Consider the following 57,671-nt stretch of genomic DNA (forward strand, 5'->3'; position numbering starts at 1 on the left):
ATTTTATATTTAACTCGTAAACTATATCATCCGAAAAAATAATTATCACGTCCTTTTTTATAAATATACGCTTACTCAACTGTTGTATACAAGTATCAGACAATTATATTATCAGAAAACAGGTTTTATCACAATGCTTTTCTTAAGAAATGTATCTGCTAATCAACTAACTAATATTTTATGAGTTTATGTTTAAGATTAAATATACTGCTGTTTACTTCCAAAAACATTCCCTGTTAATATACATAGATAGAGTTTCAGCCCGATTCTTCCAGGTATGAATAATTCTCGATTTTTGGAATCCCGCCTCCGCTATATCCGCGGCCTTATCTGGGTTACCTAATAAATCTCCGGTAATGGCAGGAAGCTTATCCATTGATGCTAATGAATACAATACAATATCACTTTCCTCTGTAAATTGCTCCGTTATATAGGTACTGCCGTCACTTAAGCTGACCGATTTACTCAACATGGTATTAAAGATTCGGTCATGGGCACCGGCCTTAAACCAGGGCATAACATTAAGGGAAATCCGGGAATCCAGCATATTTAAAATGCATTCATGGGACTCGATTCCTCCATGTATGACCAGGTTATTTTTATTTCTGCACTCAAGCAAATCCCATCCTTTTCCAAACACATCAACTCTGAAACCGTTATCTACAAGTGTTTGAACTGCCAAAGCCCTAAAATAAAATCTGACATAGAGATCAATAAAAATCATAGAAGCCATAGCATTTTTTAAATCTTCTTCCGTTAAATCGTTAATCTCAAGTCTGGTTTGGTATTCAATTGCTTCTTCTATCGTTTTATCCGGATTATTAATTAAATTATCAATTATGTTATGATAGAATAAGGAATAATCGTCATCAATACGGTTAATGTATTTATCAAATGTATGAGGAGGTGTATAATTGCCGGTAAATATGATATCATATTTTCTTTCTTCATATGATATGAATCGATCTGTCAGCTGCGTACCGGCAAGCGGTAAAAAGAATACATTTTTTAGGTCAGGAAAAAACCGCTTCATATAATTTACATGATTTTGATCAACGCAAAATAAAATATATCTTAATGGGGGTTTCTTAAAAAATTCATGATAATAAAATGGATGATCCACAATAATATTTACACATAAAATCTCACGTTGATTCCAAAAAAACTCTCCGTTTTCCATTAAGAAAATATCTTCATTGTTAAGACCTATGAAATTGAATGTAATCATTACTGTATTCTCTTTTTCACAAAACCAGATAAGATCATTTATTCCCTGATAATCATTGTTAAAATCAAACAAATATACTTCATATCCCTTCTCTGCAAATGCCTTAGCAAGCTGTTCCGAGAAGTATCCAAGGGTTTCGATTTGACCTTTAAATAGAATTATTTTTTTTACTTTTTGAATTTTTGACATTTTATGGTGCCTTCTTTAAGTTAGTATATAGTACTAAACTATTTTATCGGATTTTTTATTAAATAAATAATAACAGGTGCAAGAAAGTGAATTATAAACTTAAAAAAGCTATTTCTGTCTATAAACATTGAAAGGAGCTGTTGCAAACTCGATAAATTCATTATTTTGCAACAGCCCCAACCTCTAATAGTTGCCTTTGCTTCCCATGGTTATAGCTGTTTTAAAATATCCTTACGATAATCCGTTTAATCTAATATAGGGGCAATATCTCTTGTCCTTTATACATTTAATAAGCAGATACGGCTTTTCATTCTTGCCATAATCCGCTTACTAAAGTATAAATGTCCGTGAAATATTACCCCTATATATACTCCTGTAATTCGATATTAAAATATTTGCAACAGTCCCAATATAATTTTTTGCAACCTGTTTAAGCGGAAATGTTACTTTTGATTCTTAATTAAGCGGGCGGCATCTTCTTCGTTGGAGCAATCAACCGTTCACTACATTCTGCAGATGTCCGTCCATAAATGCCCTTAAATTTTCAACCGCCACATCCATAAGCCTTTGCCAGGATTCTTTTGGTGCCCACGCAATATGTAGCGTTATAATCATATTTTTTGCACAAAGCAGTGGATTATCTGCACTGATTGGTTCTTCCGAAGCCACATCTGCCGCTGCTCCCGCTACCTTTCCGTCATTTAAGGCATCCGCCAAATCCTGTTCCTTAATAAGCGGGCCTCTGGAGGTATTAATAATCATAACACCTCTTTTCATCCAGTCTATGGTATCCTTATTAATAATTCCCTGCGTATTTGGAAACAGTGGACAATGCAGACAGCATATAGGATTCTGAAACTTGAAAAAATCCCTCTTCCTTTAAAATATGAAAGAAATCAACCAGCTGCTCCACGTCATTTGCACTGTCGGGGAAGCCAAATCTCGGATGTTGATCCCCATAAGCTTCATAACCTTTTTGACGACAGCATTTCCGATATGAAAGTGTGTTATGTATGGGCGTAAGATTTGAACAACGAATTTACTTGTCTCATAAGTAGTTGGGAAATGTGACAGGTCAACCATCAAGCCAAAATTATTATTAGTCATCCGTATATCCGCGGCAAATCTGGCGGCATAGGGCGCCGGCCCGATTAACGAGACTTTTTCCATATCATAATCAAAGACTTCCAGCTCTACCATCATATTTTTACTTTTTGCAGGTTCTTTTCTTAAATAATACAGCTATAAAAACCAATATAACCAATCTATATTTTCAATTGTACCATTGTATTTTAGTACAAGCAATCGGTTTTCCTTGTTGTAATAAATTATATTTGCATTTCGTCAATATTTTTTATTGTATGTTATTATTTTTCAGCATTTTTTTACATACAACATTTTCTTGTTATAGACTCCCGAACATTTTGAACAATAATATTGTAAATAATCTCGAATCGTAGTAGTATTTGTATACAATTATTTATATATTTAATCAAAATAAGGAGTGAAGTATAAATGCTTAACAGAAAATTGCTAAAATTAAATTATAATTCAATCCAGTTTAAATTTCTTTTCATCTGCCTGGTTATTGCTTTTTGCACTATACTCATTTCTCTTTTCACTTCTTTCTATGCAGAAATAAATACAATTAAAAATACCGCTGCTAATTATATGAAACAATATTTGTCATATGCAGACAACGGCCTTGGTGAAATGATCAATGATGCTAAAAAAACCAGCCTGTCTATAGCAATTGAACATGAAATTGTGTATCCGACCTTACTGGACCCCTCTTCCGAAGCTTCTTACGACTGGTACCAGAAAAAGAAAAAAGTAGAGAGTTATCTATCCGGATTGAAAACCAATAAAGATTATATTAAATCCATCGCCATCGTTACGAAAAATCAGCAGATATACCAGACCGGATATGACTTTTTATTAAAAAAAGATTTAAATAAAAAGTGGTTAACAGATGCCATGAAACAGGATAAACTGCAAATTATCTATAATCCAGACGGCAAACCTGATATTTTGCTCTGCCGTCCGATTCAGTACTCAAAGCAGGCGAAAGCCTTGTGTATTATTGAAATGAATTATGAATATCTAATAAGTGTATATAACACAGAACCTTTGGAGACCGTAAAGGTATTTATATATACCCCCGATCAGAATCTGTTCTTAAGTAATATTGAAGATACAGAAAATAAAACGGATAGGGAAGCCATCAGGGCACTTGCCGGAGGGGAGAATACTTCCGGATTCATTAAACTCGACGGAGAAAAACAGTTTTTTATCCGTTATACTTCCGATATCAGCTCTTTGACTACCGTAAGTCTCGTGCCTTATCGTATTCTGATTAAAGATGCGGTAAATTTAAAATCTAAGTTTATAATCATTGGTATATTAGCTGTTTTTCTGGCTTTGATCGCTTCGTTAATCCTGTCCTCTAAAATATGCCAAAACCTGCAGATTCTGACGAAAAGCATGGAGGATATCAAAGGGGGCAATCTGGATGTCCGTGCCCGGATCGGATCTCAGGATGAAATCGGCAAACTGGCGGATACCTTTAATAATATGATGCTCCGGATAAAAGTTCTTATGGAAGAAGTGAAAGCAAAAGAAAAATTAAAACGTGAAGCTGAACAAAGTGTTCTGGCTGCCCAGATTCAGCCCCATTTTATATACAATACCTTAAACACCATACAGTATATGGCTCATATGAATCATGAAATGCAAATTGAAAATGTTACCAATGCATTAGCGGAGCTTCTTCGCAGCGTTCTCGGCAACCGGGATGAATTCATTACGTTATGGGAAGAGCGGGAATACATAGAAAACTATATCACAATTGAACGGTTTAAATACCAGAACAACTTTTCCCTGATATGGGATGTGGATGAAACTCTGTGGTCTTTCTCTATTCCAAAGCTGCTTCTGCAGCCAATTGTAGAAAACGCTTTAATTCATGGTATTGCTGATATAGCAGATGGGGGTGTAATAAACATAAAGATATATAAAAACGGCAATGAAATCATATTTAAAATTACGGATAACGGTAAAGGTATGCAAACTGAAATTATAGAGAAACTTTTAAATGAGACCCAAAAAGAGGATGGTAACCGGTTCCGCCGGGTTGGTATTGCTAACGTATTAGATCGGATCAATTTGATTTATGGTAAACAATATGGAGGCACCATATACAGTTATCCTGATATGTTTACCTGCGTGGAACTGCACATTCCTTATCTTAACCTTAGGAGGAAGGAGGATTCATGAGTTTAAATATACTTCTTGTAGATGATGATACGGTTTTCAGAGAATATGTAAAGGAAATGCCTATCTGGGAGAAAAGTGAATTTGTATTAAAGGGAGAAGTTAAAAATGCCAGGGAAGCTTTGGCATTTTTATTACGGCATACTGTTGATATTGTTCTTTTGGATGTATCAATGCCGGAAATAAACGGAGTAGAACTTTCCTCCGTCATTGCCGATAAATATCCGGCAGTTGCCATGGTCGCAATCAGCAGTTATGACGACTATGATTTTGTACGTGAAATATTAAAAAATGGGGCTTGTGATTATATATTAAAGCACAGACTTACGCCGGATTTATTGTCGGCAATTTTAGACAGCATCCGCACACGGTTAAAAAATACTTCTTCCTGGGATGCAAAAAAGAAACTCAGACAAAAAACAGACTTCTGGTTAGAAAATGGCGGAAGCAGCCCATTTTTTCAGAATAACTGCAGAAAAGCCGTCACAATTGCTGAGTTTTCCCAGATGGACTCTTTTACGGAAAGCATAAAAGATGCTTTTATTGAAGGAATTCTGCGGATTTTCGAAGCTAATTCCGATGATGAAACAGATGTGCTGGCCCTATTTCGGCCGCCCAACCGCTTTATTGTCATAACCTGCTTTTATTCTGCTATTTCGGAAGCTTTTATACAAAAAAAGACAGATTACAATAATCTGTTATGCAGTAACAATATAAATCGCATTTACCATTTGTCTTTTAAGGTACATAATTGTCCGCTGTTGCTTAGTGATAATGCCATTCGCTCCTATATAAATCACCGGATAAAAGAGGACACCTCTAAAAAACAGGATAATACCCTTGCTTTATCTTTAACAATAAACCAGCAGAAAAAGCTCTTTTCAGCCATTGAATCAAGAAACAATAATGCCGCTGCACTTTTAATACAGGAAATTTTTGAAAAGATACCGCCCTCCAATTACGGTCTGCAGATGATGGTTACAAAAGAGCTTTTGGACCTGATTGATAAGGTATCCGTTGAATACCGGCTATCTCTGGATTTTTTACCGAAAGGGAACCGGTTATTTGAATATACAAAAGCCAAAAACCCCGGGGAGTTGGGGAATATTATTTCCGGCTTGTATACCCAGGTTTTTCGTGAAATTACCAGTAACGAAAAGGACCATAAAAAATATTCGGAAGCAGTTAAAATGGCAATGAATTACCTGCAGCAAAATTACTGTGACCCTATCGGCTTAGATAAAACCGCAAAGGCAGTAGGGCTTAACAGTTCCTATTTAAGCCGTGTATTTCACAAAGAGACTGGGGTCACGGTTGTCGATTATCTGAATCAAATCCGGATAGAAGCTGTGAAAGGGTTTCTTGAGACCAATATGCCCTTAAAAGAAATTGCTAGTCGCTGTGGCTTTCAAAATTATACTTACTTTTTGAAAACATTTAAAAAATATACCGGTAAAACGCCGAAAGAATATCTGTCAATGTAAAATTTAAAAAGTAAAAAATGTGCATAAACAGGTAAAAAAATATAAGTAATTTAGCAATTCTATACCAAATTCCTATTATATACTGAATGTATCAAATAAACAGGAGGTATTTTAATGAAACGAAAAAGATTATTAGCAGTACTATTTATATTTGTTTTATGCATCAGCTCTTTGGGTGCTTGCGGTAAATCTGCTCCAAAAAGCGGTAATAACAATGGAGCCGACACTTCAAAAGGGGAGAACACTTCTACGGGGGCAGAGACGGCAGAAACTCCGTCAAATCTGAATGAAACAGGTTTTCCGATTGTAAAAGATCCGATTACTCTTACGGTATTTGGCTCCAGAGACCAGAACCAGGCGAATTGGGATGAGGTTCTCGTTCTTAAAAAATATAAGGAAATGTCCAATATTAACATGGATTATCAGGAAGTACCGGCAGACGGTTTTGATGAAAGGAAACAGCTTTTATTTGCTTCCAATGAACTACCTGATATCTTGTTAAGATGCGCTTTCACACCAACAGAGATTGCATCTTATGGTGTAGCCAGTAAACAGCTGATGCCTCTTGATGATTTAATTGAAAAATACGCACCTAATTTAAGTGAAATTTATGCCAAAAATCCACTTCTTAAACAAGCTGTTACGGCTCCCGACGGACACATGTATACTATACCGGGGATTGATTTAAGTGCCACCGGCCGTATGGACTTTAAACAGTGGATAAACCAGACATGGCTGAAAGCCGTTGGTAAAGAAGTTCCGACTACGTTAGACGAATTTAAGGATGTATTAATGGCTTTTCGTGATGAAGACCCCAACGGAAACGGTGAAAATGATGAAATTCCTTTAGGAATCCGCGAGCCAAGTTCCATCTACCAATTAGGCAGTGCTTTCGGACTTCAGTATCAGATGCGTGATACCTATAACGTAGATGAAAACGGTAAAATACATAACTGGCTTTGTGATGATGCTTTTAAAGAATACCTCATGTATCTGCATGATTTATATTCAGAAAAACTGTTATGGCAGGATTACTATAAAAACGACCGTTCTCTTTGGAGAAGTAATTTATCCAATGCACTTTTCGGTGCTTTCTATATGCCATATTCCGACGTCTTTTTAAATGTGGAAGATCAGTTTATCGGATATGATCCTTTAATTGGGCCTAATGGAGAGCAGATGTGGGGAGATGCCACTACCGGCGTTGACATAGGTACGTTTGCTCTCAGTAATACCTGCAAAGATCCGGAAGCCGCAATCAGATGGGTCGATTATTTCTTCTCTGAAGAAGGTTCTTTGTTCTTCAGCTTTGGGGTTGAAGGTAAAACCTATCATAAAGATGATAATGGCCAGCCTAAATTTAATGATGATATTCTGAATGCCAAAGAAGGATTTATGACAGCTTTAGGTAAAATCAACCTGATCCCTGGAAAAGGGGTTCCGGTTCTTACCACGGATGTGACCGACGGAACAGTTGCCAGTGCCAAAACAAAAGAAGTTGCAGCCAACCTGGAAAAATTTTTACCTAAAAAAGTATATGCGAAACCTTCCGTAAGTACAGACGATATGGATCGCGTAAATTCCATTGAGCAAGACCTTTTCGCATACCGCGATGAGGCTGTAACCAAATTTATTCTTGGTGAATGGGGATTTGATAAATGGGATGAATACTGTTCTACCATAGATCAGATCGGTATCAAGGACTTGGAAACGATTTATCAAAATGCGTTGGATAATCTGAATTAAATTACTAAACAAACCACACAAAAGAAGCCGTCAGTGCGGATAAAAAAGAATTTGCTTTTGTAAATTCCCGCGCTGACGCGCTGTCACTTTAGTGATAAATTTTCCTGACATTGACGGCTTCAAAAAATAAGGAGGATCATCTTTATGCATGCTAAAAAAAAATCTTCAAACTTCATAAAATCCCTGCATAAAAATGCAGGATTATATATTTTGTTTTTCATTCCTTTAGCATGGTATATACTGTTTCAATATGTACCGATTTACGGTTTACAGATCGCTTTCCGCCGGTTTAATCCATCCCTTGGAATCTCCGGAAGTGAATGGGTAGGGTTAACTTATTTTAAGCAATTTTTCACTTCCTATTATTTTAAGGATGTGGTATGGAATACCATTTCCTTAAGTTTATTTACGATGTTGATTGGTTTTCCCGTACCGATTTTTCTGGCTTTGTTAATCAATGAAATCAGGAATCGCCGTTTTCAGAAAGTAATTCAGAATATTACATATATTCCAAACTTTTTATCCGTAGTTGTTATTGTCAGTATGCTGAATCTGTTTTCTGATCCGTCTTATGGATTATTTAATACGGTGCGGGAATTTTTCGGATTACCGGCAATCGATTTAATAGCAAAACCCGAATATTTCCAGCCAATGTATGTTTTCTCCAATGTGTGGCAGTTTATGGGATTTAATTCGGTCATTTATATTGCCGCTCTCACTTCCATAGATCCCTGCCTGTATGAAGCAGCGTCCATTGACGGAGCTTCCCGGCTTCAGAAAATAATCCGGATATCCCTTCCCTGCATAAAAACCACAATTCTTATTATGCTTATTATGCGTATCGGCAATTTAATGTCCGTGGGATTTGAAAAAGTGTTACTGATGCAGAATCCTGTTAATACAACAGCCAGTGAGATTATTTCTACCTTTATTTATAAGAATGGTATTAAAAAAGGGCAATTCAGCTACAGTGCGGCGGTAGGCATATTTAACTCATTAATAAATTTTTTATTGTTAGTAAGTGCTAATTTTATCAGTAAAAAAGCATCGAAAACAAGTCTTTGGTAAGGAGGATTATATGAAATCAAGAATCATCAGGAAATCAAAAGGTGAGTTTATATTCGATATTTGCATAAATCTAATTGGTCTGCTCGTCATTATTATCGTTCTGGTACCTTTGATTTTTGTTGTTTCGGCCTCCTTTTCCGATCCGGATCTGGTGTTAAAAGGAAAGGTTTTCTTATTTCCAAAAGGAATTACCTTAGAGCCTTATAAAATGGTATTTCAAAATAAAGACATCTGGCAGGGTTACCGCAATACTATTTTTTATACAATTACAGGAACAAGTATCAGCGTTATTCTGACCGTTCTGGCAGCATATCCACTGTCGCGGAAAGAAATGGCCGGCCGCAAGTATTTTATGTTAATAATTCTATTCACTATGTATTTTAACGGCGGTTTAATTCCTACCTATTTGCTGGTCCGTAATCTGGGATTGTACGATAGAGTGTGGGCGCTTCTGATCCCTTCCGCAATCTCTACCTTTAATCTAATAGTGGCCAAAACCTTTTTTGAAAGCAATATTCCGGATGAAATGTATGAATCCGCCAAGTTAGACGGATGCGGTAATATACGTATGCTAATGAGTGTTGTGCTTCCGCTTTCTAAAGCAATCATTGCCATACTGGTGCTTTACTATGCAGTTGATCAATGGAACTCTTACTTTAATGCTTTAATTTACTTAAACAATGAAAAGCTATATCCCCTTCAAATCATCTTAAGGAACATACTGCTTTTAGGGCAGACCGAACAACTTGGCACCAATGCCGTTGGTATGGGAGAAAAAATAAAAATGGCGGAAGGCATTAAATATTCAGTAATTATTATTTCCAGTGTCCCCATTTTAATGGTATATCCCTTCGTCCAAAAATATTTTGTAAAAGGGGTAATGATTGGTTCCATTAAAGGATAATGGGTCGGCCATGTGCAAAAGAGTGCCTTTTCCTCGCTGCACTCAGATAGCCTAAGTAAAATTCTATATAGAAAAAACAAATATTGAGTCAGAATTTTCTAATGACATAAAGAATATCATTTAAAACAGTTTATGGAAGTTATCAGAAGTAAGAAATGTAAGAAAGGAGTAGGGACTGCCATAAAATAGCTTATTAAAACAATTTTACAGCAGCCCTGGATAGAAAAATTATGGAATCACAAAATGCGAAACCTAATATTATTATTGTAATGTCGGATCAACAACGGGCGGACCTACGAAAAAGCAATGGTTACTGTCTGGATACGATGCCCTTTTTAGACAGCTGGAGCTGCGGGGGAGTGGATTTTAACAGGGCATATACACCCAATCCAACCTGTATGCCGGCCAGAGTCAGTATGTTTACCGGCCGCTATGCAGAATGCCACAAAGTTCGTACAAACCATAATGCTATTGATGCATTATATTCAAAAGATCTGTTGGATGTATTTAAGGAAAATGGTTATCAAACAGCCTTGTGCGGGAAGAACCACTCCCATCACGCTCCGGATGACTTTGACTTTCATGAAATGACAGGACATCTGGGATATGAAGGAGAAATTAACACTTCAAAAGAAGAAATAGAATTTGCAGATTTCCTTTTGAATACCAAACATATGGAAACAGATATTCCTTCTCCCGGCGGGTTAGAAGTTCAGCATCCCTACCGCAATGTATCTTCCGCTTTGAAATTCATCGATCAGGCAGATAGGGAAGTCCCCTTTTTTGCCTGGGTATCTTTTGCAGAACCTCATAATCCTTATCAGGTTCCGGAGCCTTATTTTAATATGTTTCCGCCGGAGAGTCTGCCGCCTACAGCAGGAACAGAAAAAAATCTTGACGAAAAGGGAGTGCGCTTTCGCTGGCTCAGGGACAGATGGGAAGATGTGCTGGGAGATAACATTAATGAACGAATTTTACGCTGCCGTTCAAATTACCACGGCATGCTCAGACTGATTGATGATCAGCTGAAACGCTTAATTGAAGGGTTAAGAGAACGTGACCTGGAGAAAAACACCATCGTTATCTATGTCTCAGATCATGGAGACTTTGTGGGAGAATACGGACTGATCCGAAAGGGCGCCGACCTTCCTGATATTTTAACCCACATTCCTTTTGTATGGCGGGGTCCCGATATTGTACCCCAGGGAAAACAGACGAATTCTTTTGTAAGCCTGGTAGATATATTGCCTACTTTATGTGACATAATTGGCGCCAAGATTCCTTTTGGCTGTCAGGGAAAGAGCATTCTCCCGATTCTTACCAACAAAGAGATACCGGATAAGGAATTTGACTGTGCTTATTCCGAAAGCGGTTTTTCAGGTTTGTACTGGAATGAGAAAGATGCTCTTACCTTAGAAGCGGAAGGCGCCTCACAAAATATGGTTACCTTTGACTGTCTGAATACCTGGACCCAGTGCGGTCAGGTAAGAATGCTGCGAAAAGGCGATTACCGGATTCAATTAGATATGATGGGAACAGGATATCTTTATAATGTAAAAGAAGATCCCGGTGAGCTTGTAAACCTTTGGGATAATCCAGATTATTTTAATCTAAAGACCGACATGTTAACCGAATTAACCGCAGCCATACTCAGAGCCTGTGATCCGCTTCCGGTACCGCATAACCGGTACCGCACCAAAATCCATCCGAAAGGTTATTGGTTCCAGCCATATGCCAGTGAGGATATGGGAGTACGGAATACCGGATCTCTTACGAATATGTTAAATCATATGGAACCTAAGAAATCATAGCGTGAAAGCAAATAATAATGAAAGGTATAAAAAATGACCATCTGTATCTGATTGCAGATGGCCTTTTTTATGACGTTACTTATATAGTTGTTTTATTGTTACATACCAAAATGCTGATACCATCTGGCTATAATCGTATCACGATTTGCCCATAAATATTTTTGAATTTTCTTCAAATCAGCTGCCGGAATCTCACTCTTATTCTGGATAAGTTCAATTTCTTCTCTGGTAATCCAAAACTTTGTAGCACTCTCTGTCGGGTTTCCCTTTGAAATATGGACATGAATTGGTTCATTGTTCTCATTCGACCAGAAATAAACTTTATACCCCATAAAGTCCAGCAATGCCTTAGGCAACAGAACCACTCTCCTTTTCTCTTGCGATTTCCCATATAAGGAATGCATTCCGCCTTAAATATTCCTCCAGTTCCATCAATTCATCTTCCGTAAATCCATATGTCTTATAAAACATATTATTTGGTAATTTACCTTCTGCAAAATCAAATCCATCTTTATTAACCCTTTCAAAGCGAACAGAAATTTCTTCAAAACCTTTTATCTGTTCTATATTAGAGAAAGTTAATACGATATCATCTAACGTTGAATAGTAGTTTGCCATACATATGCGCCTCCTTATCCATCAATTAATAATCAGCTTTCTATATCTGTTTACTTCTTTTCTTTACTAATAAAACCTCTAATAATTTATTAAAAGTATATCACAAGGAGTATGGAATTTCCATAATTCATTACAATATAATCAGCTATTGAAAATATACACCAATAAAACTTTTTTTATTCCTCCATAAAATCAAATATACTTTCCTGTTCAAAGGTCTGATGGAATACAGCATGCTCCAATCTTTCGTTTTCTTCCAGCCCATCTTTGTTTTTCCTGATATTTTCGATATGCAATACTTCTTTGTCACTATACATTTTCTGTCGTACACTTAAGGTATAAATTAAGTTGAAACGATTGGTTATGGAGCTTTGACTAAGGTCGGAAAGACAAATCAGTTGAATGTTAAATGTCCTGGCTATATCTATGACTGCTTTAAGTAAATGCTCGGAGGATGTTCTGGCAAATGGATTATCCATTATCATAACCTTTGATTCATGAATGGAGGACTCATTCATTCTTCTGCCCGTTGCTTCCCTGGTATAGGAAATCAACGTGGAAGCCACAGTGAAGAAACATACGAATTTTTCTCCCCCTGAATTTTCTTTCATGGCATCTTCCCAGGCTTTCATACCGCTGTTATTTTCATTTAGCTCAATTTTATAAATGGAAACTGGTATTACCTCTTTACCAATCAGCTGATTTAACAGCTGCCTGGTAGAAACCATACTTCGGATCTTATCCTTATATTTTTTATCCATACCGCTGTTACTGTTATCTTCCTGTTTCAGGTAATCAATTAAAAGCTTCAAGGTGGATTCAATATAGTCTTTCATCCGGTTGATAGAAACGTTATTATCCAGTTCTTTAGGAATTCCCACGGAAAGCATCTGGATCGGCCTGCTTTTTGTACCAAGTTTAATTTTTGACTTTTCGGAAATCGACCGTATTCCCTCATAAATTAGTGTCGCATAGCTGACACACTGCTCGGTTACCTGCCGCTTGGTATCTTCCATCTTAGCCAGCTGCTGCTCATAAAGATCCAGTAATTTTTCAAGACTTTCACGCTTTTTCATCAACTCCTCAAGGTAGAAATATACTTTTTCATAAGAAACCTCTCCATTTATATCCAAAGATAAAAGGGAAATTAAAATGTCCGTTATGGAGACGTGAACATTCTCATAATTTTTTCTGATATTGTCATAGAGTCTTGCAAAGCTTTTCTTTTCTTCCTTACAGCTTTTCTCCGTTTCCTGATACGCTTTCTGTAATTCCTGACACTGCCTGTTTATATCTTCATCTAATTCAAACCGGCTTATAGAATTCTTTTCGATCTCGGGTTTAACCATGTTGCCGATAATACCAGATTTGATTTCACATAACTGACTTCTAATACGTAAAACACTTTCCTTTTCTTTCATTTCTTCTTTCGAAAACCTGATTTTTTTGCGCCGATTAGCATAATCCTGCTTTATTTTCTCCTTAGGCAGGGGGCTTACCAAGCCGATTTTCTGTAATTCCGAAAAAGCTGCGTTCATCTTTGTACGGACTATTGTGACTTCATCATGAACCTTTTGCCAGCTATCACATATCTTTGTATATGTTTGTGAAACCTGTGTCAAATCTTCTTTTATCATTCTTAATTCGGGTTCGTCAAACTTGATATCTTTATAGTCCTCCAAAGTCAGATTCAACTCATTAATTTCGTTTTCATAATTCATAAGAATTTCTTTTTTATCGTTCAGTTCTCTTTCCAGGGCTTTAATTGACTGCTCCAAACCATTCATGATCCTCTTATATTCTTTTTCCAGCATTTCAATGGAACTCTCAATTACCTGCCCTGTTTTTACCTCCTCATAAGGCTGCATCTTTAGCCGGCTGCCCACATTCTCATCTCCGGTCACCTTTGGGGCAATTGCGACTCCCGTAAGAAGATAATCTTTCTTTGCCGTATTATCTAAAATCCATTCCAGTAAAATATAAGCAGGCTGTCTGTTTCTTTTAAAATAAGAGCTCATGGTTCTTTTTTGAAGAGAACAGTCCGGAATCACAGGCTGGAGCATAAGCTGTATCAGGACACTCTTACCGCCGCCGTTTGCCAGGTTAAGAAGAGAATTTTCCCCTCCGAAAAACGAAAAGGTTTCATCGGCAATCTGCCTGATGTCATTGTTATAGTAAAAATTTATAATACGCACCCTGTTTAACTTGGCCAACTATTACACCTCCTTATCAAATATACGTTGTATCTCCTGAACCCGGTCTTCATGGAGATAATAATTTACAAAAATATCATGCAGACGTTTTGTCGGTCGTATTTCCCTGTTATCTTCCACAAGGCGAATCAGCTTTTCCCTTTCCAGCAGTTTTAGGGCTTTCATTACCGTTCCTGCTTTTGTCTTAAGCTTTCCCTCATCATATACCTGCTTATTACTCCAGTACTCCGCAATTTTACCGAAATTAACACCGTATTCCTCCTCATAGGAATCTAATTGGTCCGATTGGTTTAAATAACCGTCAAACCGTTTATCCAGCTCATCAATCAAAACTTTTATCTGAAGAAAATCCCGTTGTACGGGATTATTGTTTTTCCCTCCATAAAATAAATACAAAATTATCATTATAATATAGGTCTGCAGATAAGCATCCGTAAGTGTCGAATTGGAAGAAATGGATTCTCTCAATTCTTTCATACTCATACTTAATACATCATTTTCCAAATTGGGAATCATGTAAATGGTCTGTCCTACCTCCAGTAGTTCAAATCCCAGTTCTTCCTCAAGTTCTGATAAGAGCTCCCTTACCTCTTCTTTTTTATATTCCAAAAACAGTTCACTATCCGATTCACTGCTAAACTGCCCCTCTTTCAATAATCTGGAATAGATCTTAAGAGCACTTTTTATCATATAGATTCACCTTCTTCTCTCATAACAGGTCTAATTATAAAATCATCCATTTCAATAAAATTCATTAAAAGCTCCTCCCCATAATCAGCGGGGACTAATAGCTTTAATCTATCTTTTTCAGCTTTTTCAAATGTTAGTTTACTTACCCCAAAGAAATCCGGATTACGCTGTTCCAAATGATATAGACTATAAGCCAAATCGAATTCTCCGTTAGCCTCTGATACAATCTCCGTCTCATCCCTGTTTACCCACTTTATAATATCGATTTCATGGATTTCATATAACTTTAACATAATTAAAAAAATCCGTTTGTTCTCCGTATATACATTAAGACGTTTTGTTTTTCCTTCCAGGCAGTGGTAAAATTTCCCAAAAGTAAAACTCTCTTTGTGATCTCCTGCATACTTAAATAATCTTTCAACAATACGAAAGTTAATTTCATTCTTTAATTTAATTTCCTCCAGGGTCCGGCTTTCAAGGAGTTCTTCCTCCGGTAATTCCAAATCATCCTGGGACATCTCTTTTAACTTTCCCTGACGCTCATAAATCAGGTTAAGGTTCAGTCTCTTTTTAAGCCGCGGTAAAGACAGCGGCCCTAGAAGTTCTGATAGCAACGGAATAGTTTTCTCATTAATTAGGGTTAGCGGTTCCAGTATTTCTCTATCAAAGTCATACCGTTTAACGATTGAAGCAAAAAAACTGTTCTGAATTGTCTCTTCATAAACCTGGTTCATGGAAAATCTTTTTCCAATCAGATTTCTTTGTTCCGCTATAACAATCTGTATATTCCGTTTAATTTCAAAAAGGCTGTCAAGGGCTTTTACCATCGTGTTATCAAGATAACCGTTCTCTTCCCTTTCAAAATTGATTCTGACCTCATCCTGTTCCACACTGACTCTGATGTCCTGCATACCTTCATATTCTTCATCAATTAATGTATATGTTTCCGATAATATTTTTTCATATTCACTTTTATCAATTTCATGAATATTCTGTCTGATTCGATATATAAACTCTTCCAGATCTTTTTTCTTTTGACGGAGCATAGATATCAAATTTTTACTTTACGCAACTGCATGCTTATAATTTTTCCGTTTCAGAAGTTCCTTTAATTTAAGCTGTTCCAATTTAAAATCCAGTTCCTTGTCCACTTCTTTCGTCCGGAACAAGAAATCATATCCCTGGTCTGTTAACTGGTAAATGATTCTATTATCATTAAGAAGTTTATCGTTTATCAGTCTTACCCTGACCGGCTTAATCTTGTCCGTATAACACATGGCATTATAATTTTTAACAGCTCCCCCGTTCTGAAGGATATCCTTTACCATATACTCCGTCAAAGCTTTCACTTTATCATAACTAAACCGGTAGTTATATAAAGGTAGTACCTGTTCCATAAATGCTGTCATATTTTGAAGAGTACAGTCATCATTCTCGCTTAACGTCTGTTCCATAATAAAAATAAGCAACGTAAAAAAGAGATTATCCAGCTCATTTTCTTTAAACCAACTCTCAATCTCCTGATTTTTATTTTTCCTGTTTACAATGGATTCCACCACTGCAACAAATTCCATCCTTTTTTCAAAACCCTCTAAATAATCGAACATTATATTTCCTCTTTATATCCTATCCGCGAAATCATATGATAGCAATGCTCCACATCGATAATGCGTACTCACTTCGTTTTTCGCTGTCATAAGGTCTGCCGATATTATTTCATAAGTATAAATCATGTTTGTAATCATGCTGCTGTAACTTATGAACAAACCCACCGTTTCATATTCAGCTTTCATTATATCAAAACCCAATATCTTATTCAGGAGCTGATAACAACATATTATCTTACAAGCTTTAAATAATCCCTGTAATTTAATATCTCCTGGGGGATGCGTTTGTTACTATCCAGCACCCGCTTTATAAGCATTTCTTCATTTTCTGTGAAATAATCGAGAAAACATTTATCGTAAATTATTCCCCTGTTATCATCCGTTGGCTCTAAATCCTCATATATTGCTTTCTTTAGCATATGCTTATAGAGCCGTACAAAAGGTTTTATACTGCCCTCCCTGTTATTATTCAAACATCGGTATAACATATCGATTCCTGCAATATCGATATCACCTGCATATAAAATCCGATAAGGCCGGTCGGTAATTTCATCCATAAACTTACCAAGCGCCTCCGGTTTTGTCGCTTTATTTCCCTCTCCATATATGATAATATCTATTTGGACGTCAAATAAAATTTTCTTTTCCGATTGTTTTAAGGATTTACCTAACGAATACCAGGTATCTTTATTTTCTATGACAAGAGCGGTAACTATGGGGGAATTTACATGCAAATCCAGGAAGAAAAAGGATTCCGGCGCATAAAAACAATTCAGATAATCATTATTTAAATGGTTCCAGGAACAAATCTGTTTCCCTGCTGCCGATTCCAAAAATTTTTCATTCCTCCATATATCATAGGAACGTTCCTTTACGGACATGTTATAACTCAATGTTTCCCTGTTATTCCATAGATACTCACTTAATTTTATAATTTTTTCCTTATTTTCTATAAACTGCTTTGGATTCTTTAAATACCTTGTAATATCCATATCCGGGTGAAGCTTTCTGATCTCTTTTTCATATTCCTTATAATCTTCCTTTTTGGTCACTTTCTTATATTCGGAATAGATCCTTGGTATAAAAGAAGTCATACCTCTTTTTTTAACCGGTATGATTTTGTCCTCTGCTATCCATTCTTCAATGATTGCTTTTAACTCAACATAATCACTGATGTGAAATGCTTTCATAACATCAAGATAAGTGAAAAACTTAGATTTTATTTTGTTTATATCCGGCATCCATACTCTCCCCCCTCTATGCTGCAAATGGTTGTTTCATACGGTTATTCTAACATAACACTGAAATTCTGACAACTCCAACCCTATTAATCACGGCAAACACACAGAGTTCTCAAACAAGTTGACATTATAGGCAGGTGCGTATAGAATTACTATAAAGTATACCGGAAGCTAACATGATACCTGGATTATATCACATTTTGTGATGTAACGAAATTGAGCATATCAGAGAGAGAAATAGAATAACTCTGCAGGAATAAATGCATAACGGTGTGATATGTAAGGTGCTTGTGGCCTATCCTAAGACTGCTAATATGCTAATACATGGGTAAAAAGCTTTCGAACCAGGTATAGTAAGTGACTAAGATGATATTTTTGAGAGGAGCAAACGAATTGGATCGACCAAAAGTTTTAATTGTAGATGATGACCGGGAAATCGTGGACTTGATAGAGCTTTATCTAGCAAGCGAAAACTACGAAATCTTAAAAGCGTATGATGGGAAAGAGTGTACGGAATTTTTGCACTATCATGATATTTCTCTTTTAGTGCTGGACATTATGATGCCTGAAATTGATGGTTTGACCATTTGTAAAAACCTGCGTGAGCACTCCAATATACCTATCATTATGGTAACTGCCAAAACAAATCCCATAGACAAAGTGCAAGGCCTGACAATCGGTGCGGATGATTACATCACAAAGCCCTTTCACCCTTTGGAATTGGTTGCCCGAATCAAGGCACAGATGCGCAGATTCACCCAGCTTAATCCTCACAACACAAACCATGGACAGACGATTGTCATTAAGGATTTAATTATCAACACTCTGGAACACACGGTTACGAAAGGGGACATACCCTGCCAACTTACACCCAAGGAGTTTGACATTCTCCTGCTGCTGGTGCAAAACCGGGGACAGGTTTTCAGCTCGGAGGCTATCTTTGAAAGTGTCTGGAAAGAAGCAGCCTATGAACAGGACAATACAATAATGGTGCACATTAGAAAGCTGCGGGAGAAATTAGGAGATGACGCCCGCAAACAGAAATATATCCATACCGTATGGGGAGTGGGGTATAAAATTGAAAAATAGATTTTGGAAATTTACGATAAAAATATTAGTGTACGCTATAATCAGCCTGTTTCTTGGTGGTCTCACAACATTGCTGCTTGCATACGGGTATTATAAACTCTTTGACAATGCCCTTGTGCGCATAGAAGTGCTATGGCTTGTATCGGTTGCAGAAGGCATTTTTTCTCCTGGCTGGTGCCTTGTTTATATCACCGTGACCTTACTGTTTGCAGTTGTCCTTATGTGGGTTTTTACCAGACGGACAACAAAGCGCATGGATGGAATCTTAACTGCCGTTTCGCAAATGCGTGAGGGCAGTTACCGCGTACTGCTGCCAAATGAATATAAGGATAGCTTAGGTCAAATTGAACAGGGTATCAACGCCTTAGCTGTACAGGTGCAGGACAGCCAAGGCGAAAGTAAGGAAGTCGAACAAGCTAAGAACGATTTTATCATAAATATCGCCCATGATTTAAGAACACCTCTCACATCAATTATCGGCTACCTGGCATTTATCAGCGAAAAACAGCTTGATTCAGAACTCTCCGCAAAATATGCGACAATTGCCTTTGAAAAATCAAAGCAGTTAGAAAACCTTGTTGAATCCCTTTTTGACGTTGCCAACTTCGCAATGGACACGATCACGGTGAACAAAAAAGAGATTAACCTCGCGAAATTTCTCTGTCAGAAGCAGGATGAACTGTATCCTCAGCTTAATGATGCGGGCATGGAAATCCGCCTCAATATAGATAAAGCTATTCCCACCATTCAAGCAGATGGGGATTTAATGGCCAGAGCATTTGATAATTTAATTGGCAATGCCATCCGCTATGCAAAGGAAGGGAAATATATCGACATTGAAACAACAAAGGATGATAAGAATATCTATATCTCCTTTATCACTCACGCAAACCCAATCCCTTCCAGTGAACTTGAGAACATCTTTGACAAACTTTACCGGCTTGAAAAATCTCGTGCCAGCAGAACGGGTGGTGCGGGCTTAGGCTTACCTATCAGCCGGCGTATTGTAGAATTGCATGGCGGAACGCTTACCGCACGGCAGACAGCAGACGGTACAGCTTTTGACATTTGTCTGCCAAAGTAAAATTCGAAAGTTAAGAATTTGATAAGATTTACCCTCCTATTTTGTTCAGGTGTCTTTTATATCATAAAGTCAAGAACAAATAAGGAGGGTTTTTTATATGAAAAAAACAATTTTACTGATTCTGCTTTGTATATCTTTACTAGAGTTAACCGCCTGTAAAAAAACACCTAATGTAACGGATATGCCACCTGCTCACGGCAAAGAGGTTACTCCCGGTGAAGCAAACAGTCCCACCATTAACAGATCCGAACCAACCCACATGACAAAAAAACTGTGTGATGGTTTGGAAATTGACGCGGATATTCCAATATCTGATGTTTCCTCCCTGCCTACTTATCAGGCAAACCCTTTAACAATAACTCCAAACGATGCGATTGCCTTGTTTTTATCGGAAGGGAAGAAAAAAATCGGAACACAAACAAAGGACCACTATGACCCCAAAGGATTTCTCCTTACCATGAAAGGTGGTCAGGAAATCTTCCATCGCAGTGGGCAGCTTTCCTTTGATTCGGGAAACTCGGCAAAGGATCAAGACATATTTGATGTGCTTCAAAGATACGGCCGTGTACACCCCCAGAAAGGACCCAGGTCCTTGTCTTTTATGTCCCCAAAGGAAGCAGTAAAACAAGGAGAAGATTTGATTCAAAAATTAGGCCTTATAAGTAATCCTGATATTAAATCCGGGCAAATCGTGGGCCTTAAGGCTGAGGAAATTATGAACTGGCAAAAGGAGCTTCTCAAGGACAGCAGCTATAAGGAAGGCGTAGACATAGGAAAAACAACTATCCTAAATGATCTGGATGCAGACGATGATGCGTACCTTCTCACCTTCTCCCTTCAATATCAGGATATTCCAATCTTTAATCAGGACAATGAGCCGTCCATATCTTCTGCAAGTGATGGTCTTGCTCCTCCATCTGCAAAAGCAGCTATGTTGGTAACAGCAAAAGGCTTGCGGTATTTTTCACTGGAGGGTGGTGTTAGTGCAAACGGAACTGCTTCAAAGCCCCAAGCAATTATTTCTGCGGATAAAGCTCTTAGTAAGCTTGTGGAGAAATACGAAGATACCATTCGATTTGGCAAACAATGCATTACCGAGGTTTGGTTGGAATATATTCCACAATCCGATAACAATACTCAAAAGCCCGGCGCACCAGTTACTTTGACACCCTATTGGTGTTTCCGCCTGGCAAGCTTTGACGAAGCAACCGATAAGCTGGACGAAAGAGAATATGACAGTGCGGAGCGGTTCAATGCCATCACAGGAAAGGACTTAGCTTATGGAGGGTAAGGTTTTTATCCGTATACTCAAAGCGGATGCAAAAAGAGCATTTCGCCTGCCCTTTTTGTTTGCAGTACTTGCTGTGATTGCAGACTTTGTGTTTGATAACTACAGTGCTTTGATAAATGCTCTTTTCATCAATCCTGACATGGCACATGATGCCACCAGTGTGTTTTATTTTTACTTTAACGCGGTAGCTTTCGGCGGCGTATTCACGCGTTATTTGTCTGCCATGATAGCAGCCCTTCCGTTCTCTGCAGGGTATATAACCGAACGGCAATCTGGAATGACACTATATCTCATAAGCCGAACGGGACGGCGGGAATATTGCCTTTCCAAAATAATTATCAGTGCCGCTTCCGGCGGGCTTGCACTTTTTGCAGGCAGCTTGATTTTCTTATTCATCCTTTCAACTCGTTTACAATTGACTATTCCTTCTGACTTAGTGGAAAATCAATGGATTCCTTATTATGAGTTGCTGAAATCCGGCGGCGGCATACCCTATTTTGCAGCAGTGTTGTTTCTGATGTTTCTTACAGGCATGTTGTGGGGAACTTTGGCTTGTGCAATATCCGCATTCGTAACAGATACTTATGTCGTAATCGCTTCACCTTTTTTGCTGTGCTTTTTGCAAATACAGATTTCCCGTTTTCTGCGCTTACCAAACAATTACCGGTTGGAAATGCTGCTTTACGGGCGTGGTCAATGGGGAAGCTACCATATATCATTACTGCTTTTAGGATTATTAATTTTACTGATTATCACGTGTTGTACATTTTTATTTACCCGCAAGGTAATAAGGAGGGGACAAGATGGTCTTAGTTAAATGCCTGCGTGTATTTTCATACCGCTTTCGCTTTTCTTTTTCGTCTGCTCGAATTCCGCTTATTTTTATACTGACAGCAATCTTCGTATATTCCAATATCGAAAATGTTTCTGAAATGTCAGCTTCACTGGGTATTCCATGCCGCCCTTATTTATTTCCACATCTGGTAAATGATTTTATCTGCCAGCTTGTTTTTATGGGCGCAGTCATAGTACTGTTTTGTGATGCACCATTTACTGACGATGTGACCATGTACTTTAAATATCGCTCTGGCCGGTTGTCATGGACAATGGGTCATGCCATATATATTATCGCGCTTTCCTTTCTCTTTATATTGATGATAATGATGGTTAGCACCTTTGCCCTGTTTCCCCATTTGGAGTTTGGAGAAAGCTGGGGCAAGATTATAAATACTTTGGGAAAAACAAATATAGGCAGTCAATACGGTGTTGCTTTTCGGGTCAGTGATTATCTGATTGGAGCCTATCTGCCGCTAAAGGCAATGGTTTACACTTTTCTTTTGGAATGGGTATGTGCAGCATGGCTGGGACTGCTTATTTATTCCGGTAATCTCTTGACTTTAAAGCCGATTGGAACCTTTGCTTCGGCCGGCTTTGTGCTCATGGATATTACTATTGCCAATGAAGGGGCTCTTTCATCCTATAAGTTTTCGCCCCTTACTTTGGCACAGCTTGCTTCATTGACAGGGCTTAATAGACAATTAGGTGGTATTACACTTCATTATTCCATTCGTTTTTTCATCATCACCCTCGGTATTCTGCTGTTTACTTGCGCCTTTGGTGAAAAAATACAGTACCTGGCAGCCCTGGGTCTCCAAAAACTGAAAAGAGGAGGTAATCTTTATGGATAATATCATATCTGTTCAAAGTGTTACAAAGCAATTCAAAACGCAAAAGGTACTAAACAATATCAGTGTAGATTTCCCATCCGGCAGCATTTATGGTCTTGTCGGCCGCAATGGTTCCGGCAAAACCATGCTGATGAAGTGCATTTGTGGTTTTGTTCCACCCACAAGCGGTAAAATATTTGTGCAAGGCAAGCAGGTACGATACGGTTCACAGTTTCCGAAAGGCATTGGCTTTATTATCGAATCTCCTGGCTTCTTACGTACCATATCGGGAATTGCCAATCTAAAACACCTTGCTTCCATCAACAGGCAAATCGGAATAAAGGAAGTAAAGGAAGCAATGATAATGGTTGGACTTGATCCCGACAGTAAAAAGCACGTTGGCCGTTATTCACTTGGTATGCGTCAGCGGCTTGGAATCGCGCAGGCTATTATGGAGCATCCGGATATTCTGATATTGGATGAGCCAATGAATGGATTGGATAATAACGGAGTTGCCGAAATGCGGGAGCTTTTCCTCAAATTGAAAGGTGAGGGCAAGACGTTGATTATCGCCAGTCATAATCACGAGGACATCGAGGTCTTATGTGACAGAGTTTATGAGATGGACAACGGAATTCTAAGGGGATAAAGCGGTATCCCCTAACGAACATCTCCGCCGCACCCAGAAAATTCTAAATATAATCTTTTCATCCTTTTTCTATTAGTATCAATAGTATTTATTACTGTTTGCTCGGAATCCAATTTTTTCTTACTAAACATATTATTGAGACTAAAATAAGCCCAACAGACAACTAATTTCTACTTTTTTATTATTTTATATGCCATATAAATGCCCCCGACTATCGATTGCCTAATTTTTCAGAAAATTTTAATGTTAATAAAATTGTCAATTCCGTCAGAATACGATATAATAGGACTAGTTATATTTATATGATATAGCGGAGGAATTAATATGAGCAGAAATAACTTTTCAAATTTAGGGGACGAAATTAAAGACATCGTCCAGGATGCAGTTAGTACGATGAACTTCCAACAATTAAACAAAGATATAGGTAATACGGTAAATGGTGCTTTAGATGAGGTACGAGGTGCATTGGGTTTAAACAGAGACCGGCAGAACCAGGACATAAACGGCGGCAAAATGGATTGGGATATAACCATAGGTAACCAACGTCGGAACCGGACAGACACAAATGAATGGCGGTCTCGCAGGCAAAATAACCAAAGTGATCCTGCATTTACCCGCCAAAGAACCGAACAGTCACCTTACCGATCTGAAGTTCGTAATTCGTATCGTGTACAACCGAAAGACAAAAACCGATACTGTTATCCCAGAGTTTATGTAGGGAAAGTATCCGGTATCCTTTTTACTGTGTTCGGTAGTATAGGTACAGCCGGAGCAGGAATCGCAGCATTTGTTTTAGCTATCATCGGCCAGTTAACCGGTAACCTGAATTTCTTCGGAACTATCGCTTTAAGTCTCTTACCCATATTTTTTATCAGTGTTTTTATAATGGCAAGAGGTTCCATGCTTCGGAAACGCCTTAGGAGATTCCGCCGCTATTTGGGTGTAATCGAAAACCGCAGTTATTATTCTGTTAAGGAATTATCAGCCAATACCTTATTAAGCCAGAAGTTTGTTCTTAAGGATTTACGGAAAATGATATCCTTAGGTATGTTTCCCGAGGGCCGTATTGATGAGCAGGAAACCTGCATTATGCTTAACCGTGAAAGTTATGCACAATATCTGGAACTCCAAAAGAATATACAAATAAAAAATCTGGAGGAACAGAACAATAAAAGCGCAGCAAGACAGGTTAATGAACAGACGCCATCCGTGAACCCCTCTGCAAAACAAGGTAGTACCAACGCTGAACTAAGAAAAACCATTGAGAACGGAAGAAACTGTATTTATAAGATACGGGAAGCGAATGACGCAATTCCAGGTGAAGAGATCTCCGGTAAGTTAGACCGTTTGGAAGATGTAATCAGTAAAATATTTAAATATGTGGAGCTTCATCCCGAACAGCTTACGGAAATCGAAAAGTTTATGGATTATTATCTTCCTACCACGTTAAAATTAGTCAATGCATACAGGGAATTTGATAACCAGTCCGTACAGGGTGCCAATATTACTTCGGCAAAAAGTGAAATTGAAGCTACCTTGGATACAATTAATCTTGCATTTGAGAAATTATTGGACAGCCTTTTTGAAGATGCAGCAATGGATGTCTCGACCGACATATCCGTGTTAGAGACCATGCTTGCCCAGGAAGGATTGACAAAGGAAGATTTTAAGATGAAATAAAACTATGGATTCATTTAGAATAGAAAATATTAAAAAGAAAGGAATGCCACAATCGATTCTTTCTGCCTTTATTTATGATAATCGAACAATAGAAAACATGTTTTGTCTGAATCTATTAGTATGTGGCGTTAACACGTCCGTAAAATGATGTGTTATAAAATGGGTATAATTATGAATGATGAATTATTGAAAAACGAAGCTCCGACCTTAACCTTTGACCCTTTCGGTGAAGAAACGTCCGAAACTCAATTAGTTAATCAGGAAACGGCAAAACCGGAGGTCGTTGAATTTGATGAAAGTACTCTGTCTCCGGAAGAGCAAAAGATGGTTAATGACTTTGCCGGTAAAATTGATTTAACCCAATCAAGTCTTATCCTGCAGTATGGTGTTGGTGCCCAGAAAAAAATTGCAGATTTTTCCGAGTCTGCCCTTAATAACGTTAAGACAAAAGATTTAGGCGAAATTGGGGAGATGCTTTCCTCCGTCGTATTGGAATTGAAAAGTTTTGATTCCGAAACGGACGAAAAAGGTTTTTTAGGCTTATTTAAGAAAACCTCCAATAAGATTACCGCTATGAAAGCCAAATATGATAAAGCGGAAGTGAATGTTAATAAAATCTGCCAGGTACTGGAGTCACATCAGATGCAATTACTAAAAGATGTAGCCATGTTGGACAAGATGTATGAAATAAATAAAACCTACTTTAAAGAGCTTTCCATGTACATTTTGGCCGGAAAAAAGAAACTGGCCCTGGTTCAAAACGAAGAACTTCCGAGACTGGTTGAAAAGTCAGGCAGAACCGGTCTTCCCGAAGATGCACAGGCTGTAAATGATCTAAATGCTATTATAAACAGGTTTGAAAAGAAAATACATGATCTGGAATTAACCAGAATGATTTCTATTCAGATGGCTCCCCAGATTCGTCTGGTTCAGGGAAATGATACTATGATGGCAGAGAAGATACAATCTACTATTGTAAATACCATACCTCTTTGGAAAAGTCAGATGGTTCTTGCCCTTGGTGTCGCTCATTCCGGCCAGGCTGCAAGAGCGCAGAGGGAAGTAACCGACATGACAAATGAATTACTTAAGAAAAATGCTGCCACTCTCAAGATGGCCACCATTGAGACAGCCAAAGAATCGGAACGCGGTATCGTAGATATTGAAACCCTCAAGACTACCAACGAGTCCTTAATTTCAACTCTGGATGAAGTACTCCGCATCCAGACAGAAGGCCGCCAAAAGAGAAAAGAAGCTGAAGTGGAATTAAACCGTATTGAAAATGAACTGAAACAGAAGCTTTTAAATATGAGAGGGTAAGTTACAGTTATTAATATGCATAAGTATATAATAAAATCTGACTGGTAAACTGAAACCGGTCAGATTTTACTTTTTTGTGGACTTTGTCAGGGCGAAATTACCATTCAACTTTTGACCCTTATTTTCCGCAGCATTTTTTATACTTCTTTCCTGAACCGCAGGGGCAGGGATCGTTAGGGTATTTTTTCTTATCCTTAACTACCGGCTTTTGCACCGGAAAAAAACATAATCCTCGGAATCATCGCTAAAAAGTAATGGATTTTCAAGAAATTTCTTGTGAAAATCTTCTGCCTTATCCCTGTACATTTTGGAATTTTCCGTTTCCTTAATTGTTTCATAAAAAGCAGCGGCTCTGTAAAATAACATCTGATTATCCATATTACATACCATATCTATAGGTATGGCTTCCTCAATCAGCTTTCTCGCTCCGTTTATATCTTCTTCTCCTAACAGAAACCATAGATAGGAATCTATACAGTCAGGATTATCCCTTTCCTCTCCAAACCAATCCTCAAACCACTTTCTGCTTTCTTCTTTCCGTCCCAGCTTCTGCAATGCATCACTGTTTCTTCTACCAGGAGTTTCAATTTACTGTTATAAGCATCTTCATCAAATTTCTTACCGCCACTTAAGATATCATAGATATCACCAAGAACAACAGAAGCTATTTTTTCTTTTGCCTCTCTATCCGTATATCCTTTACCCTTTAGCTGGCGGACTGCCTCCCCTGATAACCAAGGTTTTATATCCCCCAAACTGGCACAATTAAATTCTGGCTGTCAAATGCCGACAACCTGTCTGTCGTACATAATACAGCCCCTGTACCACGCTCCAGACTCGCCTTATCAATTACCCTGAACACGCGAGTGAGCTGGCTTTGAGGTGTAGCCGCTTTCTTAATTTCCATGGGATACAACTTACCGCTGTCCTCCAGCAGAATGTCAATCTCTTTTGTATCCTTATCACGATAATAATAAATAAAGACTTCCCGACCGCAGTTCTGATAGCTCTTGACAATCTCCGATACCGTAAAATTTTCAAGAATCGCACCGCTCATAGCTCCATTCATCAGGGTATCGCTGCTGCTCCATTTGGTTAGGTACGCTACTAAGCCACAGTCATAGAAATAAAGCTTTGGTTTCGTTACCATGCGCTTAAGCATATAGTTGGAATATGGGTGAAGATAAAAAACAATGCCCAGTCTCTCTAAAATCCCAAGCCAGTTTTTTGTGGTAACCTGGTCAATCCCAGCAGCATCAGAGATGGTCTTATAGTTCACCATCTGTCCGCACAAGGCTGCAGCTGATGTGATGAAATTCATAAATTTAAGTGAATCAATGGTACCGGATATCTCTTTTACATCCCGCTCAATATAGGTGCTGATATAACTGGAATAAACCGCCCGGTTTTCTGTGGCTTTCGCTTCGCTACACTCACAAAAACACGTCGCGTTGTTGCCTGTGAACAGTGACAAAATAACTACTTATTATATTATAGCTGATGTTCAACTTGCAGTCAATATAACTTCGGCTATTATATGTATTAGTCTTATTTTAGACGATTTTTTAGCAGAATATACCATACCACTAAAAAAGGAACTCCCGCATTGCCATGCCAAAAGCTCCTTTCGCTATTCCTAATATTTTAAAAGGTAAAACAATTCATAGGGACTGCGGCTTAATAACAGGAGCCTTTTCACCTGCATTTACCATTTCTTCTATTAACTGCTCTGCCAATTTCCTTCTAATTTCTGTATATCTTTTATCATTTACCAGATTATTTAATTCAAATGGATCTTTTCTTAAATCATATAGGAAATCTTCTTCATAATAATCACTGCTTCCCGTTTCCCATCCGTCCATTCCGGGTGCATAAACGCTATACAGAAAATCTTCCGTATGGATGCAGCGGCCCACACGGCTCTCACTGATCTGAGCGAAAACACGGTTAATCCTGCCCAGTATTCTGCCATCCGCCACCATCTTCAGATTCTCTCCTATCATAGCATTTTTAACATCTATCCCTGCTAATGCTAAAAATGTTTTCGGAAGACTGCAGGTGCTGACCAATTCTTTTACCCGTTTTCCGCCCCTGAACCCAGGACCTGCTATGACTAACGGCACTTTTAAACAGGATGAATGGCAGGAACGTTTGTAATCATCACCACCGAGCATATGGGAATCCAGGTTTCTTGTCTTAAAATGCGATCCATGATCCGAACTATAGATTATAATCGTATTATCATAGATCCCTTTTTCTTTCAGCTTATCAATAATTCGTCCTAAATTATCATCTAAACTCTTACAACACCCAAGATAGTCCGGATACATCTCTTTTGCATCACCGCCAAGGGCCTTTAGATCTCCGGGAAGTTCATAATTATGAAAGCACTCTTTCGAACCAATCGGCCCTTCATAACATTTTCTATCATTCTGGTGATGGGGTTCAATATGGGATATTGTCAGAAAAAATGGTTTTTCTCCATCATAATAATCTAGATATTCCAATGCAAAATCAGTGATACAATCCACGCGGTATCCCTTAAAATCACACCGGTTCATATTTTCATCAAAGACAAACCCGTCATATCCATGGGATGTAAACTCCAGAACATCTGCAGCTCTCCAGAATCCCTTATATCCTCCCCTTCTTTCAGGGGGAATGGCTTTTGTTTCATAATCAACAACCGACTTTGCTTCATTACTATCTTTTTGGCTTGCCAGATGCCACTTTCCCACATATGCCGTATCATAACCGGCTTCATTTAAATAATCCGCTACCGTTTTCACATTAAGAGGCAATGCTCTGGCATTACGGTAACACTTTATCTCCGTCGGGTACTTACCTGTCTGGAATATTGCCCTGCAAGGTCCGCAGACAGGCTGGGCGGTGTACGCTTCTTCAAACAGTACTCCATTCTTTGCCAGACGATCTAAATTGGGACTAATCTCTAATTTCTGTCCGTAACAGCCCAATGTATCTGCTCTTTGCTGATCGGTAAAATAAAATAAAATATTGGGTCTTTCCATATTTTACACCAATTGCATATCGCAGGCCTGCCTGCGATACTGCCACATAAAAATAGGTTGAAAGAATCTCCTTGTGGCTTCCTTTCTATGTTTTATATTTTCTTTCAACTTTTCCTTCATGATGCCGCTTCTGCGGCACCAAAAATAATTGGGTAAGAAGCACAGTAATTATTTTTATTTAAGCCCGGATGTAACAATGCCTTGAACAAAATATTTTTGTGAAAACAAAAATAATAGAATCATTGGCAGTACGATTAATACGGCTGCCGCCATCATTTGATTCCACTGTATGTAACTATCCGATTTAAACATGGTAAGTGCCAGTTGTAAGGTTTTCATTTTTTCCGAATTTGTCATAACCAATGGCCATAAATAATCATTCCATACCGATACCCCTTTTAATAATCCCAGTGTCGCAAGTATTGCTTTGGAATTAGGCAGATAGATCTGAAAGTAAGTTTGCCATTTATTAGTCCCATCAATTTCGGCTGCCTCATCCAGAGACCTTGGAAAATTCTCATAAAACTGTTTGCATAAAAATACGCCGAAAGAACCAGATACTAAAGGAATCACAAGTCCGGCATAAGTATTAATCATTCCGGTCCCTCCTACGCCAAAAAGATTATTTCCGCCCATCATGGGAAACTTGGCCATAATCAGGAATGTCGGCAGCATAGTTACCTGGGGCGGCATCATAAGTCCTATTAATAAAAGGGTAAACAAAATTTTTGAACCCGGAAACCGAAGCCTTGCAAATGCATATCCGGCAATAGAATTAAATAATAAGGAAAAAATGACAGCCGCCAGAGTAATGCAGATTGAATTACGGAAATAAACAGTCCAGTCACCGACAGCCATCGCATTAAAATAGTTAACCAGCGAAAAATTTGCTGGAATCAGATGAAATGCCGGAGATTTGATTTCTTCCATTGTTTTAAATGATGTTGTAAACATCATAATAATTGGTATTAACATGATTACCGTTACAACACTCATAACCAAAATCCATATTCCATGAAATACCCTTTTTTTCTTCATAACATTTTCCTCCACTTATGATATATCCACATCCTGCCCATTGCTACCGAACTTAAATACACAAATTGTGATTATAACAGAAAACAAAAGCAATGTTACTGACATAGCACTGGCATAACCCATCTTAAACTCCAAAAAACCTCTTCTGTAAATCTGATGTACTATAGTCGTTGTCCTGTTTAATGGTCCGCCGCCGGTCATTATATTAATCTGCTCAAAAACCGAAAAGCTGTTTACAATTCCGGTCACCAGCAAAAAGAATGTAGTCGGACGCAGCATAGGCCAGGTAATATACAGAAACTTTCTGACAGCATTTGACCCGTCTAGGGATGCGGCTTCATAGAGTGACTCCGGAATAGACGTTAATCCGGATAAGAATATCACCATAGAATAACCGCAGCTTTTCCAAATACTCATAAGAACCACGCAGAACATAGCCATATCAGGATCTTGGAGCCACTGTTTTGCCGAATACCCCAGACTTTTTAATATCACGTTAAACAGTCCAAAGGTAGGATCATAAATCCATAACCATACCATAGACATACACACCATGGACATTACATTGGGCAAGTAAAATGCTGTCCTGAAAATCGGTATTAATATTGATTTTCTGTACAGCATAAGCGCTAATAAAAGTCCTAAAGCCAATTGAGGAAACAAAGTCGCTAATGTATAAACCATAGTATTTTTAATTGCTATGAGAAAATCATTATCCTGAAACAGATTAAGATAATTTTTTAAGCCTACGATATCTGGTTTTGAGTATAAATTAAAATTTGTGATGCTATAATAAATGACAATTACGATTGGAATCAAAATAAAAATTGTAAAGATCAAATATGCTGGTAAAATCATCAAATATGAACATTTGTCGTATTTTTTCCTGGCTTCTCTTAATCGCATAACAGCTGTTGTATCATTCATTGGTTTTCCCCTTCATAACACGGTGGGAAGTTCTCATTTACTCCCCGCCGTATATTTATTGTTTTACTGGTTGTCAACTTCTTCCTGAATGCTTTTTGCTGCAGCATTAAGTACATTTTCCGGTGTATCAACTTCATACATAATTCTTTCCATTGAATCATTAATAATATTATATACGGAGTTGGCATATGCTACTTTGGGTGACCCGGTACCGCAATTGATAGAATCAAAAATTATGGCATTATTTTTCGGATCCGCTGCGACAAATTTATTTTCCAGAGATTTTCTAACAGGAGTGGTTCCAAGATCCTCATACCGGGTCCACATATTCTCCGCATTTGATACATATTCGATAAATTTCCAAACTGCATCTTTCTTTTCTGTTTCACCGCTCATAAACATAAAGCTCATTCCGCAGAAAGTTGCCTGCTTCGTATTTTTAAGCGGTGCTGCCATTGCAATTTTTCCTTTTAATCCACTAGCTTCCCATTTCTTAAAGTCTTGATCCGTTCCTATTGTCATTGCCGCAAGACCTGTTCCAAATGGATTCTGTTCGCCATTGCTGCAATCCCAGGAGATAATTCCAGCATCTTTAATTTGTTTCATAAATTCTGCTGCTTCAATTGCTTCAGGAGTGTTGCAAAGAATCGTATTATCATCTTCATCTACCAGATTTTTAACACCATTTTCCTCCATAAAAATAGAAAAATAATGCTGCATAGAACTGCCGGAAGTAGGCATAGCAAATCCTGTTTGAACTACAGTGTCACCATCTTTCTTAACCAGTTTCTTATGATAATCTAATAATTCATCCCAGGTGGTTGGCGGAGTTTCAGGATCTAAACCCGCTTTCTCAAATAATTCTTTATTGTATATCAAGATCCGGGGATCTGGAAATACAGGAATTCCATAGGTTACTCCATTAATTTTGCCTAAATTCAAAGCATTTTCCATGAAATCTTTTGTACCCTCCCAATCTTTCACATACTCATCCAATGACGCATACTGTCCTAACGGTACCCGGGTTCCCATGGAAGCCATGGTAAAATTTATTATGTCAGGTGCGGTTCCCGATGCAAACCCAACATTCAGTTTTGTTTCAAAATCATCTCCAGTGGGGCTCTCCTGATATTCGATTTCAATATCCGGATTTTCTTTCTGAAATCTTTCTATCATTTTGTTCCAATATGCTTTTTTATCACTTTCTGTTCCATTTCTAAGAAATATTAAATGTGTTTTATTCCCCGGTTCACTCTTACCTGTATTCCCCTCGGACACCAGTTTTTCCGTTCCGTTACCGGAACATCCTGTCAAACCAAATGTGATGACCATCCCCATAATCATGATACATAGTAATGCTAGTTTTCTTTTCATATGTTTCCTCCATTTATTAAGATATCTTAATTATAAAAAAAACAGAGTGAAAGCACTATGTCTTCTGTTAACATATCTTTGCACTCTGTTTGTTTATTTTACTAAATTTAGTATAGGAAACCACATTTTATTATTATAATTCCTTTTTAATTGGACATTTTTTATATTTCTTGTATTATTTTATCTTCAACCTTCTATATTCGACAGGAGTCAGGGCATATTTTTCTTTAAATACCCTTGAAAAATATGCCGCATCAAAAAAGCCGGATTGTTCTGCTATTTCCTGAATTGGTAAACGGGTCTTGGTTAAAAGCCTGCAGGAATTTTCAAGACGTATCCTTTGCAAAAAATCGCTGAAGTTCTCATCCGTTTCCTTTTTAAATAAAACAGATATATAGGTTTTATTCAAATGTACCTGATCTGCTATTTCTTCCATCGATATTCTCTTAGAAAAATTATTCTCCACATAGTTTATAATATCCTGTACCGGTACGGAAAAGCATCGCATTTTCCGTTTATTTTCTAAAATATTTGAAAAATAATCCTGTGCTTCTAATGTGTACTTTTTTAGATCCTCCAGCGTATATCTTTCATTGTCATTGCCTATTAATTTTTCTATCGTTCGCATTCCTTCTTCATATTCTGAATTAAGAGAATGTTTTCTTATTTTTTGAATATAAGCGGATAAAATTTCAACACAAATAGCTTTTATGTACGCCGGATAAAGTGCATTATTTTGTTGAATCAGAGTAAATAATTTAACCGTACCTTCTTTTACTTCATTAAATTTACCTTTTTCAAAACAATCCGTGATTTCTTTTATCTCCCGGTTATAATAAAGATCCTGTGAATCCTTTTCCATACGAACAACCATCCTGTCATAGAGCTGAACTCCATACATCCCATAAAAGATACGGTTATCTCTGGCATCAGAAGCCTGTCTGAATAAATCCGGAATATTATGAAAATCTTTCCCTATATTGCTGAAGCCCATATAACTTTCCGTTCCGATATTCTTATACAAAACTTCAGCCAGCTCCCAGGCTGATTCCTCCCGCTCTGTTTTTATACTACTGTTATATAGAATGACAAAATCCTGCTTTTCCCATAAAAAGCAATAACTCTTTACTGCTTTGTCTTTAAAAAATAATCGGATAATCTCCAAAACATTTTCATTGTCCAACCCCTTCGGAAAAGAAACCACACTAACTACAAGTTCGGATGAATCCAAAAGGATCCCTTTTTCTTTAAATTCCTGTCTTAAGTCTTCTTCTTTTTGATACCCACTGCGTTCCAGCAATTGAACCAGATATGTTTCCGGAGTGTACTGCTCTTCGGAAATATTCTCTTCTCTGCTTACGTTCTCTAAATATATTTTTGCTTCTCTTAAAATTTCACTTATACTCTCTTTTGTAATTTCAGGTTTTAGCACAAATTCATGAGCTCCCAGTTTCATAGCCTGCCTGGCATAATAGAATTCATCGTAAGCACTTAATATAATTTTGTATGCATTCAAATTCAATTTTCTGACTTCACTTAAGAATTCCAAACCATCCATAGTTGCCATACGGATATCCGTAAAAATCACATCAACTTTATTTTTTGCACAGTATTCCAAGGCCTGTTTTCCATTCGCAAATTCACCTACAACATGATAATTCAAATCAATTTTTTCAATTTTCGTTTTTACCCACTGCCTGGTTATGCTTTCATCATCCACAATAATAATTCTCACATAATCACTCTTTCCGCTTAATAAACCTTTTCCTGTTTGTTATACCTTTTCCCATAATCTTTAATTACTTTCCTGTTCTATCGAAACCACAGGTATATGAATATCAACCTGTATCCCGCCCCATTCCGATGTTTTTACTGAGAGGCCATAGCTTTCCCCGAACATCAGCTTCAACCGCTGCTCAATATTCTGTAATCCAATCCCGTTAAAGCGTTCGCTTACCTGTTCTGTTTCTTTTGATTCCAGTATTTTATGTATTTTTTCTAAATTTCCTCCAACTCCGTCATCAATAACACTGATTATAATATCATCTTTCCTGTAACCTGTGATACGAATATGTCCCGTTCTTTCATTTCCGCTAAATCCATGGAGAATTGCATTTTCTACCAAAGGCTGTATTGAAATCTTGGGTATTCCATACTTTTCGATCTCAGGATCTATTTGTATTTCCCAGGTAAACATGTCCTGGTACCTGTTCTGCATTAATATGAGGTAGTTTTCGATCGCTATGATTTCATCTTTAATCGGTACCAGTTTTCGCTGATCCGAATAGGTTCTTTTCAGCAGCTGTACGAAAGCCAGCAAAGACTGTTCCGCTTTTTCCGACATTCCCATTTCAACAAGGAACCGGATCGACGCCAGAGTATTATAAAGAAAATGAGGATTGATCTGCGCCTGAAGAGCTCTTAATTCAAGGAGCCGCTGTTCCTCCTTATTTTTTTCCAGTCGCCCGATTAATTCTTCGATCCGCCCAATCATTTTATTAAATTGAAGACTCAGTTCTCCGAATTCATCCATGGCTTCTACTTCCGTACGAACACTCAAATCACCTTTATAAACTAATTTCATATCTTTTTTTAATTTTTGTAAAGGTCTGCTGATATACTTGGAATTAAAGACAGTCATAACCATAGCCAGCAATAAATAAGCAATGGAAGCCATTACCATAAATAAGAGCAAACTATTTCCCGCTAACAATGCAGACTTACCATCATCATATAATACTAATTTCCAACCTGTGGTTCCATTCGTAACAAAACAGATCTGAGATATTTTTCCGTCTATTTTATCCCTGAAATACCCGTATACATTATCATGTAACTTTTTAAGATAAATCTGAGAAGTAATTCGCTCACCGATTGTTTCCTCTTTGGTACTGGAAATTACCTTCCCGGTATCATCCATTAGAAAGACTTGCTGATGTTTGTTTTGAAGACCTCTCTTAAGTATCAGATCCAGCATCTTCTGACTTAGGTCTATATTCATCAAACCCACAACCCGCCCACTGTTCAGATTCTTAATAAGGCAGATAGCCTGAATCGCATTTTCATTCTTCATGGCTGAAAATTCCGTACTCTTCCAGGTAGAAATATATGCGATCCTGTTATCTTCCTTTTTCAGCTTCGTATACCAGGGTTCCTGCTCTAATTTATGCAAATCGGGATAAGAAATATCGATTGACCTGTCATCAGTTGAAGAATAGTTATATCCGCTGCTACACATAATCTGCATATTATATTCGAAACTATTATAAACAATACTGCTGGTTTCAAAAAATTGCCGTACCGAACTCTTAGCCTTTAACTTATCATATTCACTTTTGTAATTAGTTTTAGATACTATTTTATTTACTTCACGATTACATTGAAAATATCTTGAGTATAAAACAATTTGATCAAACATATCATCCAGATTATTATTTATCTGATTTAAAATAACAAGCCTTGACTCATTTATCTGCTGATTCGCCGCACCTTGTATGGAATTAAAAAGTATGATACTCAAAATAATACAAGGGACTACAAATAAGACCAAATTAGCGATCAGAATTTTCTTTTGAAACTTTATTCTTTCAAATCTCTGCTTTATATTCATATTTTACACCCATTGCATATCGCAGACCCGTCTGCGATATTGCCACAAATAAGATCCCTTTTTGTTTAATCCTTGTCCCTTTGTATGCTAATATTTTTCTGTTCCAATCGTCTTTTTATAAATTTGTCCAGCAGGTAGGTAAATACGGCTATTACGGGAACCGCTAAAAACATCCCTATTACTCCCGCATAAGCGCCGCCTAAGGTAATGGCAAATATGATCCAGAGAGGCTTTAACCCTGTTGATTCCCCCAGAATTCTAGGCCCCAGATACAATCCGTCAAACTGCTGAAGAATTAATATCATAACGATAAAAATCAGACATTGAATCGGATTAAGAAAAAGATAAATTACAACCCCCGGAACTGCACCGATAAATGGCCCAAAATAAGGTATCATATTGGTTATCCCAACAATGACACTCATTAATATGGGATATGGCAGTCTGAGTAAGATCATTAATATCACGCATATTATGCCAATCAACAGGGAATCAATCATTTTACCTACAATAAATTTATTAAAAATATCGGCACAGTCTTTCCCCGTCTGTATGAACCCTTTTGCCCTGTCCGAGGGCATAATAGAATAAATAAACCGCTTGGCATTATACCTCAGATTTTTCTTATCCAGTATCATATAACAGGAAATAACAATGGAGAGCAGAATATTAACGAACATTTTAATTAATGATATGGATAATAAGTATAATTTCGGTATCATATTACTTAGTACCTCTGTTCCCCTGCCGATTAAATCCGGTACCATTTTATCAATATACGTAACGACTGCCCCTAGATTTAAATCTGGATATCTCTCATATAAACCGGAGATCCATTTTGTAATTTCATCATAAATTAAGGATTGTTTTGAAACAATATCAGAAATACTCTGAATGAGCTGTGGGGTCACATATAAGATTGTAATGGTTAAACCTCCAATGACTAACAGATAAGAAATAAATATTGATAAAAAGGCTCTTGCCGCTCTGGATTTTATCCTTAAAACCTTCAAAGAAAAATCCTGGAGTTTTAATACCAATGGATTAATTATAAAGGCAATCAAGAAAGCAGCTAAAAAGGGGGATATGGTATTCAAAAAATCCGAAATAACCAATTTTGTCTGTTTCATATTTACAAAGGAATAAATGATAAAAGCCCCCGTTACTATAACAAAAAGTGCATAAATACTGATAGTGAGGTAATTCCTATTTGACTGAAACTGCATCTTTGATTCCTTTTTCTCATCTGCAGTTATATCGGTAAGCTCCGTGGACTTAATTTCCTCATTCTCAGATAAATCTTGTGGTCTGATCCCTGGTGCTGTTCCCATAATTACTCCTTTCGACAATTTTTCTAATGTAATTATACAGACAATTTAAAATTATATCAATTAATTCTATATTAAAATCTGCTTCCTCCAAATATCTCCTATTTTTAGGTCTTCTGATATCCTGCTTAAAGCTCTTTTTCTTCCATAACTTTTAACTCTGTGGTCTAATGTAGGGTGTGATATCATAAAAGCTGATAAGATTTAAAATCTTACCAGCTTTTATGATATCTCTTTATTTTTATGATTTTGGCATAATTAAGGATTCAAATGTAATAGATAATTAATTTCCGCTAATAAATGCTGAAATCACCAGATTCAGATACAGAGTCAATAATAAACAGCTGACTTTATCAACAATTACAGATCGTAGTTATTATATTATCGTAGTTTCTTGTTTCGGAAAAACTGGGGTAGAAATTCTTTGTGTGCCTCCAATAACTCATCTAATACTATCCTTGCTTCTGTCTGAGAGGCAACCAGTGGATTAATCATTAATGCCATCAATGTTTTATCATAGTCACCCGTTACAGCAGCCTCTGCACCGGCTACCTCAAAAGACTTGATCTGACTTACCAGACCATGTACCGACTTCGGTAAATCACCTGCCGCAATTGGTATCGGTCCATTTTTCGTTATAATACAGCTGATCTCAACCGCCTCATTATAGCCGATAAAATCAATTGCTCCATGATTGTAAGTATTCACAACCTGAATATCTCTCGTATCGTTGTAAATAGAACATATTAAATTGCATGCCGCATCAGAGTAATAAGCTCCGCCTCTTTGTTCCAATTGCTTTGGTTTTATATCTAAGTCCGGATTCTTATAAAGTGCAAACAATTCTTCTTCTATTTTTTGAACCTGTTCTGCTCTGGTTCCGTGCTGTGCATATTTTTCTTTTTCTTCTTCCAGTGTCTCTTTACTCATATAAAAATATCTGTGATAAGGACATGGAATTGCACCAAGGGCTTTTACAAAGTGGCTGTCCCACTCAAGTGCCTGAATATTCTGTACGCTTTGTTCACCCCAATTATCCATTACTTTCTGTATTACATCCACACCATTTTCATAAACATGATTGGCATAAACCATATGGTTTAAACCCGCAAAAGTGACAAATATTTCTTTCTGGTCTTTTTGTAAAATCTCAGCTATGCTCTTTTCCATTCCAATCGGTACATTACAAAGACCAATTACCTTATCGTGTACCCCATAACGGTAAACTGCTTCTGTAACCATTCCCACCGGATTGGTAAAATTAATCAGCCATGCATCAGGACATAACTCCCTTATATCTTTACAAATATCTAAAATCACCGGTATTGTCCGTAATCCCTTAAAAAGTCCGCCGGCACCGTTCGTCTCCTGTCCAAGCAAACCGTGGCTGATTGGGATTCTTTCATCTTTTATTCTCGCCTCCAATTGTCCGATTCTCATTTGCGTTGTTACAAAATCAGCTCCGGACAGTGCCTCTCTTCTATCAAGTGTCGTATGTAAGGTAATCGGCACTCCGGCCCGTTTAATCATTCTCCTTGCCAAATCTGCCGTAATCTCAAGCTTTTCTCTTCCTGCTTCAATATCTACCAGCCATAACTCACTAACCGGTAATTTATCATATCGATTGATAAATCCTTCTATTAATTCCGGTGTATAACTTGAACCTCCGCCAATCGTAACAATTTTTAGTCCTTTCATCATTGTGACATCTCCTCTTTCCGGGTTATCCCTTAAGTCCTCCCATGCTGATACCTTCTGTCAGTTTGCGTTGTACAAGGGTATATAAAATCATCGTTGGCAGCATGACAATTACCATCCCGGCAAACATTGCGCCCCAATCCGTCGCGAACTTCTGTTGTTCCATAAGATTCGCCAGGCCTACCGGTAAGGTCCATTTTTCTTCCTGCATTAATGTTGTCGCCATAATATATTCATTCCAATATCCCATAAAATTAAACAAAAGAACTGTAATCATGGCTGGTTTTGCCATTGGTATGATGACATAAATTAATGTTTTGACGTAACTGCTTCCATCTATTTTTGCAGCATTCTCATATTCATGGGGAATACTCTTTAGGAATCCGCTTAACAAATAAATCGTAAAGGGAAGTGCACAAACAGCATAGATCAATGCCATAATAATAAGATTATTCGTAAGCTGTACATGTTGGAAAACAACATATTGATTCAGATATCTCTGTAAATTATTAAGGGATAAGAATATTGGTACCACAATATAATTCTGACTCACAAATAATCCGCTCATAAAAAGTATGCTAACCGCTTTTGAAAAACGAAATTTAAATCTGCTTGTTACGTACGCTGTCGGCACTGCTAACACCATAAGAAAAACCAAACCTAAAATCGTCACGAAAACAGAGTTCTTGAAATACGCAATCATATTCCCTTTTTCTAGCGCATTCATATAATTTTGCCAATGTAAACCTGATGGCAAAACCCACGGATTTTGCAAAAATTCTCTGCTTGTTTTAAAGGAAGTATATACTGTCCATACAATAGGGAGCAAAACAATCACTGTAAATGCAATTAATATGCAGCGGGTGAATGCATTTTTCCATTGAATGACAGATTGATTTTTTTTCATTCTTTTCATTCGCTGCCTCCCTAATATTCGATTGTCTCTTTTTCAGTTAATCTGTTACTAACTAACGCCAGTGCAAATGAAAATAGAAATATAAAAGTACCCACTGTCATCGCATAGCCAAAATTAGAATTGGTAAATGCCTGCTTATACATATAGGTAAGAAACACTTCTGTTCCTCCATCCGGTCCGCCTGTCGGTGTCATTACTTTTACAAATACAAAACTCATATTAATTGTAGATATAATAAAAAATACAATAGTTACCCGGATTATCTCCCACAAAAGCGGTATTGTAATCACAAAAAACTGTTTAAATTTTGACATTCCCTCCAAATCAGCTACTTCATAGATATCTTTTGGTATTCCATCCATACCTGCAATATACATTACCATATAATAACCAACTGCCTGCCAAACCATTGCCGCAACAATACACCATCTGGCTGATCCGCTTTCTCCAAGCCAGGCATGATTACCTGTTCCAAAGAGGAGCTTCAAGGTCGCAGATAAGATACCTTTTGTAGGATCATAGATCTGAATAAATAACGTACTGATTACAACTAAGGATAAAACATTAGGGAAGAAAAATACGGTCTGATAAAATGGTTTTTCTTTTAACTTACATTGATTTAATATTGCTGCGAAGAATAATGCAATCGTAATTGTAATCGCAGTTACTACAATAATAAAAAATAATGAGTTACGAAAAACCTGCCAAAACTTATCATCCTGTAATAAAGTGCTAAAATTTTTTAATCCAACAAACTTCTTATCCAACGACAAATTGCTCATCTGAAAGAGCGACATATAAAATACATTTATCGTTGGGTACACCATAAAGATACAGAAAAGAACAACTGTAGGTATGGTGCACCAAGCAATAAATACATTTCTCTGGTGATTAGATTTCGATAACTTGTCAGCTTTACTCTGGGTTTTGCTTAACATTTTTCTCATCCTTATCACTTATTATTTTAATAAATCCTCAGACAGAATTCCCGCATCTTCTTCCAGCTTAGCAGACCACCCATCGACAGTCTGTTCTCCAGCCATAATACTATTAAGATTATTGTATAAATCATCCCTGATACTGATCACAGATTGCTGCGTCATAGCAAAAGCTCCTGTTACAGGTGTAAACCCTTTTTCCGGTATGGTATAGGTCTCGTATACGGAATCACTTAATTTATCTTTTACAAGATCAGCTGCACCCTGAATCGGAGGAATCGATCCTACATTCTCTGCAAATAATTTGATACTTTCATCTGTATATAAGAATTTCATGAATTCCTTTGCCAAATCAATTTCTTTTGCTTGTGAAGGAATATAGATTTCTTCAATATTAGACCATACACAAGGTGTATCACTCTCATCAAAAACAGGGATTCCGGTAAAACCGAATTCAAAACCATCCGCTCTTGGTGTCTCTTTCATCTCATTTTCCAGCCAATTGCCATTTGGGATAAATAATGCTTTATTCTGTAAAAATTGTTCCTGTGACTGCGTATGTGTCATTGCAAGTGTTCCATCTAATAAATAGCCGCCTTTTGCCATCTTGTCATAGATTCCAAATACTTTTTTAACTGCATCCGAACTCCAGGCACCTTTTTTGTAATTAAAACAATCCGCTAACAATTGTTCTCCGCCTGCTGATGCGATTGCCGGGCTCATCACGATTTCATTATAAGACGGATCATTCGCAGCAGCATAGGTAAATAATGCAATACCTTTTTTCTTAGCAGCATCGCCTAATGCAAAGAATTCATCCCAGGTTTTAGGAACTTCAAAGCCATTCTCTTTAAATAATGTTTTATTATAAAATAATCCCATGGTGCTATAGAACAATGGCGCCGCATAAATCTTTCCGTCCCCATAAGGTGCAATGGTAGGAGCACTTAAGGTTCCATCAATAAATTTGGCTTTCATATCCTCTGTGAAAATATCATCCAGATTTTCCAGTTGTTTATCTTGTATTAAGGATTGTAAGATACCGGATTCATTTGTTGAAGCTAAATAGATTAAATCAGGTGCGTTACCGCTCATAATTTGCGGACGGATTACATCTCCTATTTTAGGATTAGCAGTAATATTTACTGTAACACCCTCGTGCTCTGCTTCGAAATTTTTAGCCAGGGTGTCCCATACTTCTCGCCCATACCCGCCCTGGAATACTGCAATGTGCAATTCCTTACTGCCTGCTGTTTCTCCCGTCGCTGTTCCCGTACTTTCTGACTGATCTGATGCCTGAGGTTGATCTGCAACTTTTGCACAGCCGCCGGCTATTGTTATTACCAATAAAAGTGCACACATCAAGGCAGTCAATTTCTTACTTTTTCTCATTAACTTTTCCTCCTAAATACGTTTTTTTAATATGTTAACAGTATAGCAATAGTTTTGTGCATATTAAATAAACTATTTGGATTTATATTTGAACTTTACAACACTTTTTTTCTTTCCAATTATTTTTTTTGTGTTTTTCTTCACATTATTTGTACAAATTAGCATAATACATTTTTATTTCCGATGGATTTTTTCCAAAATAGCGGTTAAATATCCGGTTAAAGTAAGATTGATCCTCATATCCAAGATTACCTGCGACTTCTTTAACCATAATATTCTTATCCACTAAAATATGTAATGCCTGTTCCATTTTCAACATATTAATATAAGTCATCAAATTAACACCAACCTCGTTTTTAAACAATCTGCCGATATAGTTTTTCGTAAAATTTGCGACTCTTGTCAAATCTCCTATCACTATTTTATCATTCAAATGAACATGAATGTAATCCACTATTTCTTTTACTTCACTTCTGTAATCGGTACTTGATATTTTAATCGTACTATTAAAAATATCCTCAAGCCACTTAATAAGAACCTGTTCTAACTCTTCCAGTGTTTCCATATTCCCATATTTTTTAATAATTTTTTCCATATCTTTTGTTTCTTCAAAATAAAAAGACCAGGATATTAAAAAACAATCCCACATTTTTTCAATTAATTGTGTTGTTTCTTTAACCTTATATTTATTTTGTTGAAAACTGCCTATCAAGTTTTGTACTTTATTTATTGCTTCTTCTTTCCGGCTCATAAAAACGCAATCACAGATCCTTATAATCTCATAATATTTGTTTTTTGGCATTTCATTTACATACTGCTTATAATCTTCCTGGAAAATAATATCACGATATGCCTTATATAATACAAGCCCGGATGCTTTCTGTATTATTTGCAAACACATCTGCATCTGATCCCTGGTTGAAAAAATACTGCTTTTTACAATTACCAGCTTGCAATTCATATAGGTATTGGCAGCGTTTCTTAACTTTGGAAATGAACTTTCGAGTATATCATTGTCTTTCGCTTTGACAATTATAATAGCTTCACTGTTATTTAATGCTGCTATAACAACCTGATTACTTTTTGGAATCGCTTCCTTTATGATTCCTGCAAACATCTCCGGTGTTCCTGTATTTTCTTTATCATTGCTTAAATTTTTTATGGTATGTCTGCCTTTTTTTAAAATATAGTATGCATAATATTCCTGCTCAAATATTTCAGACATTCCAAATAATTCCTCTTTCAAATGATTCATAAACGACTGAATGCTATCAAGGTCGAAAGTATCCATCTCTTCCTCTTCATATTTTTTTTCCGGTCTTTCCGTAACTTCCATCCCTTTTGTTGCTTTTCTCATAGCCTCAAGTAAGGAATCTGCCGTAAATGTCGACTTTAATAAATATTCCGACACCCCATACTGAATGGCTTGTCTGGCATATTCAAATTCACCATAACTTGTCAGTATAATTACTTTTCCCGGGAACTCCATTTCCTGTAAATTTTTCACCAATTCAATGCCATCCATATCCGGCATTTTCAGATCAGTCACTATTAAAGACACCTTATTATTTCTTATGAACTTCATAGCTTCCGTTCCGTTGGAAACTGTATCTGCAATTTCAAATTCTGTCTCGTTCCAATTGACGATTGAATTCAATGCGACTCTGACTATCATCTCATCATCAACAAATAATACCGGTATCTTTCTCATTTTTTATTCCCCCATCTTCTCTTCTTCTATGTTTTCCGTTAAATATGGAAATTCAATTCTAACAGTGGTTCCTTCCCCGATTTTACTCTCTATTTCAAACAAATAATCCTTACCAAAACACAATTTGATTCTTTCTTTTACATTATATATTGCAAATCCCGAAAATGACTTCTTGTTTTCTTTCTTCTCCAATTCTTCAACATCAAACCCTTTTCCATTATCTTGAATTATCAGTCGTATATTTTCTCCGACTCTCTTCATTTCGATTAGGATGTTATTGGTTGTTACCGCCTCATTCATACCGTGTATAATCGCATTCTCTACAATCGGCTGCAACAGGAACTTAATCACATAACTTTGGAATAATTCTTCCTCTATTTCATAATCCACTGTAAATATATCACCATACCTGATTTTCTGTATTTCAATATAGCTTTTGACATTCTCTATTTCCTTTTCAACCGTAATAAACTGATGTTTGTCTATAATTGTATTTGACAACAGGGTCGATAATGCTGCCAGTCCGTTGCTGACATTTCCAGCGCCGCTCATCATCGCTGTAAAGCGGAGTGAATTTAAGGTATTAAACAGAAAATGCGGATTAATCTGTGCCTGTAACATATTTAATTCCAGTTCTCTTTTTTTCCCTTGTTCTTTCTTATTATCTATAATTAATTCCTGCATTTTCTTCGTTACCTGACTGAAGGTTCTTCCAAGATATCCTAATTCATCTTTACTATCGTCTACGATAAACTGATTAAAATTATTATCCGCTGCTTTTCCAACCGCTTCTACCAATCCTTCCAACGGTATCTTAATACTTTTCCACATCTGTCTATATACCATAATCGCGCAGAAGATACCGCTTATAATACAAATTAACGTAGCTATTGTAATTGGCTTGTTCACAGAGCGTAAGTATTTATTTGATATAATCAGCATCGTAGTAAAGTTCTGTTCCTTGACATGTGCATAAATAACTATACTTTTTTTATTCGATACTTTATAGTTTGTTATAATTGGCTTTTTTCTCTTTTGCTGACATAAGCTGAATAAGTCCATATCCAACGGATTTCCTACTTTGGCATCTGTTTCCTGTGTTTGTATAATATTTCCCTCTGCATCCAGAATTGTCAAATTAGAATCTTCGCCCAGATTCATGTTAGAAAAGCAATTATTAAAAGCATCCGGATTGATGTGAATGGAGATATAACCAATTATATTTTCTCTGTTTCTGTCTGTTATTGGTTTTGTATAAATAACATAATTCATTTTTGCCTCGGTAATACTCAGCCAATTCTTACCGTCCTTAGACTTTTGTATTATCTCCTTTAATTTATCCGGACTAAAATAAAACCATCCCTGATCATATATTGGCGTATGGTCAACGTCTAATAAATATATTTGCATGATATCCGGCTGGTTTGACATGTAGTTAGACATAACCTGATTCATTTCTGCAACAAATTCATTTTTTTGAATATAATTCATTTTAACAAATTGTTTCATGCCCTTTTGGACTTGTTTATTAATTAAGATAAGGTCTGCAACCCTTTCATATTTATTACATTCATAATCTATTAATTGGTTCACAGCTTTCATCGTTTGCACCGAGTAATCGCTTACTTTATTTTCTATTGCGTTATTAGACACATAATATGAGATACCTGCCGATATAATTAAAGGCAGAATAGCCATTAAGATAAATGAGTATAGTAATCTTGACGATAAAGGCAAATTACGAATCAGATTATTCTTTATTGGATTTCCGCTTATCCTGTTTATTTCCATTCTTCTGCCTCTCTTTTCACATTTGTTTTTTCCATTCTATAACATTTTTTTCAGATAGTAAATATGCTCTTATTTTTCTATATATTCAGATAAAAACTGACACTTATTTCATACAAATAAAAAATCTGACCGGTAACTGGGAACTGATATCGGTCAGATTTATAATATTTATTATCAAATTTTATGACGATTATTGATTACCACAGTCATCGTTACTCTCTTATTATTCCAGATCATCCGTTTGATTAGGATAAGTAACAAAATAGTAATCACCATCTACTAATTGATTAATCGGAGTAATCTCTCCGGTAGCACTGTTAAAAGTGCATACAACCCAGGATCTTTCTTCACTACCGGCAGGTACTTCAAAAGTATAAGTACCGGCTGATGTGGTTACAACAACCTTTGCTCCGGAATTTACTAAAGTTCCGCTTTCGTTACCTGAGTAATTGTGAACATAAAATGTATAGATTCCTCCTGCATATGGTTCATAAATGGAAGTAGTTTCAGGTCCATAGGAATCCGTATCATCATGATCCAAACGTAAATGTAAATGTTCTATATCGTCTACATTTACATCTTCAGGATGTGTTTTGTTAACATAATAGATATGATAATGATCATTTCCTTCAACCGGACCAATAAGATGGGAATCCAGGTCATAAGGATATTCATTCCAAGTCAAAACAAAAGTTGCCTGGCCTTCTTCTTTCAGAGTAGCCACAACCACGTCCTGATTCGTAAATGCGGTACCGCCTAAAACAATGATATCACGAGTTGTATCAGCATATGTAACACCAACAGCCTTATCCCTCTTATCTATTAACTTAATGGTGTAATATCCTTCGTCTAAGTCTTCAATACTAAATGCAGCACCGCTGACTACTTTCGTTGTTACTTGCTTCAATACTGTCTCGCCGGAATCATCTGTTATATAGCTGTAAACTTCCAATGTAAATTTCAGTTCACTATCCACCGGTTCACCGGTTAAGGCATTAATGATTGTACCGGAAGCTGCTCCTTTTAATGTTTCATCTTCACTTGTCAACTCAATTAGAGAACCGTTTACAACACTTGAGGAATTCTCTGCTACAGTAGTCAGCTGAACCAACACTTTATAACCACCTTTAGAAAATACTACAATATAGTTACCCGGAGTTAATTCATCCGCTATATAATATCCCTCTCCATTGGTGCAGGTTGATATTGTGTTGGGATTAGTGAATATTGCATTTAAAGCATCCGATACACTGCCGTCATACTTAAGAATTCTAACATCTACACCGGATAAAGGTTCTGTAGAAACTGCTGCTTTAGTCACTACATCATCACCTTCGTCCACATCAATGCTGCTTCCCGTAACAACTGTAACTCGACCGGATATAAATGCGCCAACAGGATTACCCGGTTCATTCGGGTTACCCGGTTCATTTGGATTACCCGGTTCATTTGGATTACCCGGTTCATTTGGTTTACCCGGTTCACCTGGATTACCCGGATTGGAAGGGCTGCCACCATTATGAGAGGATGATCCATTTGAAGATGAATTCCTGTTTGAACCTGTATTTACAGTTGGTGCCACTGAAATACTTCTTGCGGTCTCACCGGTTCCCACAATTACATTTACTGAAGAACTTCCTGTAATAACAGGAATTAAATCTTCACTGGCTACCTGAATCGTAGTTGCTTCCGCTCCCGGAAGAATCACCAGATTTACCCTTTGGGTACAGGTTAATGTTAACGGAATACTGGAAGTGACTGTGGCTCCAGAGTAATTTGTACTGACCGGTATTGGGGTCGTAGAAGTTCCGGAAATGTTAATGTTAGCCACTGCATTAACCTGTAACTCTCTCACCGTACCATTGTTAACCAAAGTTAAATTGGTATTGTTACCACTGACATGAATGGATGGATTACCTAATTCTCCAACAACCACTCTGGAAGTAGGCGCCGATACATTGATAATATTGCCCACAGCCTGCTCATACCAGGTGTCAGCTTTAATCTGACGGATATCTACTGATTTAAAAGTACCATTATTCGTAACATCCGCATTTGGAGCATCAACAACCAAATTCTGTTTTTCGTAATTACCCGCAGGAATACTGATATTCACTGCTTCTGCAGTCTTAAGGGTAATTTTAGCAGCACCGCTGCCAAGCAACGTATCTAACTCTTTCTGATTAGCTACTGTTCCGTTTTTATCAACCACTTTGATGGTAACGGAATCTGTTTTGCCGCTTAAAGTCTTTGCGGTAATCTTAACCTTACCGACCTTTAAAGCCTTAATTTTACCAAGGCTGTCAGGTTTTGCAATCTTAGGATCAGATGTACTCCAGATTGTGTTGTCATTGGACGCAGCTGGTGTTAAGGTTCTGTTTAAATCATATTTCTGACCCAGATTTAATACAGTAACCTTGTTACTAATTTTGATTGCGTTTGCCGAATCCCTTACTGTTACTTTACTTAATAGATAGTAAGTAGCTTTAGGGGTTTTAACTGTGCAGTTAATAACAGCAGTTCCTTTTTTAATACCTGTTACTACTCCCTTATTTGTCACAGCTGCAACTTTCTTGTTACTTGATGTCCATTTGTAGGTAGAATCTTTAACTTTATTGCTTACAGTAAAGCTATATTTTCCCCCTACTAAAACGTCGGCTGATTTAGAAATTACCGGTTCTTTTACTGCTGCTTTCACAGCTGTACCAGGGCTTAAAATTACAGACGATATAATTAATGAAACTATCATCAATTTAGCCAGCAAACTTCTAAATAACTTTTTTCCATGTTGCATTGTACCTTTCCCTCTCTTTCTTTTGCTTAATTTTTTATTCAACAGATAGCTCTGCGAATAGCAGGATAACTATAAAAATAAATTTTATTTTTAACAAGTATTTTTTGTATAAAGTAATTATATTAATTTACTATATTATGTCAATTGTGTTAATGTAAAAAAATCTAGTCATTATTATACTGAATGTAGAAATTTAAATTATTATAAGAAAATATGTATATTTTTGTATCTAAAATTAACATTTTCTTGACTATTTCTGACATATTTAGACTTTATAATAAATATTTATCTATAAAATCTTATTTATCAACTTAACTGCCAAATCGTAAATATAATATCATCTATAAAACTAAATTACTATATCCATGTCATAAGTCGTTATATATTTGTAACAACTCATCAATTATACTTGTAAAATGGTGAGAGGGCTCAATTGTAATCCGAGCTTCCCGTTTTGTAAACAAATTTCACATTTTGTAAGTAATTCTCCGAATTGGTTTGATGATTGGTTCCAATCGCCTCAGACAAGGATTCGGCTCAGAACCGCTCTTCAATGCTGACCAATCCGCCAATTTCTGTCAATGCCGGCCAATCCACCAATTTCTTGACAATGTTCATATTATATGGTATATTTGATAACTAGCAACTGTAAAATATATGGAAGTTGTTACTTTTGTGATTTTGATAATTTACAACTCTTTAAATTACAGGAGGAATTTTTTAAATTCACAAAGATTAAAATTAAGTAAAATCTGTAATTCAGGTAATTGGGAACCTGTTTCGTTTTTTTGATTATACCTGTCTTCAGACGTTACAGCTTTAGACCTTATAATCCGGTTCTCCTATCGCCCGACCTCTTATAGATAAATGAAAAGAAAGGATAAGTATAATGAAATGCGGCAGCATTAATTATACGGGTGGGATATGATCAAAGTAGAAGTAAAAAACTTATATAAGATTTTTGGACCTACACCAAATAAAGTCTTGGACTGTCTCAAAGAAGGAAAATCCAAAAAAGAAATATTACAAGAGACAGATCATGGAATTGGCGTAAATAATGCCAGCTTCCAGGTAGAAGCAGGCGAAATATTTGTTGTCATGGGACTCTCAGGAAGCGGAAAATCAACCTTAATAAGATGTCTGAATCGGCTTATTGAACCAACCGCCGGTGAAATTTACATTGATAACGAAAACATAGTGAAATGTAATAAAGTCAGCTTAAGAGCAGTCAGACGAAAAAAGATAGGAATGGTATTCCAGAATTTTGCCCTTCTTCCCCACAGAACTATAGAAGAAAACGTAGCTTTTGGGCTGGAAATACAGGGTGCCAAACCGGAAGAACGCTTGAATAAAGCAAAGGAGTCACTGGAACTGGTAGGCTTAAAAGGTTATGAAAAATCCATGCCCTCAGAATTAAGCGGCGGTATGCAGCAGCGTGTCGGCTTAGCAAGAGCCCTGGCAACAGACCCGGACATTCTGCTGATGGATGAAGCTTTTAGTGCTCTGGACCCTTTAATAAGGAAAGAAATGCAGGATGAATTATTGTCCCTGCAGAGCAAAATGCATAAAACAATAATCTTTATAACTCATGATTTAGACGAAGCCTTAAAAATAGGCGATAGGATAGCTATTATGAAAGACGGTGTAATCGTTCAGATCGGTTCGCCGGAAGAAATCTTAAGGCATCCAGCCGATGATTACGTGAAAGAATTCGTGCAGGGGGTTAACCGGGTTAAGGTCGTGACTGCCCGGTCAATTATGAAACCTACGGAGACTGTTGTATTTTCCAAGGATGGAGCAAGAGTCGCCATAAGAAAAATGAAAGAAGCCAATATTTCCAGTGTTTTTGTAGTGGATAAACAACGTACCGTTATAGGTATCGTTACAATTGAAGATACCCTGAAGCTCATTAATTCCAATACAGACGATTTAAGTGAAATCATAGATAAAAATATTCAGGTAGTTTCTCCTGATACTCTCATTGAAGATCTCATTCCATTATTTATTAATTCCAGATATCCGGTCGTAGTGGCGGAAGAAGACAAAAAAATCCAGGGAATTATATTCAAAGTGTCTGTACTCGCAGGTATTTTGGGTGAGGAGGAAAAATATGTATAGAATACCGATTGGAGATGTTGTAGAAAAAGGAGTAGACTGGATGACAGCTAACTTTGCTCCCTTTTTTGACGGAATGAAAGCCGCCATCGAAGCTGTTATCAACGGATTTGAATTTGTTTATACCGGTATACCATTTGTTGTAATGCTGATGTTGATCGTAATACTTGCTTATTTTGCGGCAGGCAAAAAGACAGCCATATTTTCTTTTTTCGGATCACTTATAATTTATTCCATTGATTTATGGACACTTACAATGAAGACCTTTGCTCTGGTAACAACGGCAACCGTGATTGCTCTTGTCATCGGAATTCCTCTCGGAATCTGGATGTCAAGAAGCAATCGTTTAAATAAAATTATGAGACCCATTCTGGATTTCATGCAAACCATGCCTGCTTTCGTGTATCTGATTCCGGCGGTATACTTTTTTGATTTAGGGCCTGTTCCGGGTGCGGTTGCTACGATTATTTTTGCCATGCCGCCTATTGTCAGACTCACAAGTTTGGGAATCCGTCAGGTTCCCGCAGATGTAATTGAAGCGTCCCGTTCCTTTGGTTCCACGCCTGGTCAGATGTTATTTAAGGTTCAGATACCTCTTGCTATGCCGACTATTCTGGCAGGATTAAATCAAACTATTATGCTGTCTTTATCCATGGTAGTTATCTCCGCCATGATCGGCTCAGGAGGTTTGGGGGATATCGTTTTAAAAGGAATCTCACAAATGAAAATAGGAGATGGTTTTGAGGGCGGTCTGGCAGTTGTTATCCTGGCTATGATTCTGGATAGAATCACCCAGGGTATCGGTAAACCGAAAACCGGAAGAAGCTGGAATTAATAACCGCTCTTCCGATAGTTAAAGGAAAGGATAAGATTTATGAAAAAATTGTTAACTTTAGTTCTGGCACTTGTTTTAACTACTGGATTAGTTACGGGGTGTTCCACCGGTAACAAAACAGAAGATAAAAAACTTAAAATAGGTTATGTCAACTGGGCGGAAGGAATTGCCATGACAAATCTGGCAGCAGCAATACTGGAAGAAAAAATGGGGTATGATGTGGAACTGGTATTAGCAGATGTTGCGCCGGTATTTACTTCTTTATCCAGCGGTAATACCGATGTGTTCTTAGATACCTGGTTACCTGTAACCCACGGGGAATATCTTGAAAAATATGGTGATGATATTGTGGATCTAGGTGTTTCTTATGAAAATGCCCTTATCGGACTTGTAGTTCCGGAATATGTAGAGGCTAACAGCATAGAGGATCTAAATAAGGATAAAGATTTATATAGCGGACAGATCATTGGTATTGATTCGGGCGCCGGAATTATGTCTGCAACAGAAAAAGCCATAGAATCCTATGGTTTGGATTATAAATTGGTGAACGGCAGCGGTCCTGCCATGACAGCCGCTTTAAAAAAAGCTATTGATAATAACGAAGCTATTGTTGTTACAGGTTGGACGCCTCACTGGATGTTCTCCAGTTGGGATCTAAAGGTGCTAAAAGATCCAAAAGGTGTCTATGGTGATTCGGAAAATATTCATATCTACAGCCGGAAGGGACTGGATAAAGACCAGCCGGAAGCAACCGCATTCTTTAAAAACTATAAATTCACCGATGAGGTTTTATCCGATTTAATGGGTAAAATTGAAGCCAGTGATAATGACCCTCTTGATACGGCGAAAGAATGGATGAAAGAAAACGAAGGTCAGGTTAATACCTGGTTGGGTAAATAATAAGTTTTGTATTAGGAACAATTGGTTTATAAAAACCAGGAAAGTCCGGACGTTTAAGCTATCGTCCGGACTTTTCCTACTTTTCTCATGTTTATTTTATTTCATTTTTATATAATCCAAAAATGTACAAAGGTGATTGTCCATATAATCCAGTTTCATCATCAGCTAATGATACTCCTGTAGCAGATAAATAAAATGCTTCTAATGCCTCTTCCTGATTAATACCATACTCTTGTATAATTAATTTAATTACTTCCGGTATTATTGTTGCCCGGATTAAATAATGATCCATAAAAAGTTCCTATTCCATAAATGACTCTTTAAATATTAGATATTCTAAAACTTATTTGGTTTACTGATGGAGTTATTAATCTACTTTGCTTACCGGCAGGCAGAGCATAACCACGCAGCCTCCCTCCAAAAGATTTCGAAATTCAGTAGTACCCCCGTGTGCTTTGACGATTTGCCGTACAATGGTTAGCCCCAGGCCATGGTTCTTAAGTTCCGTGGAGCCTATGGGAGAATTAAGATTATAAATATTTTCCTGGGTAAAACCGGTACCGTTATCAGATACACAGATAGAACAGTTGCCAAAGCCCTTTTCTAAAGTTACTTTTATCATACAGCCGTTTGGATTGTGACGGACACAGTTGGATATCAGGTTGGACACAGCCCTCCTTAACAGCTCTTCATCACCGTTAACTGTTACCTTTTGCGCATCATCACTTATAATCACATCAACCAAATATCTATCATCAAGTCCGTTATTTAAGAAATCGGCGGTAACACTGCGCAAAAGCACTGCCGGCAGAACGGAGGTTTTATGTATCGGCTGCATGTCGTATTCCAGCTTGGAAGCCAGGTTTAAATCACTGACCAGAGTTTTAATCCGTTCGCTTTGCCGACGGATAATACAGGCCTGGTCCCGTTTGGACTGCGGCAGTTCCGGATCTTCTTCAAGTTGACTTGCATACCCCATAACAAGAGAAAGCGGTGTGCGAATATCATGGGATACTCCGGCAATCCAGGTTGTACGGGCATTATCTCTTTTGGTTAATGCGGCCTCTTGTTTCACAAGTTGTTCAGAGGTTTTATTAATTCCGGCAGCAAGGTCTCCAAGAAGACCGTTCGTAGAAAGCTCCACCGGACGTTTTTCGGCCATGTCCTCAATACCCTTTGCCAGGGGTTTCAGGGAACGGAACAATCGAAGGCCAAGGAGCAGTGCAAGTAATACCGCGATCAGAGCGTTTAAAAGCAGTATGGCCGGTAACCATTTGAGGGTATTATCCATGACCTTTCGCGGCATTTCAATACTATTCTTCCACATGCTTTCTTTTGCACTGCCAAGCACAAACAGACCGTCCGTCCGTCGCCACACATACACCGGATAATCGCTTAAATACCAGCGGGTAAAGCTAGCAACATCGGAAACGGTATACTTAAGGGGTATATCATCCGGCAGGTTCAGCTTCCAGACCACATTGCCGTCATTGTTAAGCAGCATAGCCCATTGATAATGCTTAACAATGGAATCTCTGACACTTCCAGAAAGCATGTAGGTTTCGTTTTCAAACGTCAGGCCATTCGAAAGCTGAGAGATACTGTAATCTTTTTGTGCGATCCGGCCAGACTGAACCGTCCAGGCGGCCAGCGCCGAAAAATTGACAACAAGCAGGGTCAGCGCAATTCCTGCAGCTGAGAGAACATATCTACATAATATTTTAATCATATTTTTCATATTTTTTCACCCCTGTCAGCTTATAGCCAAGACCCCGTACGGTTAGCAGGTACCGGGGCGCTGACGGGTCCGGTTCTATCTTCTCACGAAGGCGGCGGATGTGGACCATCAGTGTGTTTTCATAACCGTACAGATCATCTCCCCAGGCCGCGCGGCACAATCGGTCACCGGTTACGATGTTACCGCTGTTATCATACAACTCTTCAAGAAGCGCAAACTCCTTAGCAGTCAGTGAATACTGCCCGGTCGTATTAGTAACCATTCCGCTGTTTAAGTTAATCTCGCTTTCACCCAGATAGAAAACCGGTTTTTCCGCATTCTTTAAAACGACAGGAAAATAAGCACGGTTTAGGACGGCTTTCAACCGCAGTATTAGTTCCCGCGGCAGGAACGGTTTCGTGATATAGTCGTCCGCACCGAGACCAAGACCGAGCAGACGATTTTCATCCTCGTCCCTTGCTGACAGAAACAAAACCGGTACGAAAGAACTCTCCCGGAATTCCCGCATCAGAGAAAACCCGTCTCCATCCGGCAGACATACATCCAGTATTACGCTTTCCGGTTTTGCTTTGGTAAAAATTTGCCGCGCTTCTTTGCAGTCAGCGGCACAATAGACTTTAATAAAGCCTTCCCGTTTTAGTATTTCCATAAGCATTCTGCGTAGTTCGGGCTCATCGTCCACGATCAGCAGTTTGCTGTCTAATATATTCTTCATAGTAATCACCACGTTAATTATAACACAGAACCCGGATGATTTGGACTCTATCTATAAAGTTTAAGGTAAATGTAAGCTTAGCTACAGGTTCATTTAAGACTATTCTGTTATGATGGTTTCAAGCCAGATTGCTTATAGAGTGATTGCAAAACAATATAGCTATCTAAATATTCCATAAAATTCGTATGAATTGCATGGAATATAAATACAAGTTTTGAGTTTCGCAATTGTTTATGATTGCAACAACCAATGAAAGGAGGACATAAAAATGTCCGAAATTATTACAACTACCGGCCTGTGTAAGCAGTACGGCAGAGTTTTAAGAGTGAAAGATCTGGATCTTATGGTACCGGAGGGTGTAGTCTATGGTTTTCTCGGACCCAACGGAGCAGGTAAGTCCACTACAATGAAAATGATATTGGGTCTTGCAAAACCAACAGCAGGGACGATCAAAGTATTCGGAAGACCGGTTGACAGCAAAAACAGGCTTTTAATCTTAAAAAGTATCGGCTCCCTGATTGAATCACCCAGTTACTACGGACATCTGACCGGTACTGAAAATCTGCGGATTCTCTGCACGTTGAAAGGTGTACCAGAAAAAGATATAAACAGAGTATTACATACTGTCCGGCTGGAAAACCAGAAAGAAAAAAAGGTCTCGCAGTACTCAATGGGTATGAAGCAGCGCCTGGGACTGGCTTGTGCGCTCCTGGGAACTCCAAAGCTTCTGATTCTCGACGAACCGACCAATGGACTTGATCCTGCAGGTATTCAGGAAATGCGTGAATTGATAAACTCATTGCCGAAACAGTTCGGCATAACGGTGATGGTATCAAGCCATCTATTAAGCGAAATCGACCAGATCGCCACACATGTGGGAATTATAAACAGCGGCGAGCTTGTTTTTCAGGATAGTATGTCGAAACTTCACGAAAAGAGCAGACACCGCATGGCTGTGCGGACTCTGAATAATGGGGCGGCGGTAAAAATACTAAGCGGGCAGGGCATCTCCTGTCAAATGGAGGAAGATTTTATTATGCTGCCCAAGCTTTCCGACAATGCACTTGCCGGTTATATTAACTGTCTTTTTGAGAAAAATATCGGTGTGGTGCGAATAGAGGAACGGCGCAAAAGTCTCGAGGATATCTTCCTTGAGCTGACCGGAACGGCGGTGAGCTTATGATAAAGGCAGTTACCGTAGAATTTCAGAAAATCAGGCATAAACGAGTATGGGTTATTGTTGCCGCACTGATCTTTGTACAGATGTTGTGGTCTTTATGGTGGATTCGAAGAATAGATGAGCATGGTCTTTCCCAGGGCTGGATGCATTTTCTTTATCAACTGCCGTTACTAAACTCTATCATGATGCCGGTTATCGCAGCAGTAGTGGCATCCCGGCTCTGTGATATGGAACATAAGGGGCAGACCTTTAAACTCCTGAGCACCGTAATGCCGACCCGGCGTTTATTTACCGCCAAGTTTTTATGCGGAGCACTGTATATGCTTGCTGTAGTTCTCTTACAGCTTATTGTTATACTTGCTGTAGGACGATTTGCCGGATTTAAAGGAAATCCTCCCACCGATAAATTATTCTATTATCTGCTCTTTACAACGGCTGTAAATTTAACACTCCTTTTACTGCAGCAGGTCTTATCACTCTTATTTAGAAACCAGATGATTTCCCTTACTGTGGGTATTATCGGCAGTTTTGCCGGTCTCTTTATTATGTTCTTTCCACAGAATCTTGAACGGCTTATGCTTTGGGGGTATTACGGTGTATTGATGCTTGTAGGACTGAATTGGGACAGAGCCACACGTATCACTGATTTTTACTATATGCCTGTTGACTGGGGCGGTTTTATTTCCCTGATTGTCATGTTCTTAATCATTTATATAATTGGTCGCGAGCTTTTTGCACGAAAGGAGATATGAAATATGTTTATCAGAACGTTTAGAGCCGAACGGATGAA

Annotated in this window: 49 protein-coding genes and 3 pseudogenes (2 of these 52 cut by a window edge); 20 read left to right on the top strand and 32 right to left on the bottom strand. The window is 37.7% G+C overall.

Translation table 11 applies throughout. The annotated features are described in order from the left end of the window. The 4 genes and pseudogenes from RBU59_RS09480 to RBU59_RS28640 form a co-directional block, all read right to left on the bottom strand. Positions 1–49, bottom strand: the start of a protein-coding gene (locus RBU59_RS09480; protein ID WP_308147638.1) for an HD domain-containing protein. 446 nt of this gene lie to the left of the window's left edge; only the first 49 of its 495 coding nucleotides appear in the window; it begins with the start codon at positions 47–49; its stop codon lies off the left edge, out of view. Positions 50–214: 165 nt separating this feature from the next. Further along, positions 215–1,417: a glycosyltransferase family protein gene (locus tag RBU59_RS09485; protein WP_308147639.1), complete on the bottom strand. Its 1,203-nt coding sequence runs from the start codon at positions 1,415–1,417 to the stop codon at positions 215–217. 492 nt (positions 1,418–1,909) lie between these two features. Then, positions 1,910–2,257 (bottom strand): annotated as a pseudogene (locus RBU59_RS09490) (NAD(P)-dependent oxidoreductase); the annotation flags it as partial. Continuing rightward, positions 2,253–2,635: pseudogene (locus tag RBU59_RS28640) on the bottom strand (sugar phosphate isomerase/epimerase); the annotation flags it as partial. The pseudogenes RBU59_RS28640 and RBU59_RS09490, both read right to left, overlap by 5 nt. A gap of 297 nt (positions 2,636–2,932) precedes the next feature. Here RBU59_RS28640 and RBU59_RS09500 point away from each other — a divergent pair. From RBU59_RS09500 to RBU59_RS09525, 6 genes are all read left to right on the top strand, one after another. Then, positions 2,933–4,693: a sensor histidine kinase gene (locus RBU59_RS09500; RefSeq protein WP_308147640.1), complete on the top strand. Its 1,761-nt coding sequence runs from the start codon at positions 2,933–2,935 to the stop codon at positions 4,691–4,693. Next, the gene (locus RBU59_RS09505; protein WP_308147641.1) at positions 4,690–6,174 is read left to right on the top strand and encodes a response regulator transcription factor; all 1,485 of its coding nucleotides are present in this window, start codon (positions 4,690–4,692) and stop codon (positions 6,172–6,174) included. The genes RBU59_RS09500 and RBU59_RS09505 overlap by 4 nt, the downstream gene beginning before the upstream one ends. 114 nt (positions 6,175–6,288) lie before the next feature. Further along, on the top strand, positions 6,289–7,920 hold the full coding sequence (locus tag RBU59_RS09510) for an extracellular solute-binding protein (RefSeq protein WP_308147642.1): 1,632 nt from the start codon (positions 6,289–6,291) through the stop codon (positions 7,918–7,920). Between the two features lie 144 nt (positions 7,921–8,064). Beyond that, entirely contained in the window at positions 8,065–8,988 is a 924-nt protein-coding gene (locus tag RBU59_RS09515; protein WP_308147643.1) for an ABC transporter permease, read from the top strand. A 10-nt stretch (positions 8,989–8,998) separates the two neighbouring features. Further along, positions 8,999–9,892 carry a carbohydrate ABC transporter permease gene (locus RBU59_RS09520; RefSeq protein ID WP_308147644.1) on the top strand — a complete coding sequence of 298 codons (894 nt, stop codon included), beginning with the start codon at positions 8,999–9,001 and terminating at the stop codon, positions 9,890–9,892. 230 nt (positions 9,893–10,122) lie between these two features. Continuing rightward, the gene (locus RBU59_RS09525) at positions 10,123–11,703 is read left to right on the top strand and encodes a sulfatase family protein (protein ID WP_308147645.1); all 1,581 of its coding nucleotides are present in this window, start codon (positions 10,123–10,125) and stop codon (positions 11,701–11,703) included. Positions 11,704–11,801: 98 nt separating this feature from the next. On the opposite strand, the gene RBU59_RS09530 is transcribed toward RBU59_RS09525, so the two are convergent. The 7 genes from RBU59_RS09530 to RBU59_RS09560 form a co-directional block, all read right to left on the bottom strand. Continuing rightward, positions 11,802–12,059, bottom strand: coding sequence for a DUF4160 domain-containing protein (locus RBU59_RS09530; protein WP_308147646.1), 258 nt, complete (start codon positions 12,057–12,059; stop codon positions 11,802–11,804). Continuing rightward, positions 12,052–12,321, bottom strand: a complete 270-nt coding sequence (locus RBU59_RS09535; protein ID WP_308147647.1) for a hypothetical protein — start codon at positions 12,319–12,321, stop codon at positions 12,052–12,054. Before RBU59_RS09535 ends, RBU59_RS09530 begins: the two co-directional genes overlap by 8 nt. 176 nt (positions 12,322–12,497) lie before the next feature. Further along, positions 12,498–14,534, bottom strand: a complete 2,037-nt coding sequence (locus RBU59_RS09540) for a hypothetical protein (protein WP_308147648.1) — start codon at positions 14,532–14,534, stop codon at positions 12,498–12,500. A 3-nt stretch (positions 14,535–14,537) separates the two neighbouring features. Continuing rightward, positions 14,538–15,224, bottom strand: coding sequence for a DUF6063 family protein (locus RBU59_RS09545; protein ID WP_308147649.1), 687 nt, complete (start codon positions 15,222–15,224; stop codon positions 14,538–14,540). Continuing rightward, positions 15,221–16,270, bottom strand: coding sequence for a hypothetical protein (locus tag RBU59_RS09550; RefSeq protein ID WP_308147650.1), 1,050 nt, complete (start codon positions 16,268–16,270; stop codon positions 15,221–15,223). Before RBU59_RS09550 ends, RBU59_RS09545 begins: the two co-directional genes overlap by 4 nt. 18 nt (positions 16,271–16,288) lie before the next feature. After that, complete coding sequence (locus tag RBU59_RS09555) at positions 16,289–16,831, bottom strand: hypothetical protein (protein WP_308147651.1); 543 nt, start codon at positions 16,829–16,831, stop codon at positions 16,289–16,291. 230 nt (positions 16,832–17,061) lie between these two features. Beyond that, the gene (locus RBU59_RS09560) at positions 17,062–18,072 is read right to left on the bottom strand and encodes a Wadjet anti-phage system protein JetD domain-containing protein (protein ID WP_308147652.1); all 1,011 of its coding nucleotides are present in this window, start codon (positions 18,070–18,072) and stop codon (positions 17,062–17,064) included. 366 nt (positions 18,073–18,438) lie between these two features. Here RBU59_RS09560 and RBU59_RS09565 point away from each other — a divergent pair, with 366 nt between their 5' ends. From RBU59_RS09565 to RBU59_RS09600, 8 genes are all read left to right on the top strand, one after another. Then, positions 18,439–19,161 (top strand): response regulator transcription factor, encoded by a 723-nt coding sequence (locus RBU59_RS09565; protein ID WP_334307744.1) that lies wholly within the window; start codon positions 18,439–18,441, stop codon positions 19,159–19,161. Beyond that, a complete protein-coding gene (locus RBU59_RS09570; protein WP_308147654.1) occupies positions 19,151–20,245 on the top strand; it encodes a sensor histidine kinase in 1,095 nt (364 codons plus the stop codon). Before RBU59_RS09565 ends, RBU59_RS09570 begins: the two co-directional genes overlap by 11 nt. A gap of 97 nt (positions 20,246–20,342) precedes the next feature. After that, positions 20,343–21,536: a hypothetical protein gene (locus RBU59_RS09575; RefSeq protein WP_308147655.1), complete on the top strand. Its 1,194-nt coding sequence runs from the start codon at positions 20,343–20,345 to the stop codon at positions 21,534–21,536. Then, on the top strand, positions 21,526–22,353 hold the full coding sequence (locus RBU59_RS09580) for a hypothetical protein (RefSeq protein ID WP_308147656.1): 828 nt from the start codon (positions 21,526–21,528) through the stop codon (positions 22,351–22,353). The genes RBU59_RS09575 and RBU59_RS09580 overlap by 11 nt, the downstream gene beginning before the upstream one ends. Next, positions 22,340–23,224 carry a hypothetical protein gene (locus RBU59_RS09585; protein ID WP_308147657.1) on the top strand — a complete coding sequence of 295 codons (885 nt, stop codon included), beginning with the start codon at positions 22,340–22,342 and terminating at the stop codon, positions 23,222–23,224. The genes RBU59_RS09580 and RBU59_RS09585 overlap by 14 nt, the downstream gene beginning before the upstream one ends. Further along, positions 23,217–23,852, top strand: a complete 636-nt coding sequence (locus tag RBU59_RS09590; RefSeq protein ID WP_308147658.1) for an ATP-binding cassette domain-containing protein — start codon at positions 23,217–23,219, stop codon at positions 23,850–23,852. Before RBU59_RS09585 ends, RBU59_RS09590 begins: the two co-directional genes overlap by 8 nt. 324 nt (positions 23,853–24,176) lie before the next feature. Further along, entirely contained in the window at positions 24,177–25,532 is a 1,356-nt protein-coding gene (locus RBU59_RS09595) for a 5-bromo-4-chloroindolyl phosphate hydrolysis family protein (RefSeq protein ID WP_308147659.1), read from the top strand. 171 nt (positions 25,533–25,703) lie between these two features. Next, positions 25,704–26,852: a toxic anion resistance protein gene (locus RBU59_RS09600; protein ID WP_308147660.1), complete on the top strand. Its 1,149-nt coding sequence runs from the start codon at positions 25,704–25,706 to the stop codon at positions 26,850–26,852. 118 nt (positions 26,853–26,970) lie between these two features. Here the strand turns inward: RBU59_RS09600 and RBU59_RS09605 are convergent. From RBU59_RS09605 to RBU59_RS09690, 18 genes and pseudogenes are all read right to left on the bottom strand, one after another. Next, positions 26,971–27,063: pseudogene (locus RBU59_RS09605) on the bottom strand (SEC-C metal-binding domain-containing protein); the annotation flags it as partial. Beyond that, positions 27,051–27,407 (bottom strand): hypothetical protein, encoded by a 357-nt coding sequence (locus tag RBU59_RS09610; RefSeq protein ID WP_308147662.1) that lies wholly within the window; start codon positions 27,405–27,407, stop codon positions 27,051–27,053. The gene RBU59_RS09610 and the pseudogene RBU59_RS09605, both read right to left, overlap by 13 nt. Then, positions 27,323–27,607 (bottom strand): hypothetical protein, encoded by a 285-nt coding sequence (locus RBU59_RS09615; RefSeq protein WP_308147663.1) that lies wholly within the window; start codon positions 27,605–27,607, stop codon positions 27,323–27,325. The genes RBU59_RS09610 and RBU59_RS09615 overlap by 85 nt, the downstream gene beginning before the upstream one ends. Beyond that, positions 27,595–28,326, bottom strand: coding sequence for an ATP-binding protein (locus RBU59_RS09620; RefSeq protein ID WP_330698509.1), 732 nt, complete (start codon positions 28,324–28,326; stop codon positions 27,595–27,597). The genes RBU59_RS09615 and RBU59_RS09620 overlap by 13 nt, the downstream gene beginning before the upstream one ends. A 187-nt stretch (positions 28,327–28,513) precedes the next feature. Continuing rightward, on the bottom strand, positions 28,514–29,881 hold the full coding sequence (locus tag RBU59_RS09625; RefSeq protein WP_308147664.1) for a sulfatase-like hydrolase/transferase: 1,368 nt from the start codon (positions 29,879–29,881) through the stop codon (positions 28,514–28,516). Positions 29,882–30,055: 174 nt separating this feature from the next. After that, a complete protein-coding gene (locus RBU59_RS09630; RefSeq protein WP_308147665.1) occupies positions 30,056–30,919 on the bottom strand; it encodes a carbohydrate ABC transporter permease in 864 nt (287 codons plus the stop codon). A 15-nt stretch (positions 30,920–30,934) separates the two neighbouring features. After that, positions 30,935–31,846 carry a carbohydrate ABC transporter permease gene (locus tag RBU59_RS09635; RefSeq protein ID WP_308147666.1) on the bottom strand — a complete coding sequence of 304 codons (912 nt, stop codon included), beginning with the start codon at positions 31,844–31,846 and terminating at the stop codon, positions 30,935–30,937. 63 nt (positions 31,847–31,909) lie between these two features. After that, entirely contained in the window at positions 31,910–33,220 is a 1,311-nt protein-coding gene (locus RBU59_RS09640) for an ABC transporter substrate-binding protein (RefSeq protein ID WP_308147667.1), read from the bottom strand. Between the two features lie 175 nt (positions 33,221–33,395). Next, a complete protein-coding gene (locus tag RBU59_RS09645; RefSeq protein WP_308147668.1) occupies positions 33,396–34,955 on the bottom strand; it encodes a response regulator transcription factor in 1,560 nt (519 codons plus the stop codon). A gap of 60 nt (positions 34,956–35,015) precedes the next feature. Next, a complete protein-coding gene (locus tag RBU59_RS09650; RefSeq protein ID WP_308147669.1) occupies positions 35,016–36,830 on the bottom strand; it encodes a sensor histidine kinase in 1,815 nt (604 codons plus the stop codon). 65 nt (positions 36,831–36,895) lie between these two features. Next, entirely contained in the window at positions 36,896–38,161 is a 1,266-nt protein-coding gene (locus RBU59_RS09655; protein ID WP_308147670.1) for an AI-2E family transporter, read from the bottom strand. Between the two features lie 378 nt (positions 38,162–38,539). After that, entirely contained in the window at positions 38,540–39,859 is a 1,320-nt protein-coding gene (locus tag RBU59_RS09660; RefSeq protein ID WP_308147671.1) for a 6-phospho-beta-glucosidase, read from the bottom strand. Between the two features lie 22 nt (positions 39,860–39,881). After that, the gene (locus RBU59_RS09665) at positions 39,882–40,772 is read right to left on the bottom strand and encodes a carbohydrate ABC transporter permease (protein ID WP_308147672.1); all 891 of its coding nucleotides are present in this window, start codon (positions 40,770–40,772) and stop codon (positions 39,882–39,884) included. Between the two features lie 11 nt (positions 40,773–40,783). Beyond that, positions 40,784–41,710, bottom strand: a complete 927-nt coding sequence (locus RBU59_RS09670) for a carbohydrate ABC transporter permease (RefSeq protein ID WP_308147673.1) — start codon at positions 41,708–41,710, stop codon at positions 40,784–40,786. A 21-nt stretch (positions 41,711–41,731) separates the two neighbouring features. Then, complete coding sequence (locus RBU59_RS09675; RefSeq protein WP_308147674.1) at positions 41,732–43,102, bottom strand: carbohydrate ABC transporter substrate-binding protein; 1,371 nt, start codon at positions 43,100–43,102, stop codon at positions 41,732–41,734. Positions 43,103–43,247: 145 nt separating this feature from the next. Then, a complete protein-coding gene (locus RBU59_RS09680) occupies positions 43,248–44,813 on the bottom strand; it encodes a response regulator transcription factor (protein WP_308147675.1) in 1,566 nt (521 codons plus the stop codon). A gap of 3 nt (positions 44,814–44,816) precedes the next feature. Then, a complete protein-coding gene (locus tag RBU59_RS09685; RefSeq protein WP_308147676.1) occupies positions 44,817–46,604 on the bottom strand; it encodes a sensor histidine kinase in 1,788 nt (595 codons plus the stop codon). A gap of 223 nt (positions 46,605–46,827) precedes the next feature. After that, positions 46,828–49,398 (bottom strand): Ig-like domain-containing protein, encoded by a 2,571-nt coding sequence (locus tag RBU59_RS09690; protein ID WP_308147677.1) that lies wholly within the window; start codon positions 49,396–49,398, stop codon positions 46,828–46,830. Between the two features lie 924 nt (positions 49,399–50,322). Here RBU59_RS09690 and RBU59_RS09695 point away from each other — a divergent pair. Genes RBU59_RS09695 through RBU59_RS09705 form a run of 3 tightly spaced genes read left to right on the top strand, consistent with a single transcriptional unit; the run spans position 50,323 to position 53,248 of the window. Next, complete coding sequence (locus RBU59_RS09695) at positions 50,323–51,516, top strand: quaternary amine ABC transporter ATP-binding protein (RefSeq protein WP_308147678.1); 1,194 nt, start codon at positions 50,323–50,325, stop codon at positions 51,514–51,516. After that, positions 51,509–52,348: an ABC transporter permease gene (locus tag RBU59_RS09700; protein ID WP_308147679.1), complete on the top strand. Its 840-nt coding sequence runs from the start codon at positions 51,509–51,511 to the stop codon at positions 52,346–52,348. The genes RBU59_RS09695 and RBU59_RS09700 overlap by 8 nt, the downstream gene beginning before the upstream one ends. 39 nt (positions 52,349–52,387) lie before the next feature. After that, on the top strand, positions 52,388–53,248 hold the full coding sequence (locus RBU59_RS09705; RefSeq protein WP_308147680.1) for a glycine betaine ABC transporter substrate-binding protein: 861 nt from the start codon (positions 52,388–52,390) through the stop codon (positions 53,246–53,248). 91 nt (positions 53,249–53,339) lie between these two features. On the opposite strand, the gene RBU59_RS09710 is transcribed toward RBU59_RS09705, so the two are convergent. The 3 genes from RBU59_RS09710 to RBU59_RS09720 all read right to left on the bottom strand — a co-directional run bounded on the left by RBU59_RS09710 (position 53,340) and on the right by RBU59_RS09720 (position 55,701). After that, complete coding sequence (locus RBU59_RS09710; RefSeq protein WP_308147681.1) at positions 53,340–53,540, bottom strand: hypothetical protein; 201 nt, start codon at positions 53,538–53,540, stop codon at positions 53,340–53,342. Positions 53,541–53,615: 75 nt separating this feature from the next. Continuing rightward, the gene (locus RBU59_RS09715; protein ID WP_308147682.1) at positions 53,616–54,986 is read right to left on the bottom strand and encodes a sensor histidine kinase; all 1,371 of its coding nucleotides are present in this window, start codon (positions 54,984–54,986) and stop codon (positions 53,616–53,618) included. Continuing rightward, positions 54,970–55,701, bottom strand: a complete 732-nt coding sequence (locus tag RBU59_RS09720) for a response regulator transcription factor (protein ID WP_308147683.1) — start codon at positions 55,699–55,701, stop codon at positions 54,970–54,972. The genes RBU59_RS09715 and RBU59_RS09720 overlap by 17 nt, the downstream gene beginning before the upstream one ends. 268 nt (positions 55,702–55,969) lie before the next feature. Between RBU59_RS09720 and RBU59_RS09725 the strand changes: the two genes are divergently transcribed. The 3 genes in view from RBU59_RS09725 to RBU59_RS09735 are tightly spaced (at most 3 nt apart) and all read left to right on the top strand, a layout consistent with a single transcriptional unit that may run on beyond the window. Next, positions 55,970–56,884, top strand: a complete 915-nt coding sequence (locus RBU59_RS09725) for an ABC transporter ATP-binding protein (protein WP_308147684.1) — start codon at positions 55,970–55,972, stop codon at positions 56,882–56,884. Beyond that, complete coding sequence (locus tag RBU59_RS09730) at positions 56,881–57,633, top strand: ABC transporter permease (protein WP_308147685.1); 753 nt, start codon at positions 56,881–56,883, stop codon at positions 57,631–57,633. Before RBU59_RS09725 ends, RBU59_RS09730 begins: the two co-directional genes overlap by 4 nt. Before the next feature lie 3 nt (positions 57,634–57,636). Next, positions 57,637–57,671, top strand: the 5' end (the start) of a protein-coding gene (locus RBU59_RS09735) for an ABC transporter permease (RefSeq protein ID WP_308147686.1). Its footprint extends 700 nt past the window's final position; only the first 35 of its 735 coding nucleotides appear in the window; the start codon lies at positions 57,637–57,639; the stop codon falls past the right edge of the window.

The organism is Anaerocolumna sp. MB42-C2 (genome assembly GCF_030913705.1).
Lineage (GTDB): Bacteria > Bacillota > Clostridia > Lachnospirales > Lachnospiraceae > Anaerocolumna.

Coding starts and splice junctions, on each gene's coding strand:
- RBU59_RS09485 (WP_308147639.1), bottom strand. CDS start 1,417: ATGTCAAAAATTCAAAAAGTAAAAAAAATAATTCTATTTAAAGGTCAA.
- RBU59_RS09500 (WP_308147640.1), top strand. CDS start 2,933: ATGCTTAACAGAAAATTGCTAAAATTAAATTATAATTCAATCCAGTTT.
- RBU59_RS09505 (WP_308147641.1), top strand. CDS start 4,690: ATGAGTTTAAATATACTTCTTGTAGATGATGATACGGTTTTCAGAGAA.
- RBU59_RS09510 (WP_308147642.1), top strand. CDS start 6,289: ATGAAACGAAAAAGATTATTAGCAGTACTATTTATATTTGTTTTATGC.
- RBU59_RS09515 (WP_308147643.1), top strand. CDS start 8,065: ATGCATGCTAAAAAAAAATCTTCAAACTTCATAAAATCCCTGCATAAA.
- RBU59_RS09520 (WP_308147644.1), top strand. CDS start 8,999: ATGAAATCAAGAATCATCAGGAAATCAAAAGGTGAGTTTATATTCGAT.
- RBU59_RS09525 (WP_308147645.1), top strand. CDS start 10,123: ATGGAATCACAAAATGCGAAACCTAATATTATTATTGTAATGTCGGAT.
- RBU59_RS09535 (WP_308147647.1), bottom strand. CDS start 12,321: ATGGCAAACTACTATTCAACGTTAGATGATATCGTATTAACTTTCTCT.
- RBU59_RS09545 (WP_308147649.1), bottom strand. CDS start 15,224: ATGATAAAAAGTGCTCTTAAGATCTATTCCAGATTATTGAAAGAGGGG.
- RBU59_RS09550 (WP_308147650.1), bottom strand. CDS start 16,270: ATGCTCCGTCAAAAGAAAAAAGATCTGGAAGAGTTTATATATCGAATC.
- RBU59_RS09555 (WP_308147651.1), bottom strand. CDS start 16,831: ATGTTCGATTATTTAGAGGGTTTTGAAAAAAGGATGGAATTTGTTGCA.
- RBU59_RS09560 (WP_308147652.1), bottom strand. CDS start 18,072: ATGCCGGATATAAACAAAATAAAATCTAAGTTTTTCACTTATCTTGAT.
- RBU59_RS09565 (WP_334307744.1), top strand. CDS start 18,439: ATGATATTTTTGAGAGGAGCAAACGAATTGGATCGACCAAAAGTTTTA.
- RBU59_RS09575 (WP_308147655.1), top strand. CDS start 20,343: ATGAAAAAAACAATTTTACTGATTCTGCTTTGTATATCTTTACTAGAG.
- RBU59_RS09580 (WP_308147656.1), top strand. CDS start 21,526: ATGGAGGGTAAGGTTTTTATCCGTATACTCAAAGCGGATGCAAAAAGA.
- RBU59_RS09585 (WP_308147657.1), top strand. CDS start 22,340: ATGGTCTTAGTTAAATGCCTGCGTGTATTTTCATACCGCTTTCGCTTT.
- RBU59_RS09590 (WP_308147658.1), top strand. CDS start 23,217: ATGGATAATATCATATCTGTTCAAAGTGTTACAAAGCAATTCAAAACG.
- RBU59_RS09595 (WP_308147659.1), top strand. CDS start 24,177: ATGAGCAGAAATAACTTTTCAAATTTAGGGGACGAAATTAAAGACATC.
- RBU59_RS09600 (WP_308147660.1), top strand. CDS start 25,704: ATGAATGATGAATTATTGAAAAACGAAGCTCCGACCTTAACCTTTGAC.
- RBU59_RS09625 (WP_308147664.1), bottom strand. CDS start 29,881: ATGGAAAGACCCAATATTTTATTTTATTTTACCGATCAGCAAAGAGCA.
- RBU59_RS09630 (WP_308147665.1), bottom strand. CDS start 30,919: ATGAAGAAAAAAAGGGTATTTCATGGAATATGGATTTTGGTTATGAGT.
- RBU59_RS09635 (WP_308147666.1), bottom strand. CDS start 31,846: ATGAATGATACAACAGCTGTTATGCGATTAAGAGAAGCCAGGAAAAAA.
- RBU59_RS09640 (WP_308147667.1), bottom strand. CDS start 33,220: ATGAAAAGAAAACTAGCATTACTATGTATCATGATTATGGGGATGGTC.
- RBU59_RS09650 (WP_308147669.1), bottom strand. CDS start 36,830: ATGAATATAAAGCAGAGATTTGAAAGAATAAAGTTTCAAAAGAAAATT.
- RBU59_RS09655 (WP_308147670.1), bottom strand. CDS start 38,161: ATGGGAACAGCACCAGGGATCAGACCACAAGATTTATCTGAGAATGAG.
- RBU59_RS09660 (WP_308147671.1), bottom strand. CDS start 39,859: ATGATGAAAGGACTAAAAATTGTTACGATTGGCGGAGGTTCAAGTTAT.
- RBU59_RS09665 (WP_308147672.1), bottom strand. CDS start 40,772: ATGAAAAGAATGAAAAAAAATCAATCTGTCATTCAATGGAAAAATGCA.
- RBU59_RS09670 (WP_308147673.1), bottom strand. CDS start 41,710: ATGTTAAGCAAAACCCAGAGTAAAGCTGACAAGTTATCGAAATCTAAT.
- RBU59_RS09675 (WP_308147674.1), bottom strand. CDS start 43,102: ATGAGAAAAAGTAAGAAATTGACTGCCTTGATGTGTGCACTTTTATTG.
- RBU59_RS09680 (WP_308147675.1), bottom strand. CDS start 44,813: ATGAGAAAGATACCGGTATTATTTGTTGATGATGAGATGATAGTCAGA.
- RBU59_RS09685 (WP_308147676.1), bottom strand. CDS start 46,604: ATGGAAATAAACAGGATAAGCGGAAATCCAATAAAGAATAATCTGATT.
- RBU59_RS09690 (WP_308147677.1), bottom strand. CDS start 49,398: ATGCAACATGGAAAAAAGTTATTTAGAAGTTTGCTGGCTAAATTGATG.
- RBU59_RS09695 (WP_308147678.1), top strand. CDS start 50,323: ATGATCAAAGTAGAAGTAAAAAACTTATATAAGATTTTTGGACCTACA.
- RBU59_RS09700 (WP_308147679.1), top strand. CDS start 51,509: ATGTATAGAATACCGATTGGAGATGTTGTAGAAAAAGGAGTAGACTGG.
- RBU59_RS09705 (WP_308147680.1), top strand. CDS start 52,388: ATGAAAAAATTGTTAACTTTAGTTCTGGCACTTGTTTTAACTACTGGA.
- RBU59_RS09710 (WP_308147681.1), bottom strand. CDS start 53,540: ATGGATCATTATTTAATCCGGGCAACAATAATACCGGAAGTAATTAAA.
- RBU59_RS09715 (WP_308147682.1), bottom strand. CDS start 54,986: ATGAAAAATATGATTAAAATATTATGTAGATATGTTCTCTCAGCTGCA.
- RBU59_RS09720 (WP_308147683.1), bottom strand. CDS start 55,701: ATGAAGAATATATTAGACAGCAAACTGCTGATCGTGGACGATGAGCCC.
- RBU59_RS09725 (WP_308147684.1), top strand. CDS start 55,970: ATGTCCGAAATTATTACAACTACCGGCCTGTGTAAGCAGTACGGCAGA.
- RBU59_RS09730 (WP_308147685.1), top strand. CDS start 56,881: ATGATAAAGGCAGTTACCGTAGAATTTCAGAAAATCAGGCATAAACGA.